Annotated in this window: 41 protein-coding genes (1 of these 41 running past the window's edge); 6 read left to right on the top strand and 35 right to left on the bottom strand. The window is 65.5% G+C overall.

Annotated elements, in window-relative coordinates; translation table 11 throughout:
- The 9 genes from brxC to G3446_RS10645 all read right to left on the bottom strand — a co-directional run.
- Nucleotides 1-1,918, bottom strand: partial view of a BREX system P-loop protein BrxC gene (brxC, locus tag G3446_RS10685; RefSeq protein WP_164452822.1) — the 5' portion only. It extends 1,727 nt beyond the left edge of the window; the window shows 1,918 of its 3,645 coding nt (coding positions 1-1,918); the start codon lies at nucleotides 1,916-1,918; its stop codon lies off the left edge, out of view.
- 43 nt (nucleotides 1,919-1,961) lie between these two features.
- Nucleotides 1,962-2,537: a BREX protein BrxB domain-containing protein gene (locus G3446_RS10680; protein ID WP_164452821.1), complete on the bottom strand. Its 576-nt coding sequence runs from the start codon at nucleotides 2,535-2,537 to the stop codon at nucleotides 1,962-1,964.
- Entirely contained in the window at nucleotides 2,518-3,294 is a 777-nt protein-coding gene (locus G3446_RS10675; RefSeq protein WP_245232440.1) for a DUF1819 family protein, read from the bottom strand. The genes G3446_RS10680 and G3446_RS10675 overlap by 20 nt, the downstream gene beginning before the upstream one ends.
- A gap of 27 nt (nucleotides 3,295-3,321) precedes the next feature.
- Complete coding sequence (locus tag G3446_RS10670; protein WP_245232430.1) at nucleotides 3,322-3,807, bottom strand: BrxE family protein; 486 nt, start codon at nucleotides 3,805-3,807, stop codon at nucleotides 3,322-3,324.
- A gap of 70 nt (nucleotides 3,808-3,877) precedes the next feature.
- Nucleotides 3,878-5,671: a hypothetical protein gene (locus G3446_RS10665; protein ID WP_164452819.1), complete on the bottom strand. Its 1,794-nt coding sequence runs from the start codon at nucleotides 5,669-5,671 to the stop codon at nucleotides 3,878-3,880.
- A gap of 10 nt (nucleotides 5,672-5,681) precedes the next feature.
- Nucleotides 5,682-7,052, bottom strand: a complete 1,371-nt coding sequence (locus G3446_RS10660; RefSeq protein WP_164452818.1) for a hypothetical protein — start codon at nucleotides 7,050-7,052, stop codon at nucleotides 5,682-5,684.
- Between the two features lie 409 nt (nucleotides 7,053-7,461).
- On the bottom strand, nucleotides 7,462-13,353 hold the full coding sequence (locus G3446_RS10655) for a DEAD/DEAH box helicase (RefSeq protein ID WP_164452817.1): 5,892 nt from the start codon (nucleotides 13,351-13,353) through the stop codon (nucleotides 7,462-7,464).
- Between the two features lie 10 nt (nucleotides 13,354-13,363).
- Complete coding sequence (locus G3446_RS10650) at nucleotides 13,364-16,639, bottom strand: hypothetical protein (RefSeq protein WP_164452816.1); 3,276 nt, start codon at nucleotides 16,637-16,639, stop codon at nucleotides 13,364-13,366.
- A gap of 265 nt (nucleotides 16,640-16,904) precedes the next feature.
- Nucleotides 16,905-17,903 carry an ARPP-1 family domain-containing protein gene (locus tag G3446_RS10645; protein WP_164452815.1) on the bottom strand — a complete coding sequence of 333 codons (999 nt, stop codon included), beginning with the start codon at nucleotides 17,901-17,903 and terminating at the stop codon, nucleotides 16,905-16,907.
- A gap of 212 nt (nucleotides 17,904-18,115) precedes the next feature.
- On the opposite strand from G3446_RS10645, the gene G3446_RS10640 reads away from it, so the two are divergent.
- Nucleotides 18,116-19,630, top strand: coding sequence for a sigma-54 interaction domain-containing protein (locus G3446_RS10640; protein ID WP_164452814.1), 1,515 nt, complete (start codon nucleotides 18,116-18,118; stop codon nucleotides 19,628-19,630).
- 11 nt (nucleotides 19,631-19,641) lie between these two features.
- On the opposite strand, the gene G3446_RS10635 is transcribed toward G3446_RS10640, so the two are convergent.
- The 11 genes from G3446_RS10635 to G3446_RS10585 form a co-directional block, all read right to left on the bottom strand.
- The gene (locus tag G3446_RS10635; protein WP_164452813.1) at nucleotides 19,642-20,868 is read right to left on the bottom strand and encodes a macro domain-containing protein; all 1,227 of its coding nucleotides are present in this window, start codon (nucleotides 20,866-20,868) and stop codon (nucleotides 19,642-19,644) included.
- A 240-nt stretch (nucleotides 20,869-21,108) separates the two neighbouring features.
- A complete protein-coding gene (locus tag G3446_RS10630) occupies nucleotides 21,109-21,624 on the bottom strand; it encodes a JAB domain-containing protein (RefSeq protein WP_164452812.1) in 516 nt (171 codons plus the stop codon).
- 248 nt (nucleotides 21,625-21,872) lie between these two features.
- On the bottom strand, nucleotides 21,873-22,625 hold the full coding sequence (locus tag G3446_RS10625; protein WP_164452811.1) for an N-6 DNA methylase: 753 nt from the start codon (nucleotides 22,623-22,625) through the stop codon (nucleotides 21,873-21,875).
- 109 nt (nucleotides 22,626-22,734) lie between these two features.
- On the bottom strand, nucleotides 22,735-24,540 hold the full coding sequence (locus tag G3446_RS10620; protein ID WP_164452810.1) for a VWA domain-containing protein: 1,806 nt from the start codon (nucleotides 24,538-24,540) through the stop codon (nucleotides 22,735-22,737).
- A gap of 118 nt (nucleotides 24,541-24,658) precedes the next feature.
- Nucleotides 24,659-25,702: a DUF3150 domain-containing protein gene (locus G3446_RS10615; protein WP_164452809.1), complete on the bottom strand. Its 1,044-nt coding sequence runs from the start codon at nucleotides 25,700-25,702 to the stop codon at nucleotides 24,659-24,661.
- 76 nt (nucleotides 25,703-25,778) lie between these two features.
- Entirely contained in the window at nucleotides 25,779-26,123 is a 345-nt protein-coding gene (locus G3446_RS10610; RefSeq protein WP_164452808.1) for a hypothetical protein, read from the bottom strand.
- A complete protein-coding gene (locus G3446_RS10605; RefSeq protein WP_164452807.1) occupies nucleotides 26,120-27,076 on the bottom strand; it encodes an AAA family ATPase in 957 nt (318 codons plus the stop codon). Before G3446_RS10605 ends, G3446_RS10610 begins: the two co-directional genes overlap by 4 nt.
- Nucleotides 27,077-27,463: 387 nt before the next feature.
- A complete protein-coding gene (locus G3446_RS10600; protein ID WP_164452806.1) occupies nucleotides 27,464-28,555 on the bottom strand; it encodes a YqaJ viral recombinase family nuclease in 1,092 nt (363 codons plus the stop codon).
- Nucleotides 28,556-28,645: 90 nt separating this feature from the next.
- Entirely contained in the window at nucleotides 28,646-29,581 is a 936-nt protein-coding gene (gene bet, locus G3446_RS10595) for a phage recombination protein Bet (RefSeq protein ID WP_164452805.1), read from the bottom strand.
- 97 nt (nucleotides 29,582-29,678) lie between these two features.
- A complete protein-coding gene (gene ssb, locus G3446_RS10590) occupies nucleotides 29,679-30,194 on the bottom strand; it encodes a single-stranded DNA-binding protein (protein WP_164452804.1) in 516 nt (171 codons plus the stop codon).
- A 23-nt stretch (nucleotides 30,195-30,217) separates the two neighbouring features.
- A complete protein-coding gene (locus tag G3446_RS10585) occupies nucleotides 30,218-30,421 on the bottom strand; it encodes a hypothetical protein (protein ID WP_164452803.1) in 204 nt (67 codons plus the stop codon).
- A 554-nt stretch (nucleotides 30,422-30,975) separates the two neighbouring features.
- Here G3446_RS10585 and G3446_RS10580 point away from each other — a divergent pair.
- From G3446_RS10580 to msrA, 4 genes are all read left to right on the top strand, one after another.
- Nucleotides 30,976-31,527, top strand: coding sequence for a YaeQ family protein (locus G3446_RS10580; protein WP_164452830.1), 552 nt, complete (start codon nucleotides 30,976-30,978; stop codon nucleotides 31,525-31,527).
- Nucleotides 31,528-31,689: 162 nt separating this feature from the next.
- The gene (locus G3446_RS10575; protein ID WP_164452802.1) at nucleotides 31,690-32,301 is read left to right on the top strand and encodes an NAD(P)-dependent oxidoreductase; all 612 of its coding nucleotides are present in this window, start codon (nucleotides 31,690-31,692) and stop codon (nucleotides 32,299-32,301) included.
- Between the two features lie 612 nt (nucleotides 32,302-32,913).
- Nucleotides 32,914-33,234 carry a M90 metallopeptidase family protein gene (locus G3446_RS10570; protein ID WP_209262347.1) on the top strand — a complete coding sequence of 107 codons (321 nt, stop codon included), beginning with the start codon at nucleotides 32,914-32,916 and terminating at the stop codon, nucleotides 33,232-33,234.
- A 427-nt stretch (nucleotides 33,235-33,661) separates the two neighbouring features.
- The gene (gene msrA, locus G3446_RS10565; protein ID WP_164452800.1) at nucleotides 33,662-34,918 is read left to right on the top strand and encodes a peptide-methionine (S)-S-oxide reductase MsrA; all 1,257 of its coding nucleotides are present in this window, start codon (nucleotides 33,662-33,664) and stop codon (nucleotides 34,916-34,918) included.
- Nucleotides 34,919-35,654: 736 nt separating this feature from the next.
- Here the strand turns inward: msrA and G3446_RS10560 are convergent.
- The 9 genes from G3446_RS10560 to G3446_RS10520 all read right to left on the bottom strand — a co-directional run bounded on the left by G3446_RS10560 (nucleotide 35,655) and on the right by G3446_RS10520 (nucleotide 49,449).
- A complete protein-coding gene (locus tag G3446_RS10560) occupies nucleotides 35,655-37,547 on the bottom strand; it encodes a hypothetical protein (protein ID WP_164452799.1) in 1,893 nt (630 codons plus the stop codon).
- On the bottom strand, nucleotides 37,544-39,853 hold the full coding sequence (locus G3446_RS10555) for an AAA family ATPase (RefSeq protein ID WP_164452798.1): 2,310 nt from the start codon (nucleotides 39,851-39,853) through the stop codon (nucleotides 37,544-37,546). Before G3446_RS10555 ends, G3446_RS10560 begins: the two co-directional genes overlap by 4 nt.
- Nucleotides 39,774-41,324 carry a hypothetical protein gene (locus tag G3446_RS10550; protein ID WP_164452797.1) on the bottom strand — a complete coding sequence of 517 codons (1,551 nt, stop codon included), beginning with the start codon at nucleotides 41,322-41,324 and terminating at the stop codon, nucleotides 39,774-39,776. Before G3446_RS10550 ends, G3446_RS10555 begins: the two co-directional genes overlap by 80 nt.
- Nucleotides 41,308-44,625, bottom strand: a complete 3,318-nt coding sequence (locus tag G3446_RS10545; RefSeq protein ID WP_164452796.1) for a DEAD/DEAH box helicase — start codon at nucleotides 44,623-44,625, stop codon at nucleotides 41,308-41,310. Before G3446_RS10545 ends, G3446_RS10550 begins: the two co-directional genes overlap by 17 nt.
- A gap of 11 nt (nucleotides 44,626-44,636) precedes the next feature.
- Entirely contained in the window at nucleotides 44,637-46,040 is a 1,404-nt protein-coding gene (locus G3446_RS10540; protein WP_164452795.1) for a protein kinase domain-containing protein, read from the bottom strand.
- 13 nt (nucleotides 46,041-46,053) lie between these two features.
- A complete protein-coding gene (locus G3446_RS10535) occupies nucleotides 46,054-46,752 on the bottom strand; it encodes a PP2C family serine/threonine-protein phosphatase (RefSeq protein ID WP_164452794.1) in 699 nt (232 codons plus the stop codon).
- Entirely contained in the window at nucleotides 46,752-47,390 is a 639-nt protein-coding gene (locus tag G3446_RS10530) for a vWA domain-containing protein (protein WP_342450091.1), read from the bottom strand. Before G3446_RS10530 ends, G3446_RS10535 begins: the two co-directional genes overlap by 1 nt.
- Nucleotides 47,391-47,492: 102 nt before the next feature.
- Nucleotides 47,493-47,798 carry a DUF4258 domain-containing protein gene (locus G3446_RS10525; RefSeq protein ID WP_164452792.1) on the bottom strand — a complete coding sequence of 102 codons (306 nt, stop codon included), beginning with the start codon at nucleotides 47,796-47,798 and terminating at the stop codon, nucleotides 47,493-47,495.
- Between the two features lie 136 nt (nucleotides 47,799-47,934).
- Entirely contained in the window at nucleotides 47,935-49,449 is a 1,515-nt protein-coding gene (locus G3446_RS10520) for a sigma-54 interaction domain-containing protein (RefSeq protein ID WP_164452791.1), read from the bottom strand.
- A gap of 602 nt (nucleotides 49,450-50,051) precedes the next feature.
- On the opposite strand from G3446_RS10520, the gene G3446_RS10515 reads away from it, so the two are divergent.
- The gene (locus tag G3446_RS10515; RefSeq protein ID WP_164452790.1) at nucleotides 50,052-50,837 is read left to right on the top strand and encodes a class I SAM-dependent methyltransferase; all 786 of its coding nucleotides are present in this window, start codon (nucleotides 50,052-50,054) and stop codon (nucleotides 50,835-50,837) included.
- A 240-nt stretch (nucleotides 50,838-51,077) separates the two neighbouring features.
- Here G3446_RS10515 and traN read toward each other — a convergent pair whose 3' ends face one another.
- The 6 genes from traN to G3446_RS10485 form a co-directional block, all read right to left on the bottom strand.
- A complete protein-coding gene (traN, locus tag G3446_RS10510; protein WP_245232429.1) occupies nucleotides 51,078-53,369 on the bottom strand; it encodes a conjugal transfer protein TraN in 2,292 nt (763 codons plus the stop codon).
- Nucleotides 53,370-53,448: 79 nt separating this feature from the next.
- Nucleotides 53,449-54,507 (bottom strand): TraU family protein, encoded by a 1,059-nt coding sequence (locus tag G3446_RS10505; RefSeq protein WP_164452788.1) that lies wholly within the window; start codon nucleotides 54,505-54,507, stop codon nucleotides 53,449-53,451.
- Nucleotides 54,508-54,509: 2 nt separating this feature from the next.
- Nucleotides 54,510-55,718: a TrbC family F-type conjugative pilus assembly protein gene (locus G3446_RS10500; RefSeq protein ID WP_164452787.1), complete on the bottom strand. Its 1,209-nt coding sequence runs from the start codon at nucleotides 55,716-55,718 to the stop codon at nucleotides 54,510-54,512.
- Nucleotides 55,705-56,274, bottom strand: coding sequence for a signal peptidase I (gene lepB / locus G3446_RS10495; protein ID WP_164452786.1), 570 nt, complete (start codon nucleotides 56,272-56,274; stop codon nucleotides 55,705-55,707). The genes G3446_RS10500 and lepB overlap by 14 nt, the downstream gene beginning before the upstream one ends.
- Nucleotides 56,261-56,584, bottom strand: a complete 324-nt coding sequence (locus G3446_RS10490; protein WP_245232428.1) for a hypothetical protein — start codon at nucleotides 56,582-56,584, stop codon at nucleotides 56,261-56,263. Before G3446_RS10490 ends, lepB begins: the two co-directional genes overlap by 14 nt.
- Nucleotides 56,577-57,671: TraG/VirB4 family ATPase (locus G3446_RS10485; RefSeq protein ID WP_209262346.1), on the bottom strand; the 1,095-nt coding region annotated here is incomplete at its 5' end. The genes G3446_RS10490 and G3446_RS10485, both read right to left, overlap by 8 nt.

Below are 57,671 nucleotides of genomic sequence, written 5' to 3'. Positions count from 1 at the left end.
GATTCTTGGCCGACTCGTAGTCACTGGCCGCGACCAGCTCGACGACGGTCTGAACGGTATGCTGCTCTCCGGCGAGACCGGTGATGCCGCCGCCGCTCTGAACCTTCAGACCGCTTGTCACGGCCATGCTACCCAGCAGGCTGATCCGTGGCAGTGGATCGAAGACCTCCCGCAGAGACTCGTTGAAGATGCGTCGGACATCGACGCTGCGCAGTGCGATCGCGCCACGCTCCTGCTCGATATCTCTCAGCTTCTCACTCAGGAAGACGAGATTGCCGTCCTTCTCGCCCAGCGGCACGTGAACATCGGCCAACATCTCGGCCACGGCCTGGCGCACAGCCTCGAGCTGAGATGGCGCGTCGATCGCGGGATGCATCAGACTGGCGACATTCTGTACGGTCACTGGCAGGTTGCCGAGGATCTGCAAGACCGCAACGGACTTGGCGACGTTCTGGTGCAGTGGTGAGTCGGGGAAGCGGATCGCCACCCTGCCAACGGCCTGATGGACCGAGGCGAAGGCGCGGCCGATATCCTTGCTCAGCTCGTCGTAGAGCGTCACGGTGGTTGCGAGCCAGCCGACCGGCTGATCCGCCATGGCCGCGGTACCGCCCTCCCCTTTGAGCACGTCCTGGACGACCTTGATGGCGGAGCGCAGACCAATCCCCCCGGTGGACTTGGCGAGCGCCCCCAGGAGGTGCAGAAGGATGTCGAAATGCGCTGGCAGAAAGGGATAGAGATTGATGAAGCTGTCGCGACTGAAATCGGCGTCGTAGTACTTGGCATCCTGCAGCTTGGTGTGATGCCGAAGGGCCTGACCGTGCGTGTCGAACAACTTGCCGAGCGCGTCTTGTCCGGCCGGCGACTTGCCCAGGAGACGACGGTAGCAAATCTCCTTGATGTCGCTCGACTCCAGGTCGATTCGAATCGGGAAACGGTCCTTGAGCTTGTAGAGCTTGTCGGAGTTGAGCGCGGCGCGAGGATCGTCCTCGGTCAGGGTCTGCTGCGCGGTGGCCATGATCCAGACCCGGCCGCCGCCGATGCGCTTGAGGTTCTTCGCCAGGCCATCCAGATTGAGGATGAGATTGTCGCGCGAGGCGACGTACTGTCCGACTTCGTCGACGATGAAGATGATGTTCTGCTTGCCGCTCTTCGCGCGGACGATGTCGATCATCTCCTGAACGCGCTGGTCCTCGAATTGGAAGAAACCGTCCGTGCTGGAGGAGAAAGACTGCGCATCGGGGAACAGGGATGGGTACATTTCATGGGCGATCGCGGGGATGAGGCCATCGATTGCCAGCATGTTGTTCTGTATACGGTCCCAGGTCACACCTGGCAGGGCTTGGGCGACGCGCTCATGCAGCTCGTCGGTCCGCCCGTCTTGCTCGATCATCCGCTCGAGCGCGGCCACCTTGAGGTTGTGCGAATACCCGGCCCAGTGCAGAACCTTGTAGTAGAGGACCGTGGAGACGTCTTCCATGGTGGCCCCGGAGAGCATCTCGCTGGCGAGATCGAGCATGACGACCGCGGCCGGAAAGCGCTTGGCGACAGTCCCGAGCAGGGCCTTCGTCTGGGAGCGATGCAGCCGGTCCTGCAAGTGCTTGAGGAACGGTATGCCGTCGATGGTGCACTGGTCATCGAAGGCAAGACCGAGATATTTGCTGAACGAGCTCTTGCCGGACCCATAGAATCCGGACAGCCAGACGGCAATGTCGCTTAGCACGTCCTTGCTGTCCCCCGCATCCATGGCGGCTTGCATGGACTCGAGCAGGGCGTAGAGCTGCTCCTCGATGCTCTCGGTAACGATGTATTCGGAGATCTCGGCCTTGAGTCGGCTCTCTTCGGAGGCATCGTAGGTAATGACCTTCTCGATGGTCCTCGAAATATCTTTGCTGGGGTCGAAGAGCGTGCGGATCGTCATGGCTTGGGTCCTGTTGAGAGGCTCCTTGGAATCGGAATGTGCTTCAGCCCCCGACATGGACGGAGCGGTAGTTTCCGTCCTCGGGGTAGAAGCCGAGAAACTTTAGCCGGGTCCTACCGGTGCGAATGCCTGGATAGAGGAAGATCGTCGGCACTTGGATCTTGCCCAGGAGCTGGCTCTCGATCGCGCCGATGCGCAGAAAAGGGTGCAATGCCTCGAGGTCGCTGACCAGCAACAAGGCGTTTTGCCGCCCCTCCAAAGCCTGCAGGGCGTCTTTCAGGCGCTTGAGCAGTCCGCCTTGAGCCATGAGGATGTCGGCCAACGATTTGTTGGTGCGCGGCCAATCCATTGGGGCCGTCTTGTCTTGCATCACGCATAGCGACCACAGCGGGTCTTCCTTGAGCAGCGCCCAAAGGTGCTCGGCAATCGAGAAGGCGTGGACACTCCAGCCATCCTGGCGCAGCTTCGCGATCCATGCCGGCGTCTGACGCTTCACCGCCAAGATCTGGTCGGGGGCGAAGACGAGGTAGTAGATCGGCTCGAAGCTCGCGTGGCCGATCTCGCGGCCATGCCTGATGCGCTCGCGCAGCTCATTGAAGTCAGCCTTGAGTGAGGACATCGCAGAGCGCCTCCTGAGTCGGGTGAGTCCAACTGATCCGAATGACATCGCCCGCGGCTTGGACGATCAGCAGCCCTTGCAGCGAGAGCCGCTTCAGCTCGGCGAGTACGTCCTCGCGTCCCAATCCGAAGAGGGCCCAGTCAGCGTGCGACAACAGTGTATTGTCGCCAATGCCGGCCAGATGTAGGTCGTAGGCCAAATAGGCCGCGACCGGAGCAGCGATTCGAAACGGCAGGATGCGTCGGCTGCGCTTTGCCCCAGGCTCCAACAGGCCATAGTCGGCACAACAGCCAGTGAGATAACCGGAGACACGGCTGACGGTTTTCTCCGACCAGCGCTTGAGCATCTTGCCATCGTCGATCGCACGCTCGACGAAGGCTCGCGCATCTTCATTTGTCAGGGATGTATCCCCTGCGCCATAGCGCACCCAGTAGACCTGGCGGATGAAGTCACCGAGGATCGGGTTCGCACGGCTGGTGAAAATAAGCATGAGCTGGGACAGATCTGCCGTCGGCAGCACTCGGGACAGCGTCTTGAGATGTCGAGCAGGCGCTCCGTCTGAGACGAGATAACGCGGGGCAAAACTCTCGACGATGATGTTGCGCAGCCGCCGCGCACTGACCGTTGGAAAGTCACCCGATTCCAATGCGGCCTGGTGGAGGCGACTCGGAGACATTCCCGGTGTCCAGAGATCAAGCAGAGTCTTCGTCTCATCCACCAGACCGAGCCCGGCCCCCAGCTGGGTCGTATAGCGCATCGTGGCAGCCATAGCCGTCGACATGCGCTATGGCACCAGGTAGGGATAGGTTTTTGCGCCCTGCGAAAAGGCCGACCAGTAGGCAGCGGCAATCTGCTGCAAGGTGTCCGTTTGGTTGAGTGTTGCGATAGGGCCAACGGCGATCGGCCCAACCGAGCCGGGCGCGTCTGCCGCGGTCAAGCGCTGGAGCGCATCCAGCGCAGCCGCTCGACTCTGCAGCATCTCGGCAATCGAGCCATCGCCTTCCGTGCCCTGCACCAAACAGTGGAGATCCTGCTCAACCTCTTCCGGCAACCGAAACAGATGGAAGCTGCCCAGATTGAGATGCTCATCGTGCAGTCGCCGCGCCGCCTCGACGACGCCATGGTACTGAGCGAGTCGGAGCGTCTTCGGGAGCACGGGCGCCAAGAAGAGCTTGCTCGAGGATTCGAAAAAGGCCGTCGGCCACCATCCGAACTGGGCCTGCTCGCCGAGGAAGCCGATGACAAGGCGCATCTGTAGGAGAAAATTCAAGTTGGAATCCACCAGGGGGTCTCTTTCGTGATCGTTAGGTTCAGAGTTCGATAGCCTAATGGCTGACGACTCAGTTTCCCTTCGAGTAGTAGCCGCCCAAGGTCGGGGCCTGGGTAACGTCCCCGGCCGTGATCCTAGCGGTTGGACCGCGCTGGATGAGACGCCTGCGTGCCCCGCCCAAAGAGACCGCGATACGTGGATAGTCCGCCTCGAGTCCCTCGTCCAGATCGCGCAGCCAGTTGGGGAAGGCCAGCGCCCTTACCAGTGGGATACTGAGTCCGTCGACTTGGATGAAACCCTCGGCCAACTCCTTGACCATCGGCAGCTCCGATCCACCACCGGTCAGGGCGACGACGAGTCGGCGATTTGGGTGAGCGGTAACCCACTTGACCCAACTTTCGTCGATGGATTCCAGGATCTCGACCATCGTGGCTCGCAGATCTCGTCCGAATCGGCGGACAGGATCAAGCTGCATGAACTCGTCGAGCTCGATGATGACCTCGGTTCCATTCAGTAGCGGGACGAATACAGAGCCATCGTTGAAGAGCGACTCCTTCAGGTCCCGAATCTGGAGCTCGAGCGCACTGCGCACGTTGAGCCACATTGGCTCTTCCGAGGTAACGCCGCTCTTCTTGACGAGCAGCTCGATCAGCATGCGGTCGAGATGATTACCCGCGACCTGGATGCCACGCGAGGCATCCTCGACCTCAAGGGCAACATTCTTTCCCGTGTTGGGATTGAAGTGGATGCGAAAGAGGCTGAGATCGCTGGTTCCCGCGCCGACATCAACCACCATGATGAGCATGTCGACCGGCGCCTGCCAGCTCATGAGCGAGCCGGCCACGCCGAGCGGCTCGGTGATATCTTCGGCGACGAACGGGTACTCGCGCGGCTTCTCGCGCAGAAGCCTGACCGCCGCAACGAACTCTTCCAATGGAATGCCGTCCTTCAACGTCCGGTAGAAGGTGTCCGCCAGAACCTGCGCCTCGCCCACCGCGCGGCTCAGCCGATGCACCGTCTCTCGTCCCTTCTCGCCCGACAGGCACGGCATTGCGAATCGGCGGGGCAGGTTCCACGGGTAGCCCAATTCCTCGAGGCAACCGTTGACAGTCCAGGTCAGATACATCAGATAGGCGAGCACCATGTCACCGTGGGTCACCCGGATCCCGGTCGGGTTGTAGCGCTCGCCAACATCCTCATCCCAGCCGTCTTCCGAGAGACGCCGCTTGATGTTGTCCAGCCGCTGACGGGAGCCGTCCTGCCCCTCGATCATGGACCGATCGACGGCGGCCTTGCCAAACCAGAGCACACCGTCATTGTCGATATAGACCGAGGAGATCAGCATGGTCTCGCTGACCTCCTCCTGATCCCCCGGCTTCCCAAGCGATAGGACCTCGATCACTTCCTCGTCCAGGTCGGGATCCTCGCCGTCCTCGACCAGAGTCACCTTGGACATGGCCGTACCGAAGTCCAGGCAGAGCCGGACGTTTGCGGGTGGCTTGGGAGCCGTCAAGGCGCTCAGATCGAGCTCGATGGTGCGCTTGGGCTCAACGGACTTGGCGGGCTTTGCAGACTCCCGCGGTGGCGGTGGCACGTCATCGCTCTTCGGCTCCGGCGGGACAAACTCTGTAATCGGCGCCATTGGCTTCGGCGGCGACGGCTCCGTGACTGCCGGTGTCACGCCGGTCGAAGTGGGCATGACGCTAGAGCTGGGCGCAGGACCATCGAGCAGGGTGAGCGCGAACTGGAGCGCCTCCAGCTCGTCATCCGTCAGTACGCCGGTCAACTGCTTGCTGCCATCCTCCTGAGCTCTGACCCGCTTCAGCAAGTTCTTGATCAGGATCTTGGCCTCAACCAATTCCATCTTGCTCTCCTTATTCCGATTCCGGCTCGACCCAAGGCTTGACCAGCGTCTTGATCTTGCCGCCGAACTCTTTCTGGATACCGTCGCGCACCACTTTGATGCGGCTGATTCCTGGTCTGTGGCCACCGAGCATTTCGTGCTCGAGCGGGTTGTAAGGCATGCATCCGCCTTTCAGATCGGTCTTGGTCAACTTGCGCATACGCGCCAGACGGCGGGCTATCTGCGCGATCCCCTGGTAGCCATCCACGGCCTTCTTGACGGTCGAGGCCAGCACCGGCTCTGAAATCTCCAGGTAGCCCACCACGGTGCGACCGAGCTTCTCCATCGCCTCTCGGTTGCTCTCGACCTCGATCAGGAGTGCGCCAATCTGCTGATCTTCCGTATTGCCAACCTTGTGCTCCACGTGACGCCGATCGCCGGACGCCTCGCCGGCGCTGCGCCACCATTCGGCAACATCCGGGTCTAGATCCTGGGCGTCCTCGAAATGCCGTTTCACGGCGGCGGCGAGTTGAGATCGTGAGCTATAGGCTGCGCCCAATGCGCCCATGATCTGCTTGTCGGTGCGAGTCTGCCGTGCGATCACCAGTGCCGCTTCCAGCAGGGCGATACGCAGCTCCGGGAGAATGGCGGACTGCGAGACGAAGCGACTCCAAAGGACTTGGCCGAATAGGCGCTTACCCTGATCCAGAAGGACGTAGGTCGGCGCCGTAAGCGCGTTGGAAAAGCGCAGCTCGATCACGCGAACCAGGATGGCAAGCAGGTGATCCAGCGTCTCGAAGAGAACGGCCTGATCCAGGTCCGCGAGCTTGCCGGTGAGAAAGGCCTTCAAGCAGTCGGCGAGCCGGAGGCCAGCTTCGGCACCGACATCATTCCGCCAACTGTCAGCGACGTCGCGCATGACGCTGAAGAGGCGTCGAATCCGCTTGAGACGGGCCTCGGCGTTGCTGATGCCGCTCAGCTCTCCGGCGTGCTGGCTGATGGCCGCAAGCCAATCAGCCATGTTCCCTTCATGGATCAGATTGGCGCTCAGCAGCTCGCGACGGGCGTTGTCGGCCGTGTCGATGGCGAGCGCCTCGCGATATCGGTAGCTGGACACCCAAGCTGCACTCACGCGGCTCAACACCTGAGCGGCATAGTGCTTCTGCTTGCCGTCGCCGTCGGCGAGGGTTGCGAGCGATGGCGGCTCTTTCGTCAGAACCTGATCCGCTCGGTCATAGATGCTGTCCGCGCGTGCCGCTTGGCGGGCGACGGCCGCCAGGCGGCCGAGCATGGCGGCCGCAAGCAAGGGCTGCGCCTCATCACCGGAACGCTCGATGATAGTGTCGACGACCGTTTGCAGGTCCTCGTCCTTGATGAGCGCCTGAATCGTCCGCCCGGCCATGGCCCGGGTCAGCAGGTCGTTCAGAGCGGTCAGATTGGGCGCGGCTTGCAGGTCAGCGATCGAGATGTTAGAGGAATTCTTCGGTCCTGCACCGGGCTTAGATGACTGTTTCAGCAGGCATAGCTGCTGCTCGTTGGTAACGAGATCGTCTTCACTGCTGATATCAAAATCGAGGAATTGCAGTTGATCTATTAGATCGCCGACAGGCCGATTAAGGTCGCGAGCGAGTTTTTTGACGGTTATTCCAGGCATTCTTGTCTCTGTCCTGCTACAGATGTCCTGCAGACGCCCTATCAGGCCGTTGAAAAAGTCCCCCGCCCCACCACATGCAGTGCGTTGATCATTTGTTATGGCACAATTTGTAGTAGGAGGCCGTCCTTTTTAAAGACCCTGCTACGCGGTGCCCTGATCAGGTTTCCACGCGATAGCAAAAGAGCTTGGTCTCTTTGCTCGGATCCAGCAGAAAATCGATCCCTCCCGTTAGATCGTACCGGTACTCCACCTCACAGCCGTCCTGACCGACCAGCGCGATGTCGATGGTCCGATCGTGGAAGTGGCGGCTCTTCTGGAACTCCTGAACGTGGACCAGAAGGCTCTTGCCCGGATAGATCTTGCGCAGCGATTCCGTCAGCTCCCGAGTGGCGACGTGCCGCGGCCGATAGTTCGGATCCTTGGTCCTCAGCTCCCGACCATGGACCACCAACCGGCTCACACTAGCAGCGGTGGCGACAAAGAATCCCACGAGGTCGACCAACGCCGCCATCTGATCCGGTCCCGCCGCGCAATAAGGATCCCTGATTGTGATGCTCGAGATGCTCTGTCCCGCGATGTCCGTGAACCATTCCGTTGGGGATCGCGGATCACCGACTTTCAGCTCCCAGCGCTGGATCGGAAGCGACGGAACAAATGCATCCGGCGCCAGTGCATGCGCGGACGCGAATCGCTCGCGCAGCCTCTCAGCCAGCTCCTGGCCAAGTGCACCCCGATAGACGGGCTGGGGCAGGAGCTCCTGTAAGAGAGGCTGTGTTGGCAGGAGCGAGAACCAGGCTCGGGCGCCTTCGTCGATGCCACTCATCACGCGGGGAAGCTGCATCAAGTCGATGGGATCGAGCCCCTCGACATAGTCGATCCGCAGCCGCGAGTCCTGCAAGTAAGGCGCGAGGTAGCGCACCGCTTGGCGCTGGGCGACTGTCGCTGCGGCCGCACTCGTGAGCGGACTTTCGAGCAGGTGGAGATGGAGCTTGATTCCTGCGTTCAGCAGGTCCAGCAGCCAATGCAGCGAGGTCTGCTCTTCCTCCGTCTCCCCGACCAGGCGTGGCGCCAGCAGGTGCACCTCGGGCAATGATTTCAGCGCCCGCGCCAACTGCTCCAGGCTGGGATCCTGCCAACGCTGGAGCCCCATTCCGGGATAGAGGTCCTCGGAGACCTCGTCACGCAGCTCGGCGAGCCAAGCCTGGACCGGCTTGCGATCGAGCTGGTCCCAATGGGCTTGGTTGGAATAATCGCAGAGACAGAGGGTGCAGGCGCTCGCGCAATCGGCCTCGCACTCCAGACGCCCGACCGCGTCTGCGAGCAGGGCCTTCATCGAGCCGTCCTCATGGAGACGAACACAGTAACCTGCACCGCCAGCCACGGCGTCGTAGAGCACGATCTCGATGGTGCGCGCACGCAATCGAAAGGTAGAGCGCAGCTCGCCCGCCTGGATCTCCAGCCGGTTGGCGGCCGTGAAGCGCAAGGTTTCTGCCAGGGTCCGCGCGAAGCCTTCCGCCCACTGGCGCGGATTGGCCTCCAAGGCATCCGGTGCTGGGATCGGCGCCGCGAAGCGCCATAGGAGAACGTCGGTATCGAACTCGTGGGCAAGATCCTGCGTCCAGAGCGGATCCTTATTCACGCAGGGCTTTCCGGTCAAAGGCTCGCGATGGGTGATCGGCACTGCCTTGGGCTGGTAGGCCGGCGTGGCGAAGTTGCAGCGGGGGCACACATGGTATCCGTTGCGGGCCGGCCCGCGATTGACGATGAACATGCGCCCAGCCGGCCCGTCATCCGCTGGCCTTGCACGCAGTAGGGCACCTCGAATCCGCGGGTGATCGGAGTCCCGGAAGCAGCCCTCTCCTGGGATGGTGATGAGGCGCGCCTCATCAGCGGGACGCTCGCGCCGCCGCGTGGTGCCGGGATCCTTGCCAGTGCGCTCCTCGTAGCTGGTGACGAAACCGCGTGGACGCAGGTGGGCACGACGCTGCCTGCCCGCGGTCGCGCCGCAGTTGCTGCACGCCGGCGGCAGATCGGTGCGCTCGAGACCGATGTCGACGTGATGGCATTCGGGGCAGGCCGCATACCATTCCGTTGGGACGAAGGCGCGCGGGTAGAAGGCCAAGCCGGCACTGGTCCAGATGCGGCCGTTGGCGACCACTTCCGCGCCAGGTGCATACTCGCTGATGCCGAGCATGGCATCGCGTGAGAGCGAGATGTCCCCCTCCTTGCCCCAGAATCCCTGTTGCCCGAAGTCGCGCGTCACCTCCAGGGTCAGGCTGTGCACCGGGAAGCTGTAGGTCGGTATCAGACTGCGCTGCGAGAACTGATCGACCAGGAATTGCTGCATATAGCGGTCACGCATGCCGCTCCAGCGCGCACGCTGTTGCAGCGTGCGCGTGTCGTCACCCGCCTGGGCCAACTCGTTCACCTTGTCCGCATAGCGTTGCCAGCGCTCGTGAATCTCTCTGGCAAACTGCTCGATCTGCTCACGCACATGCGAAATCAGGCCTGCTCCGCGCAGCGCGATGGCATCGCGAATCGCCTCGGGCAGACGCTCGGCGAGCCCCTCGGCTTCGGCAATGGCCGCAACTCCAGCGGGCTCCGAGAGCCAGTGGTCGAGCCAGTCGACGAACTCCTGAAGGGCCTCGGCATCGAACTTGGCCCCGAACAGATCGACCAACCCGGGGGCGTTCACGGCAAGGTTGGCAATGCGCTCACGCAGCAGACGGGACAGGACAATGCCGACCTGATGGCGCTGGAACAGCTGGGCATTGTCGAGCAGCAGGAACGGCACCGGCGCCGTACCCGCCAGATAGTCGCGGAAGCCGCGGAACATCGCCTGGTCGTACTGTGCATTGCGGGCGACGGTGACGCAAAAGGGCGCGGCTTGCGCGCGCCGCCCGGCGCGTCCGGTACGCTGCTGATAGTTGGCGATGCCCGGTGGGATGTTGAGGTTGACCACCGCCTCCAGGTCGCCTAGGTCGACGCCCATCTCCATCGTTGTGGTGCAGCTCAGCAGATTGATCCGACCACGGGCGAAGTCCCGCTCGACATTCTCGCGGAGATCGGTCGAGAGCGAGGCGGTATGCTCGTGAGCGCGCGCCGTCATGGGGCGTCCCTGACGGTAGAGGTAGATGTAATGGCTTTCCTCCGCCATCCGCGAGCGCTCGGCCGCGTCGAGCTCCTGGACCTGCCCCGTGCAGCGGAAGGCCGTACAGCAGCCATCCACCACATCCGTCTGAAGCAGACCGCAGGTTGGACAGACGAAGAGCGGATGGTCGGCGGCACGCTCGAAGCGGAGCGCCTTGCCGTCCAAGGCGTATCCGGGCTGATGCCGGATGCGCAATTTCGCCCTCTCCATGGCGTCCCAAACGAACGCGAGAAAATCGCGCGCCCCGTCCCAGGACCAACCAAGCCGTTCGACCAGATAGAAGGTCCGGCGATTGTGGCGCTTGGTGCCTTCCGGAGGCAGCCAGGCATGGCTGGCGTCACCGCCCGAGTGCAGGGCGAAGGCGCGATGTCCGGCGTAGGGAGCTCCCCAGACGTACTCGGAGCGCAGGTCGACGTCCCAGAGGTTGGCGATCGCCTTTTCACGGCGCATGGTTTCCAGCAGGAAACGCAGCAGCGGCTCGGCCTGGCTGCGTTGCGGCTCCGGGATGCGGGGCGTGATCTCCTTGAGCAGTCGGCGATAACCCGTCTTGTCCCAAGAAACGCGAACCAGGCCCAGCGCCTCCAGTGAATTGCGTCGTCCGCCGGGCGTGCAGAACTCGGCGGCGATGCGTCCCATCAGGCGATCGCGCATCCCTTGCATGCTGGTTCGGAGCTCGCCGTTCTCGTCAATCAGGACCGGCTGACCGCGGCGTTTCCAGGTCTTGAAGACCTCCTCGAACAACAGCTGCAGATCCAGTGGCTCATCGTCATTGGCGAGCGCGTGATAGATGGCGCTCCGCAGGGCCAGCTCGCCCGCTGTTCGCTCGAAATAGGGGGCGAAGAAGGCGGCATTCTGGCGGTTGTCGGAGAAGGTCAGGAGCGAACGTCCGTCCATTGGAAGCGGATCGCCATCGGGATCCTTGCGCGCCGGCAGGGCCTCAAGCACCTGCTGCACCACCACCGAGGCCAACGCCTCGTTGCCCGGGTGCATGCGGGTGATGATCTCGGCCTCGGACCCCGAGCTGCGCCCACCGCAGGCGGGACAGCGCGTCACATAGTGGGTGCGCTCCTCGGTATCCTCCACGGTGTCGATCTCGTAGAGCGTAATACCGGTCGCGCCGCCCGTGGGAGAACCACCGGTGCGCGGGTCGATGGAGCGCCGCCGGAACTGTCCCTTCGTGCTCTCGGCCTCGCCCTCCTCCAGGTCCTCCTCGTCGACCGTGAGCACGCTTGGCGGCTTGCCAAGCCAGAAGACCTGGCGGCGGACCTGTCCCTCGTCGACCGAGGGCCGGCGATTGTGCAGCCGTCCAGCGTGCTCGAACCCTTCCAGGTAGGGCTGACCACACTTGCGGCACACCAGCAAGGGGTAGTAGTGCCCCGTGTCATCGCTGTAGACGCGCAGGGGCTTCAGGGCACGCCAGCCCTCGGAGGCCGTGGCGTCGAGTGCGACGGAGACGCCCTCGATCCCACTGACGGCCAGATGATAGCGGGCCGGCAGCAAGGGATAGGCCTCCGCATGCGCACGCGCGAGCATTCCCAAATGCACCAACGCGCTCAGGGCAGCGGTGCGCTCCTCCGGGGTAGAGCCGGTCTCTGGCGCGAACAAGCGCTCGGCCACCTCAGTGAAGGCCACGACGCCGCCTTCTGAGAGGAGCTCAGACGCGCCGCGAACCTCGCGATTGTGGGCAAAGACGTGCTCCAGCGCTGGGCCGAGGCGTGTGTGTCCTTGTGGAAGCGGGGGGACCCGGTCGAGCACTCCTTGAGCCTCAATTGCATCCTCCCACTGGATAACCTCGGGCTCCGCCTCGGCGGCCAAGGATTCGAGGGCCTTGCCGACTCCGATCCAGGTGGCGACATCGAGACTGAAAGAGGCGTTGCTGGGCTGGGTCAGTCCCTGGTGTGGAATCCGCTCACCGCGAATCACCCGCTCGACCGGCTCGCCGAACAGGTCCGACGCGAACTTCAGGATGCGTCGATCGTTCTCGTCGCCGGATGGCAAGCTGGCACTGGTGCCGAAGACTTGAAGCCGGCGCGTCAGGCCCAAGCGGTTCTTGAGCTTGCGCAGGAGATAGGCGACCTCGGTCGCTTGCGCACCCGTGTAGGTGTGGATCTCGTCGAGGACGATGCATTCCAGGGTATCCTGGGCGAACAGCGGCGCGTTGCGCGGCAGGAGCAGGAGGTGCTCCAGCATGGCGTAGTTGGTGATAAGAATCCGTGGCGGCTGCTCCAGCATCTCCTCGCGGGTTAGACGCCAATGATCTGGAACCTGGCCGCCGAGGGCGTCCATCAGTTTGTCGTTCTCGCGCAGACGCGACACCTCCTCGTCACGCCGAGTATTGGCCCGGATCTGAGAGGTGAAACGCCCGAAACTGATCCGCGCCTCGGCCAACTGTTGGCCGAACAGCGGCGCGATCCGATAGTAGAGCTGGTCGTTCGCGAGCGCGTTCATCGGGTAGATCAAGAGACAGCGCACGCCGGGTCGCTCGGGCTCGGGATCGTCCAAGAGTCGATGCGCGATCGGGAGCAAGAAGGTCTCCGTCTTACCAGAGCCAGTGCCCGTGGCGGAAAGAATGCTTTCCTGGCGCTCGCATGCCACGCGCAGGGCGTCTTCCTGATGCCGATGGAGCGGACGATCCAGGAGCGAGTCGGGCAGAGCTCCGAGACCGTCATTCAGAAAGCCACCTTGGTCGCGCAACAGACTGCGCAGCGTCTCGCCCTTCTCGAAGTCGGGCAGTGCTTCCAAATACGGTCCCTTGACCAGCTCCTTGCCCTCGAGCAACTGGCGGAACTCGCGCCGCAGGATTGGATAGCGACGGCTGATCGGTAGCGTGGTCGGGATGTAGCGGCGCAGAGTGTCGCGCAGGGTCCGATAAAGGACCAGTGGATTGTGCTCAGACATGTCAGGCTCCTTAACCCATGGTGTCCGCATCTGCGGCGAACACCAGCTCCCAAAGCAGCAGGTAGAATTCGAAAACGTCTCGGCCGACGTAGAGGAGATAGCCGAGGGCTTGCGAAATGGCTGCATCATCCGGAAGCCCTGCTTCTTGAAGGCTGTCGTTCCAGGCGGCGAGCGCCGGGCCCCGACTCTCCCAGCGGCAGACCGCTGCAAATACGCAGAGCAGCCGATCGATCAGTTGCAGATTCAGCTGCTCCTGACTCCCCCCGTGGTCGGGCCTTGAGCTCAGCACCCCTAGTCCGCTTGCGTCGTCCAGATGCGCCGGTAGTCCCTGCGTGAGATCCCCGAGTCTCAGATGGTGAAGCGCCTGCACCAGATGCATGGCCCACCCGCGGCGGACGGCATTTCCTTGCAAAGTCGCGTGATACCGGTGCTCCAAGCTTCCCAAGGCAAAGCGCCAATGCACGGGGCCTAGATAATCACCGGCCGCAGGACGCCAGTCCTCCCGACTGAGCTGAGACCACGCATCGTCGATGTTGCGTGCCGCAAGCGCTTGGCGGTACCGCGTCAGTGAGAACCCATGCGGCGGTATGCCGCACTGCATCTCCATGACGTTGCGGAAACCAAACGCCAGTGTCTGCTCGAGATGGTGCTGCAGGAAGAGCTCACAGAGCGGTTGACGGATCTGGCTGACCTCCCCGATCAAACCGGCGCGCAAACCGACACCGCGGTAGGCCATGGCCTCGGCACTATAGATCCAGGACAGGGCGACGCCAGGCATCAGCAGCGGAAACCAGCTCGCCTGGCTCGTCTCCGGCGGAGTCAGGGCATCGAGCGCCAAGAGCTCGGTGAGGAGCTGACCGCCTGCGGGTGCAAAGGTCCGCGCCAGATGCTGCCAACCATCGGCGAGCCAACGAATCCCGTTCCAAACATCAGGGGCATAGCAGGGCAGCAGTGCCTGATGGATGCGCTTGAAGACGCGGATGGCCGTGTCCTGCTCGAGGTTTTCGAGCTGCCCCACGAGCCAAGCGCGAGATGTCGGAACCCCCACGTCGTCCAGCAGAATGCCCCAGGCGTAAACGTCTTCGCGCTCATTGACCAGCGATCCCCAATGACCGTTGAGGCGCGCCTCCACTTGGAGCAGCCAAGCGCCCGTGTCCCAACGCTCCAGAGGGAATTCCAGGGTGTGTCGGAATTGACCGCTGACCTGACGCTCACCGCAGGTCAGCCACCCACGCGCAGACCGATCCAGTCGAGCCGACGTATCGTTGCAAACGAGGTCCAGAGCCAATTCCTGGCCCGTCAGGATATCGTGCGCCGCGCACCGGAGCGCGTCGGCCGTGGTCGGCAGGTCCAGCTGAATGCGGAAAGTGCCGCCCTCCTCCCGGCTGCTCATGGCGAGGACACGATGCGGCGTGACCAGTTGCAGCAAGGGCTCGAGGAAACCCGACGGGTGCTCGATCGAGAGCCTGTTGATGCCAGGCTCGAGGTACTCGGCAAGCGTCGACAGATGCAGGCGGCGCAGGCCGGCACGCGGTGATATCTCCTGGTGCATGCGCCCAAGCCGCAGACAACCGCCTTGCGTTGAGTAGACCTCCAGCACCTCCCGCGAATCGCTCCGCAAAGCCAGCACTCCGCCCTTGCGCAACGCCTGCTCCTCGACCTTTCCTTCGCGGAATCGCTTCAGGACCATGAAGGCGCCCGGTACGGCGGCGGTGAACTGCACCACACGCTCCGACCCAACAGCGAAGACCAAGCGGAAGAAGCGCTTGGCGTCGCTGCGATAGGTCAGGATGCACCGTCCTTCATCCCGCGCGAGGTTATCGGACGCCTCGGCGTCAAGATTCCTTGGTAGCGCAGTGCAATAGAAGTGGCTTCTATCCTCGATGCGGGTCAGGCCAACCCATAGCCAGGTCGCCAGTCTCGCCATCGCGCGACGCAAGCCAGAGCGACGAAGCTCGACACGCAAACGGACCAGCCCTGGCGTCCAGCTCTCAAAGACGGGCTCGAGGTCAAGCTTCAGCTCACCTCCGGGACTGGGCTCAATCGGCAATTCCAGCGTTTCCTCGCGACCAGGAGCAGAAAGTGCCACCACCAGCGCAGCTGGGTCGTCAGCAAAAAGCTCGAGCGGAACCTGGCCGCGCAGCGTGATTCCAGTCGTTGCATACAGTTCATTTCCACCGATTCCGCGAAAGGCTTGCCCCTTCAGCGCGAGTGTTGGGCGCGAGCGGGCCAAGATCGTCACCTGAGCCGGGCCGCGCTGGAACTTCAGCTGCTCACCTGGGGCAAGCTCACACGACATGGCATACAGCCTAGGGTCAAGAGAAAGCTCAGTGAGTGCGGCCTCATCTCCATCCGGTCGAAAGCGCAGCACCAAGGTCACTGGCCCCGGCTCGACCTGCAAAGGCTCACCGGCGTTGAGGCAAGTGCCCCCCGCTAGTGCTCCAGTGCCATCGAAGGCGAGCAAGCGGTTATTGCGACCATCAGCCCAGACCTCGATCGCCTTGGGTGTGTGGCCATTTCCACGCGAGATCCGCACTTCGCCGGGCAATGATTGCTCGAAGGGTACGAAGCGCGCTTCACTCGCCCCGAGGTAGTTGTGCCCCTGACCATCCACCTCGATCTGCCACTCCGTCGAGCCACCAGCTGGCAGCTCCACCCCGAGCAAGTCGTCACGCCAGACAACGCGAGGAATCGACAGCCCCTTCTGAAGCAGTTGCCGCTGGTCGGTTTGCGCGCTGGCAACCACCTCGGCCATACGCGCACGTGTGGAGCGATCCGAGCCGGTCGGGTCGGCGTCGTCACCTGACAGCACACTCAGGAAGAGACGCGCATAGAAGCCGCCCCGGTCGGCCTCGATGGCCCGCGCCACGGTGATCGGAACCGGAGGCACAAGCCGCTCGATCAATGCGTCACACCAAAGCGCTAGATCCCTGGGATCGTCAGCCTCCGGCGTCCCGCTGAGCTTCGCGTGGTGCAACATGCGCTCGGCTAGGAGATCGATATACCGAGCCGGGACGCCTGCCTGATGCAAGAGCTCCGCAACCCTGTAGTTAGACACCGATCCCGCTGGAAGCACCTCCAAGCCAAGGCGGATACAAGCGCGACGATAAGCCTGCCAAAGCACGTCCTGCTCCTGCAAAGACAGTTGGCGCTTTCCGTCGAACAAGGCGTCGGCGACGTAGGGCCAGACGGCCGAATTTCCCGAGGCGCCATAACCATCGACGACATAGGCTGTCAGGTAGGCCGCGAAGACCGCGGGCCAACGCTCAAGGCCATGCTGATACACGCGAAAAGGATCTCGAACCGCATCCAGTGCGTTCCTTATGGGCTTCCGAAGCGACGCCGTGAGCTGATCCGAGTAGAGACCCAGCAAAGGGGTCTCACTGGAACGCAGCCACTCTGTTAAGCGCTGCTCCATTCGCAGCAGCCAAATCTCAACGGCGGTCGGAAAGAGAGGTGCTCGGCTCGTCATCCGTGGGACTCCTGTCTCTTGGCCAATTCAAAGGGCGACGTGTAATCGCCCTCGACACACATTCAGTAGGATTCTTCCCTCAGTGCATGCGTCCCCGTCGGCGTATCACAGCGCTCGACATCCGTGACGCGTTTTGACGTCTGGCGCTCTGCTGTGTCACCCCAGGAAGCCAGAACGCGCAGAGATGAACCACGCGGTCCTGCAACAGAAGTGCTCCGCCAGAGATTGCCGACGCGCTGAGCCTCACATCCGTGCCCTCGCCGACCGACGGATGCGTCGAGGATTCGGCCACGCGGATCTGCCGCAGAAAGTCGTCCACGCCGGGACGAGCGCAGTTTGCCGCCTCTCGACCGGACTCGATTGCATCCAGGGCGTAGCTAACAACGAGCTTGGGCAAGAGCTTGCGCAACGTCGCAGCACAGTCGAATAAGTCCAGTCCCCGGATAGCCCCATTGATCGCGAAGACGGCGCCGACCTGATTCGGTTGAGGCGGCATGGCCTGGACGTACTGCGCGATCAACGCGTCGAAGTCCTCATAGAGACAGGCCATAGCATCCGTATCCGAGCGGCTACCCATCCGTGCCGATTTGGCAGCGATGTCTTGCCAAATTTCGCCTTGATGGGATTCCCGCTGCCCTCGAGCACGGAGCGACTCAGTGACGTGACGCGCTTTGCGGGCGCGCCCATTGGCGTAGAAAGCACGTCCCTTGCTGCTGAAGGCCGGACTCATCGAGGACCAGCGTCCGGCCTCTACGCATGAGACCGGAATCGTGAGCGTAGCAGCTGCGGGCGCCAGCAAACTGAGATTCAGAACCCGATTTTGCTTGGCGCCAACCAGCTCCTCACCATCCAGGAGGAAGACCGCCTGCCTGGCCCGATTGATCAGCCGCAGCTCGGGCACCGAGCCGCTCTCGGAGAGCTCGGTGATCTGCAGCTCGCCACGCGCGAGCGCTTCGTCCAAGGTGAGGTAGTCGGGCTCACGCCGATCAGCCGCCAGCAAGGGCGTCATGCTCAATGTCTGATGGTGAAGTGCCTCGCCGAATGTCAGCTGGCTCAGACGGTCGCGGATGATGTGCATGGCAGGTCTCCTTGATGGCACACCTGCATAAAGCACTCGCTATGCCAGCAGAAACCACACACATATCTCAACCATTAAAAACTTATAACTCAGCCACTTAATGATTTATGCGTCAATCTTAGAGTGAGCGGCACATATTTTTTTACAGCATTCCTTGTGTGACGACAACTTTTCTTGTACCCATAAGCGAGTGGTTCTCGCTGAGACGAAACATGCGCATCCTCGTGAGCTGGGTCGGACAGACGGATCTGAAGGCGGCGGCAGGAGTGGAGGCCGTGGGGCTTGGCCCGATTGGTCAGGCGGTGACAGAGCGTGCTTTCGAGCGCGTCGTGCTGCTCTGCAACTATCCGAAGGCCGACAGCGCGGGCTTCTTGCCGTGGATCGAGCGCCAGACCACAGCCACGGTCGAGCTCACACTGGTCAGCCTCTCCCGCCCGACTCATTTCGGGGAGATTTACCAGGCGGTGACCGAGACCCTGGCGCGCCTGCTCCAGCGCTTCGGTGACGCGACGCGCCTCACCTTCCATCTGAGCCCCGGCACCCCGGCGATGGCGGCGGTCTGGATCTTGGTGTCCAAGACCCGCTATGGCGCCGAGCTGATCGAGTCCTCCCCCCAGGAAGGCGTGCGCACGGCGGAGGTCCCCTTCGACATCTCGGCCGAGTTCATCCCCGAGGTGTACCGACAGGCCGACCGCGAGCTGGTGCGAGTCGGCTCCGGCCTCGCGGAGATGGCGCCCGAATTCTCGGACATCGTCCATCAAGGCCCCACGATGCGGCGGGTGATCGAGCGTGCCCGGCGGGTGGCCGCGCGCACGGTCCCCGTGCTGATCGAAGGCGAGAGCGGCACCGGCAAGGAGCTGCTGGCCCGCGCCATCCATCGGTCAAGCCCCCGGCGCGACCGACCGTTCGTTGCCGTCAACTGCGGTGCGGTTTCGCGCGAGCTGGCCGAATCGGAGTTTTTCGGCCATCGCAAGGGGGCCTTCACCGGCGCAACCTCTGAGCGTATCGGCTATTTCGAGGCCGCCGACGGCGGCACGCTCTTCCTCGATGAGATCGGCGAGCTGCCGCTGGACCTGCAGGTAAAGCTGTTACGAGTGCTGCAGGAGGGACAGGTGACGCGTGTTGGGACCACGCAGCCACGGACCATCGACGTCCGCCTGATCGCCGCCACCAATCGCGCCCTGGCCACGGAGGTCGTGGCCGGCCGCTTCCGCAGTGATCTTTTCTTTCGAATCGCCGTGGCCCTGATCCAGGTACCTTCCATCAGCGAGCGTCCGGGCGATCTCACTCCGCTGGTCGAGCACCTCCTAACGCAGATCAACCGTGACGGCGCCACTGACCCCGGCTGGCAGACCAAGCGCCTGGCGCCGACCGCGCTCAACCGACTGGCGCGTCATGCCTGGCCAGGGAACGTTCGTGAGCTGTCCAATACCTTGGCACGCGCGGCGCTCTGGTCGAAGGGCGATACCGTCAGTGAGCGGGACATCGAAGAGGCCTTGCTGGAGCTGCCACCGCCCAAGGCAGAGGACGATGGCCTGTTGGGCCACCCGGTCGAGCAAGGCGTCGATCTGCCTGACCTGATGCGCCAGTTGGCCAGCCACTACTTGGCCGCGGCGATGCAAGTGACGGGGGGCAACAAGACCCGCGCGGCAGAGCTGCTCGGACTGTCGAGCTACATGACGCTGACGAACTGGCTGAAGAAATACGGCGCGACCCCGGAAACCTGAGGCCCAACCCGTCACGTCAGGGGCTCGGCGATCCGCACTGTTTGGCCAGTCACCGGCAGGAGGTATTCCAATTGTTTCGGAGTCCAGCGATTGATGAGCCCCTGCGTCTCGGCACCGGCCCCGGTAGCCTCATCTTGCGTGGTCTCGAATTGCCTCAGCCAGGGCTCAAGTCCCTCAACGGCAGGACTCCCAACGTCCTGGCGCAGCTGGCTCCAGGTCTCCTGATCAACGAAACCGCGTAGATCGGCTTCGATCGCACCCGGCGTGCGGAACTGCTGGCCGTGAGCCAGGTGATTGCGGTCCTGATTGAGACGAAACAAGCGGTGCGGGAGATGCGCGTCGGCAAGCACCAGGGCTCGCAGATGCTGCGTCCAGGGATCGAGGCTCGCGGTGTGCCTGAGTTGCAAGGCAAGGGTCTGGGTCTCGCGCCGAATCATCCCGAACGACAGGCTTTGGCCGATCGGGATGAGCTGGTGCACCGCTCCATCCGGCCCGGCCGCGATCGCCAGCCGCGCGAGCAGATAGGTCGCCAAGAGCTCGGCATAACGCAGCAGCATCCACGCCAGAAAACGGGGGTCGGCGCTACGCACATGCAGGCTGTTGAAGCGGTCCAGATAGCCGATCCCCAGCCGCAAATCCTCGATCGGCGATGCACCCAGGTGATGATCGATGAGCCCTTGGATCAACGGATCGACAATTTGGTTGTAGGTCTCCAGCCGCACGGCCAGCCAGACTGCACGCCTCGGCCCTCCCCGGAGACCGGCAGCGAGAATTTCGCGGGCGAACTCATAGGCCACCAACCCCGGACTCAGGCCGAACAGGCCAGTACCGAGCAGAGGAAACGCGATTGACTCAGGCAGACCCGGATCGCTCAGGATGGTGCGCACACAGCGCATGACAGTGCTCAGCGCATCCGCCTCGTAGTCAACATCCTCCGACTCGAGCCACTCTTCCGGCTGATGAAAGCCGGCGTGGTAGATACGCTCATAGCGCGCCCCACCTCCCGTCGACAAGACAGTGCCAGTTGGGAGAATCGTCTTCTGGGTGAGCGCATCCAGCTCGTCCTGAATGACTGAGCCCAAACGGCGGCGAATCTGGCCACTGATGGTTTTGGGATTGCCTGCCAAAAAGAAATCCGTCTGCTCACTGTTGACGATGGCCGCGACGTCCAAGTCGAAGAGATTCGCGACCGCCAGATGCAGGTCGATCGAGCCGATTCGCCAAAGGTGAGATCGCATGTTGTCCCCCGTCCCAAGTGCGCCGTTGATCCCCAACCAGCGCATCGACGCATTACGTTGGATGGTAGCGTACCGGGTTCTGGGATGCCGACGACGGAACGAAGGCAATCTGGGTCCGGCCTACGACTTCCCGTGCGTCCCAAATGAATACGCCACTAGCCCCCGTGGGGCCAGCGGCGCGCAACTGCAGAGAGGTCGACTGGAGAGGTACTCCAAACGCGCCCCCTCGGGCTTCTGCGGCTAGAGCATCCCTCGCTCCGCCAAGGAGGTACAGGTCTCTCCGACGATGAGGTGATCCAGCACCCGAACGTCGATCAGACTCAGGGCGTCCTGAAGACGCTGGGTGAGGGTCCGATCGCTCGGACTGGGCTCGCTGATACCACTCGGATGGTTGTGAAATATGAGGCACGCGCCGGCATTGACCGTTAGGGCCTGCTTGACGACTTCACGGGGATGGACCGTCGCCCCGTCGATGGTGCCGCGGAACAGCTCCTCGATAGCGAGCACCCGGTGTCTGTGGTCGAGCCAGATCACGCCGAAAACCTCATGCTCGAGCGTGCCGAGGCGCAACTGCAGATAGCGCTGCGCCAACGCCGGCGAGGTCAGCGCCTGAGGGTCCTGGACGCGGCGCATCCGGCGCTCCAGGATGGCCATCGCCTGACGGATGAGCACGTCTTCATCCGCGCGGGCGCGGTCGATCGGGATGGTGCCTCGGGCGACGAGGTGCAGGGCGGGTGTCGTTGTTGCGGTAGGCATGCTTTTCTCCAGAGCACAGGGGAAGACGCATGCCCCCACGTGAGGAGTCGATACGCTCCCCAGGGGATGATGGATGGCTGGATGGCCAGCCGGTGGTGCGCGGACGCTTGATGGATCGCCTCCGCAGGCGATAGATGCCAGCCCAGGACAACCATTGAAGCCTGTCCGCTCGACCGCTCGGGCTTGGACGACCGAGTGGACAGGCTCCGGGGCGAGGCCCCGGAGTCGTGTGATCACCTCCGATCGCGTTAGAACAAGCTGAGCTGCTCACCCCAGCACGCGGCTGGGGCCGGGCTGGAGGACGCCGTGGGCGACTCGGGCGGGCGGATCGGGGCGACCGGCACTAACTCGGAGTCATCCCTTTGGGGCGCGCTCCGGACGGCCACCAGCGTCTCGAACAACTCACCGGTCAAGGCATTGCCATGGTCGACCCGCAGCTCGCCCAGTGGACCATGCACGACGGCGTTGGCGAGCAGTTGGGTCGCCGTCATGGCCGCGCAGAGCGGGTCCAGATCGACGGCGGTGAGCGAGAGCCGACTGAGCGCAGTGCGGCCGTGCCGCTTAAGCACGACCTGGCAGAGTGCGAGCAGCATCACACCCGAGCCGGCTGCGGGCTCCAATACCCGGATCAGGGTGTCGCCGGCGCTCAGCCGGTCATTCAGATCAGCCAGCTGAAGCTCAGCCATACAGGTCGCCACCGCAGGCGGGGTGAAGAACTGCCCGAGCCAGCGTTGCTGACCCCGGGAGCTCAGCTCCATGTAGACGGACCCCAAAAGGTCCGTCCAGGGATGCTCGGCCACCAGGGAGGCGTAGGTGCGGCTGAGCTGAAAGAGCCGCTCGCGGCGCTCCTCGTCCCAGGGCTGATCGAGCCGCCGGCCGAAGCCGGCGAGCACGTCCTGGCAGAGAAATGTCAGCCACTCATCGGGCCGATAGCGGCGCCCGCGGTTGGCGAAGGTTTCGAGCTCGCGCGCAAGGGCACGGGCAGGAGAGTCGTGGAGCATGGAGCGTTCCTCGTCGAAGAGGGACGCCCCCATGGGGAAGCGTCCCCATGGGGTGAATCCGGCGGGTGCCAGAATGGTTGGTGGGATTTGGAAGAGCGCGCCGAGGCGCCTAGACCAGCAGCCGCTCGGCCAGGCCGAACAGGGCCGGCTTGAGGTCGTCGACCGCCTCGATCACCCGGCTGTGCCGGAACAGCGCCGAGACGTCGTGCTGGATGCCAAGCGCCGGCATCTCCAGGCCCGCCTGCTCGCACTGGGCGATGACCGACAGGGCCAGCGCCGGGTCATCGGGCTCGCCGTCGGTCAGGGTCAGGATGAGCCGTCGAGGCTCCGGGCGCAGCAGCAGATCCGCCGCCGCGAACCACAGCCCCTGAGCCAGGGGCGTATTGCCACTGGGCGATTGGCCGAAGGCCCCCGCCCGTCCCGCCGGAGACTGCCCATGCCGGAGCAGACGGGTGACCGTCGTCTCATCCCCCGACTCGCCCGGAAAGGCGGTCACCGCCACTGAGACACCGGGGAGACGCTCCAACGCAACGGCCAGAGCCAGTGCAGCATCCAAGGCCACCCGATAGGCCCGCAGACCGGACGTCACCGAACGCGACATGGAGCCGGACAGGTCGACCAGCAGATGCACGGCGGTGTTGGGCGTCCTGCGCAAGGTCTTCCGTGCGAACAGCCGCCCCTCCCCGACCCCGGCGTGATGCAGCCGGTTGGCGATGAGCTTGCGGCCTCGATCGGCCGGTAAGGGCCGGTCGAGCCGGCTCGCCTGCACGAGACCCTGGAGCCGGGCGATGAGCGTGCGCGAGGTCGCCTGAGCCTCGGCGAGTAGGCGCTGACCCTGCAGCGAATCGGCTTGCGCCTCCTCGGCCGCTGGCAGCAGCAAGGGACCGGAGTCTTCAGCCACCGCCTCTCTCAAGAGGCGCCGGGCGGCCTCGAACAGGTCGCCGTCCAGGTCGTCCGCCGTCGCCGCGAGGGCTTGGCGGACTGGCTCGATCGGGTGCTCAGTCTCGGACTGGCCCGAAGCGCTGCTGGCGTCCGTGCCGCCATCGGCGGTGTCACGCCTCGACACATCATCCGGACCGGGCTCGGCATCTTCCGGCGCTGGACAACCTTCTTCGGTCGTCGGATCTTCCCTGGCACCATCGATTGGGCTGGCCTGGGCTTCGTTCGCGGCGTCCGTCTCTGCGGTCTCTGGATCGGCTCCAGCAACACCCTGCCCGGCCGCCGCATCCTCAGTCTCGTCCGAGTGCGGCGAAGCGCCCTCACTGGCTTGCGTCGGCGGTGGTGGCGTCTCGGCCTCTTCTTCGAGCAGCGCCTCGATCTGCGCGGCCAGCGCCGCGGCCTCAGCGGTGCTCACGAGCCCGCCGACCCGGCTCATCAGGCCCAACAGACGATGGACCAACGACGCCGGGAAGGTCTGACGCAAGACGCGCTCGGCCTCCGCGGCCTGCGGGATCAGCGCTTGCTGGCCCAGCTCCCGGGCCCGCAGAGCGAGCAGCAGAAAGCCGGTCAGAATCCGCGCCGGATGCGCCTCGGCCTCGGGGACCTGAAGCTGCCCCTCGGCCAGCATCCAGTCGATGACCTGCTCCAGGGTGGCGCGGGTGCCGGGATAGGATTGCCGAATGGCCCGCTCGATGCGGCTGTCCTCCAGGATGTTGAGTAGATGTTGACGCAGCGGTGAGGCCGCGCCCGCGCTCTGGAAGACCGCCATATCGGTATGGCGGACATGACTCGCCTCGTGGGCCAGCAGACCCCAGGCAACCGGGCGCAGGGCCGAGGTCGCCGGCAGGTCCGGCAGCCAGATGGTCTGCCCGTCAGTCTGGGCCTGGCTGCCGCCCACGATCACCGCAACGCCGAACTTGCGCGCGAGCGCCGTGGCGACGATGGGCATGGCTTGATGCAGGGTCTTGGTGTGCATGCTGTCTCTCCGGTGGGGAGCACAGCCGCCCCCACCGGGGCGCGCTGCACCCCGATGGGTTGAAGACCACCGGCCGTGGCCGGCGGCGGTTGGATCGCCCCTCGTGGGACGGATTGGGTTAGAAGAAGCAGTCGATTGGCACGTCTTCGGTCAGGTTCGGGATCGCGACGTCCTGAGGCCCCGATGGTCCCCGGCTGGCAACGGCGTCCGCGTCTTCGTGGCGCTCCGCAGACAGGTCAGGGTCATCGTTCACGTCCAGCCTTGCGGTCGGCTCAGGACCGGCATCAGCCTCAGTATCAGAGGGGTCAGCATCGGGATCGACATCGCCCGCGAGACGCCCCGCGCCATGCCGGCTCAGCCGTTCCTCATCACAGAGCAACAGCCAAAGGCCGAAGCCCTCCTGGAACAGCGCGCCGCTGATAGGTCCGCGTCTGGGCACCCGGCTCAGAAAGCCCTCGACCAGCGCCAGGATCGGCCCGATCCGTGCGTCGACGAAGGACAGCACGGCGAGCTTCTCCTGAATGCGCCGGAAGGTGCCGAGCGCGCGCTGGGTCATGCTGTCCTTGCCGACCAGGCTCTTTTCCAATGACACGGCGATCTGGGCGACCTCGTGGAAGAGGGTGTGCCCGATCTCGGCAACATCCTCCGCCAGGGTTTCCCGGTGTCCCTTGGCGGGCTGGATGACCAGCGGGCGGTAGCGAAAGGCGAAGCGCTTGCCGATCGCCTCTGCAGGATCCACAGCCGCACGCAGCTGCCGCTCCCAGGCGGGGTGCCGGCCGATCCAGTCGGCGATCTCGCGGTCGTACTCGGCCAGAAAGGACGCAACTTCGCACTCGAACTCTCGCTTGAGCCCGTCGAGCACGCCGCTCAGGCCGTCCACCTGGTCATTGGGGACCAGATAGCCGCCGAGGAAGCGGGTGCCGACCTTGAGGCAGGCCCGCTCGGCCTGGCCCTTGAGGGTGTGGAAGACGCGCAGGGCGTCCGGGTTACAGAGGCGCTTACTGCCGAGCGAGACCAGCTCCGCGGACGGGATGTCTCCGGCGTTGAGCCCGAGGTCATCGGCGCGCAGCTTCTTGCGCCCGGACCAGATGCTCGCGGTCAGGACGATGAGCGACAGGCGCTCGGTCAAGGTGATGAGGGTGTCATCCAGGGTAGTCGTCATGGTGGTCTCCCGCCGAGCAGGCGCACCACTGGCCCCGATGGGTCTGTGGTCGCCCATCGGCTTGGTTGGTTGGCGATCAGAACCAGTCGTCGTCGATGTCGCTGTCGAGCGCGGACAGATCGATGTCCGGGCTCGGCGGCGTCGGGACGCTGGGGGTGGGTGGTGGCTCGGCTGGCTCGATCAGGCGTCCCTGCGCATCCAGCTCCCGGATGCCGAGCTCGACATAGCCCTTGGCGAGCTTGGCCTGGACCGTCCGCAGCAGCCGCTCGTAGCGGCTGGCGGGATAGATCCGGCTCTGCGAGAGCTGCCCGGCACGCCCCCAGCGCACTTCGCTGGAGCCGTCCTGACGCCTTCGCCAGGCCCAATCCTTGGCCGAGCCGTCGGCGTGGGTGTAGCGATAGCGCTGAAAGGGCTCGCTCATGGCGCGCTCCCTCCGCTCCAGAGGTCGCCCATCACATCGGCGGCGAGCCGGTGGATGGCCTCGCGCTGCTCGAGCTCGGCCCGCGCGGTCAGCGCCTGCTCCAGGGCATAGGCGATCGGCTGCGGCGCCCCGCGGAAGGTCAGCGCCAGGCGGGCCCAGCGCACCAGGGTGCGGGTGGAGAGCGTCACGGTCAGCTCGGCCCCCTGCTCGCCTTCGCCCAAGAAGAGGCGGCGGATCTCGTTGGCGACGGTGATCATCAGGCTCGCCACCTCGCGCGGCAGGCCTGGGGCACTGGTCTCCAGCACCCCCAGCTCGACGTCCGGGGGCAGATAGCCGACCTGCAGGACGCGGAAGCGGTCAAGCAGGGCCAGGTTCTGGCGCAGCACGCCCTGATAGAGCCCGGTGGGATCACCGGCCCCGGCCGAGTTGCCGGTGGCAAAGACCCGGAACCTCGGGTTGGGTCGGATGACCTCGCCACCGTTCTGGGCGATCACCAGGGGCTGGCCCTCGATCACATCGTTGAGCCCGGCCAGCTCGGCCGGGTCCATGAGGTCGATCTCGTTCACGATCAGCAGATGCCCCTCGCGCATCGCAATGGCCAGCGGGCCATGAACGAAACGGGTCGAGCCCTCGCAGAGCACGAACTGCCCGACCAGGTCGGACAGCTCCATGCGCCCATGACAGGCGACGGATTGGACCGGCCAGTTGAGCCGGGCCGCCACCTGGCAGATCAAGGACGTCTTGCCGCTGCCGGTCGGACCGGTGAGCAGGAAGGCATCGCCCCCGGTCTGGCGCAGAAAGGCCAGCACCGAGGAGAGTCCCTGGCGGAAGACATACGGAGTCAGGACGGGGATCTGCGGATGCCCGTCGTCGGCGAAGCCCTCGATGGTCAGACCCGCGGGGGCGCCAACCTTGAAGGTCTGGGCGATGTTGAAGCTCTGGGTGGTGCGCATGCGTCTCTCCTGCGAAGGGGAGACGCCGCCCCGGTGGGGAGACGAATCTCCCCGTGGGGTGGAGCCAGCACAAGCTGGCAGATGGTGGTCGGCTCGAGGCCGGGCGGGTGGTGCGCGGGGTCTTGGTGGATCGCCCCCGCAGGCGATGGACGGGCTCTCTAAAGAGTGAGCGCGTCGGAAAGGGCTGGCCGCTCAGGCTCGGGGGAGGCTGAGGGGCGAGACCTCTCAAGTCAGTGGTCAGTGGTCAGTGGTCAGTGGTCAGTGGTCAGTGGTCAGTGGTCAGTGGTCAGACCCGAGCGTGGTCCGAGGAGTTCGTCACTGGAGATGCTCGCAATCTCTGAACTCCAGGATGAGCCCTGCCCCCGATGGGGACAGGGTGTATGGTGGTCAGAAGTAGCCGATGGGATCGTGCTCGGGGTGGGGCTCAGTGGTCGGTCCGTCGACGGGGTCCGCCGCCGGCTCAGAGGTCGGGACTGACGAAGTCCACCGACGGCGTCGCGGCTTCTCAGTCGGCGCAACCGCCGGCTCCGTGCCTTCGTCCGCGTGCTTCAGCGTCACCCGCACCCGCGCGCTGGCGGGGCGGCGGTGGGTCTCCAGGACAGCCGGATCCAGGTCCGGCACCAGTGCCTCGAGGGCGGCGGCGTAGTCGACCGATCCCTGCTGGCGATAGCGCAGCACCCGCAGGTCGGCCTGGTCGGCGAGCAGGAAGTCGCCCATCAGTCCGACGAGTCCGCGCTGGGCCTCGGTCATCTCGGCCTTGAGGCCCTTGAGCTCGGCCTTGAGGACCTTGGCGCGGCGCTCGGCCGCGCGGTATTGCGCCGCTAGGCGCTCCCACTGGAGCTGTTCGTCACCGGTTGGGATGAAGCAGTCGCGCTGCGGATCCGGGGTCGGCTCCTGGCGTTTCCGCACCGCTTCGTGGAACGCGAGACAGGCCGGAATCAGGGTCTGCTCGATGAAGGCTGTGTCGCGCTCGATGACGAATTCCAGCGCCCGGGCGTTGGACCGGACCGGATCGAAGACCAGCCAGCCGCGCGCGGCCTCGGCGACGGCGAGCTGAAACTGCACCTGGACCCAGTAGAGCCCATAGGCCAGGCTCGCCTCGCCCCCGCGGGCCACGGCGTCCCAGGTCTTCTGCGCCGGCACCTTGAGTTCGACCGGCTCGTCGCGCTCGGTGAGCCCGTCGAAGGAGCAGCGCAACGCCGGATGGTCGGTATGCTCGGCACAGACCGGCAGCAGCAGGGTGTCGTGCCGCTCTTCGAAGCCCTGGCGGGCCGTATCTTCCAGGGCGATGCCGCGCTGGACGAAGGGGTTGTTGGACAGGTCGTCCGGGAGACAGAGTCCGGTCTTCTCGGCCCACAGGCGCCAGGGCGTCCGGTAGGGCGAGCGACCGAGGATGACTGCCGCCTCGGAGGCGGTGACGCCCTGGGCACGCCAGGCGAGCCAGTCGGGCGTGCGCTGGGAGAGGTTGACGATCTTCATGAGAGGCTCCAGTCGGTGGGCGCACCACTCCCCACGGGAGCGGTGTGCCGTGGGGGAAGTGCGACCGGACGGACCGGTCGGTTGAAGGGCTCAGGCGGCCTCGGCCGGCGGGTAGCTCTCGCGCTCGGCGCGGGCCAGCTCGGCCAGGGCATAGGCGAGGACGTCGCCTTGATAGCGGCCTTTGAAGTAGTCCTGGGCCGAGGCCCAGGCCCGGCTCTTGGCCGCGCGGAGCACCAGGCCCTCGATCTGGCTGAGGATGGCCTCGTCGACGTCCGGGACCACCGGCTCGGTGGCCTCAGGGGCGGCATCGGCGACGGCTGTGCCGGTCACCTCGGTGGGCGCCGTCGCCACCGTCATGCCGACCAGATCGCCGTCGATGGACTTTCCAGCCATCTCCTCGGCGGTGTAGCCCGCCTCCTCGGGAAAGGCGGCGCGCAGGCTGGCAGCCTTGGCGCACTTCAGCAGCTGACCGCGCGGGCGCTTGACCCACATGGCCGTCGGCAGCTCACCTCCGCCCATGCGGGCATAGGTCTCCTCCCAGAACACCGTCTCGGTGAAGGGGCAGCGTGCCCCGCCGATCAGACGGTAGACGGTCACCTCGCACCAGGCGGGAAAGGTCACCGTGACCTGCTGCTCCTGCCAGCTGCCATTGACCTTGGCGCTGCCGCTGAAGGTCCGGGTGGTCTCGGGGCCGAAGCGCGCGGGATCCATCCCGGCCCATTGGCCGGTGCGCGCGGCGGTGGTCTGGACCTCGGCGATGCCGGGCCAGACGGTCTCGACCTCGCGCCCGAGGCTGCGATTCCACATGGGCACGATATGCACCGGGCGCTTCATGACGTCGAGTCCGCGGGCCTGGCAGTAGCGCACCGCAAGTTGCACGCCCTCGACCGTGTTGGCCGAGGGGAAGATGGAGTCGACCAGGACCTGCCAGGTGGCGGGATCCAGTCCGAGCTCGGTGAGTGCCTGGGGCGGGATCGCCAGCCGACAGGCGGGGAGTGTGGTCAGCGTTGAGTTGGACTTGCTCATGGTGCCTCCGGATCAAAGGGGCACCGCTCCCCAGGGGGCACGGATGCCCCGGTGGGGTGAAGGGCCGACGCCGTGGCGTGGCCGGATGGGAAATCCCTTAGAAGGGGATGGGATCGTCGAAGTCGGGCGCACGCGAGCGCGGCGGTTGTCCGGCTGTTCTTCCGCGTCCGCGTGAGGGTGCCGGCGTACGCCGCCCGGATCCGGCCGTGGCCGGAGCGGAGGGCGAAGGGGCGCCAGCTGTGCTGGAGCGCTCCGCCGCGCCGGAGGGTTGGCTATCGAGCATCTGCAGGGTGCCGGTGACGTCGACCACCACTTCGGTCACGGACCGCTCACCGCCGTCCTGCGCCTGATACTGGCGCGTGCGCAGCTTGCCTTCGACATAGACCTTGGAGCCCGAGTGCAGGTACTGCGCGGCGATCTCGGCGACACCGCCGAAGAGCACCACGCGGTGCCAGTCGGTGCGCTCGCGGCGCTCGCCGCTTGCCTTGTCGGTCCAGGTCTCGCTGGTGGCTAATGAGAGATTGGCGACGGAGTCGCCGCTCGGGAGCGTTCGGACCTCGGGGTCCGTGCCCAGGTTGCCGATGAGGATCACTTTGTTGATGCCGCGTGACATGGTGTTGTCTCCGGTTGGGATGATCAGGACCGCAGGGGCGCGGGGCGCCGCTGCAGCGGCGTTTCCGCAGCGGGCGTGCGCGACCGCGCGAGCCGCTGCGCGGCACGCAGGAGGCGTGGCCAGCCGGGGAGCTGGGCGAAGGCCGAAGCGTGGCCATAGGTCGCCGCGCCGGTCGCGAACAAGGCGACCGTGCGCAAGGCACGGATGGGAGCCGCAGTGGTGTGCATGGGTCGTCTCCAAAAGGCCGGGAGACGCCCGCCCGGTGGGGAGGTGTCTCCCCTGGGGGTGGAAGGCCAGCCTGAGCTGGCGGATGGTGCGCGCGGTGGTGCGAATCGCCCGCGCAGGCGATGTCACGATCCCCGGTTCAGGCGATCGCGAAAACCACTGTCGTCTCGGCGGCGCGGATCAGGCGCGGCGAGACGGAGGCGACAGGGGTTTGGCGCGATCGATCAGGGAGTGAGTGCTGCGTGCGGGCGCACGTCGCTTGGAGAATCCCGACAGCCTGGCCGGGATCAGACGCCATCGATCGGCGCGTGCAAGACGCCATGAGATGGCGCAGGTGGTGCGCGGACTTGGACCTCCGCGGGTCGGTCACTGGCGCCAGAGACGCTGAGCAACTTCCTGGTTTCTAGCACGCGTATCGCGGTCGCGCAAGCTCAGCGATCGGCGGTCATCGTCATCACGCCGAGCCCGGGCAATGACCGTCGCCTTCGAGCGGCTGGGCATCCCGGTTACCATGGGCGGCCTGATTGACTCAGCCCTCCCCGCCCCAGGACAGCCCATGGCCCTCAAGGCAACCGTCTTCAAAGCCCAGGTGCAGATCAGCGATCTGGACCGGCACTACTACGAGAGCCACGCGCTCACCCTCGCCCGCCATCCCTCGGAGACGGACGCACGGATGATGGTCCGGCTCCTCGCCTTCTGTCTCTTCGCCGATCCGCAGCTCGCCTTCACCAAGGGACTCTCCACCGACGCGGAGCCGGATCTGTGGCAGCACAGCCTGAGCGGGGAGATCGAGCGCTGGATCGAGCTGGGCCAGCCGGAGGAGCGACGGCTGCGTCAGGCCTGCGGACGGGCGCGGGAGGTGGTGGTGATCAACTATGCGGGCCGGTCGGCCGAGCTTTGGTGGCAGCAGAACGCGGCCAATCTCGCGCGGCTGCGCAACCTGCGGGTGCTGAATCTCGACGCGGATGCGGTCGCGGCGCTGACCGGGCTGGTTGCGCGCAGCATGGACCTGCAATGCACGCTCGATGGTGGCCAGGTCTGGATCGGCAATGGCCAGTCTACGGTCGAGCTGACGCCGAGCGTTCGGCAGGCCCCTGACCATGCGTGAGCGCGTCCGACTCTTCCTGCGGCTGAGCAGGCTGTGCGATGCGCAGGTGCTAACGCCGGTCGGTATCGGCAACTCAATGCCCCAAGAGCCCCTCGCCTTTCGACTGCCCTGCCCTCACTGTCGGGCCGTTGATGTCCTCGACGGCAAACAGGAGACCCTCGCATGCACATCGCCCTCTTCGGCGCGACCGGCGGCACCGGCCGGCAGGTCCTGGCCCAGGCACTGGAGCAGGGTCACCGCGTCACCGCCCTTGCGCGCGATCCCTCAAAGCTCGCACCCCGCAGCGGACTGATGACGCTCGGCGGGGATGTGCTCGACCCGGCGGCGGTGGCCAGGTGCGTCGAGGGTGCGGACGCGGTCATCTGCGTGCTCGGCTCACATGGCCGGCAGACGCCCATCGAGGCGCGCGGGACCGAGCGCATTCTGGCCGCGATGCAGGATGCCGACGTGCGCCGACTGGTGGTCGTGAGCTCCCTCGGTGTCGGCGACAGCCGCGCGCAGATCGCCTGGCCCTTGCGTCTAGTGATGGACCTCATGCTGAAGCGGATCCTCGCAGCCAAGGCGGAGCAGGAGCAGCTGGTCATGGCGAGCGGGCTCGATTGGGTCATCGTGCGCCCCGGCGGACTGACCGATGGTCCCCGCACTGGGGCCTATCGCTTCGGTGTCGATCCGGCCCTCAAATCGGGGCGCATTGCGCGTGCGGATGTGGCGGAGCTCGTACTCCGCCAGCTGACGGACGACACCTTTCTGCATCAAGCCCCGGCGGTCACCTGACCGCGACGCGTACCTCCACACTGGCAATCGTGCTCCGACGGCGGCGCGGTGACTCATGGGGCGCCTTGCCGAGCCACTGGTCAGCCATTGACCGGCACACGATTTTCTCAATGCGGGTGGCGCGTTACCGTCGAATGACACAGGTTATCCACAGAGACACGCACGGGGGCTGGGGACAATCCCTTCCCAGGCGGCGGCCGGGTCCGCTCAAGTCTCGATTGACGAAGCCGGTTTCGGCGCTTGGGGACCGGAGTTTCCGGACAGGCTCAACCTCGGCTGTAGCAGCGTGATCCGGCGCCGATCCTACACCTACGCCGAGCTGAAGCCCCAGAACGCCCGGTTCTATTTTCCCGGCACCTGGGCGTCGGGCATCTAGTTGGTCGCAAGCTCACGCGGGCCGTCGGGCGGTCTTGGAAGGCGAGCGTGTTTGCAGCGGTGTCTGCTGCCAGGCTGCTTGGCTTAGGCGAGGTACCATCCTGATCAGCGGCGAACCGAGGGCGCGTGTCGCGCACAACGGCGCCGCGAGTCCGGGCGCTCGGAGAATGATCCTGTCTTCCATCCGCTCAACAACCGACGTCTTCGGCAACACTGCACGGGCAAGACACCGAATCGATGCATCAAGACGAGAAACGTCCCATGTCGATGCGCGACAAGATGCGCCTCACCTGGTTCGACCGCGGATCAGCCATGTTCGACGGAATCCTTGACGATCCCGATGGCTTCCCGCCACTCAACGACCGCGAATCGCAACGTGCCTGGCTCGCGGGATTCGGGGGCGCCTGGGCGGAGCTGCCTGAGGATCCTGAACGCGCTGATGATCCCCGCAACACCCCTCTACTTGATGTTCTCTCCCACAGATTGGCTGACCGCCCCGAGCTCTTGGCGCAATTGCTGGCAATCGGCCGGACGGCGACGGTCGAGTTTGTGGCTTGAGCGCGTCCTCCTAGTCGGCGGGGGAACGGAGGAAGCGGCCACTCGACCTGTCGACGCGAGCGGCCGGAACAAATGCAGACTGGTCGCTCGTCAAGAAATCCGGACTTCGCTACCCGCGTGCAGCCGACGCACCCATCAGCGTGATGAGTGTCAGCGATGGATGTCTTCAACCAGACCGCCGACGAAAACTGTATTCGGTCGAGAGTACCGCGGTAGCGAGATTTGGCCGATCCAGCGCGGATCATTCTGAGAATTCTTGACGGAATAACGCGAGCGCCAACAGCGGTGCTGCTGCCAATGGCTTGCGGGTGTAACCATCGGCGACCGCGCAGCGAATCTACAAGCCGATAGCCCGGCTGTGCCTGAAGCATCATCGCATTGGCGCGGGTCCTAGGTTTGAGCCCAACAAACCAGTGAAAGGTGCCACATGCAAAGACTCACGCGTTTCGTTTTCTTGAGCCTACTGCTCGCCGCGCCGCTTCCGGCGCTGGCAAAGACCGACTCCATCGTCCTCGGCATGGGCTGCTTCTGGGGCGCCGAGAAGCGCATGGCGGCCGTCCCGGGCGTCGTCGATGTCGAGTCCGGCTACGCGGGTGGAGACAACCCGCGCGTCGGTTATCAGGACGTGCTCGACCTGGAGAAACGCATCCGCCAGGGGCGCAGCGATGAGCGCAACCACGCCGAGGTGGTCAAGGTGCGCTTCGACCCCGATCAGGTGTCGCTCGACACCGTCCTGATCGCCTTCTGGGAGAATCACAATCCCACCCAAGGCGACCGCCAAGGCAACGACGTGGGCAGCAACTACCGGAGCGCCGTTTACTACAACAGCCCGGCGCAGCGCGCCTTGGCCGTCGGGACCCGTGACAGTTACCAGCGGGCGCTGACGGCCGCTGGATACGGACCCGTCACCACGGAGATCGCACCGCTGCGCAATTACAACCGCGCCGAGCGCTATCACCAGGACTACCTCAAGAAGAACCCGGACGGCTACTGCGGCCTGGGCGGCACCAAGGTCGCCTATCCGGGCCAGCCGCAACAGGTCGAGCCCACGGCGCTGGAGGCCGCGGACCTCAGCCGGGAGCGCCAGCTCATTGTCTTCGAGGCCGAGGACTGTCCGTTCTGCCAGCTATTCCACGAGGAGGTCCTGGACGGCTGGTCGTCGGAGGTGCCCATCGTAGCCACCTTTGCCACCAAGCCGCCCCAGCGCTGGACGCTGGAAAAGGCCCTGTTTGCCACCCCGACCATCGTCCTGTTCGAGGACGGTCGGGAGGTCTCGCGCTTCACCGGCTACAACGGCGAACGGGAGCGCTTCTGGCAATGGCTCGGCTACCGCATCCTCACCCCCGAGCAGCGGCGCATCGCCTTCGAGCAGGGCACCGAGCGCCCCTTCACCGGCTCGCATCTGGACGAGAAGCGCCCGGGTGCCTTCGTCGACCCGATCACCGGCGCTCCGATTTTCCGCACCGACGCCAAGTTTGACAGCGGCACCGGTTGGCCGAGCTTCTTCCAGCCGATCGAAGGCTCGGTCACGCTCCATGAGGACAGCTCCCACGGCATGCGCCGCACCGAGGTCCGCAGCGCAAGCTCAGGCATTCACCTGGGGCACATCTTCGATGATGGGCCTCCGCCCACCGGCGAGCGCTACTGCATCAACGGCAACGTACTGGTGTTCGTACCCGACTGAGCGGCGGTCCGACGGCCTTGGCGTTGGGAAAGGGGGGTGTTTCCAAGCCTCATGTGTCCCGGATTTTGAGGATCCACCCACCTGGCGGCGGGCAATCTTGCTCGTACTGCGACACCTGAGCGGAAGGTGGCGAAGGGCTATTGGACCCAGACCCGTCACTAAGCCAGTATTCGTCGCTGACAGTTCCGTCCCATCAGCGGAAACTCACCCACGTCGGCTGAGCGGAAGGACTCGGCCAGGAGCGGTCACTGAGCCACACCGCCCCAGCAGGCGGTAAGCACTGAAGAGCTGTCAATAGCTGCAGTGACCTCGGTGGTCCACCCAGGAGCGGATATCGGTGCTTTGACTGCGATCGGCGGCAATGTCGGGCAGATCGGAGATTGGGTAGCCCAGGCACTGCCGCGTCCAACGAGAATCCGCGATGGGGGTCCCAGCCGAGCATTTCACCGGCCTACTTAGCCTGAGCAAGCCGTTTCGGGAGGAACGGTTGCAGCACCCAGTGGCACTCTCGGACCGAATTGATCATGGCTCTGCACGACGGCGATCCCGGACCGCTCCCGCCTCGGGAGTCTGCGCTTTCACAACCCATAGTCAGGGCGAGCGCGTTGCTCCCGTACGGGTGCCAGCGGTTCCCGCGACTGGACGGCGCGCTCATTGCCGAAGCCAGAGCCGGAAGGCATCGCGCCTTGTGATGTCGATGGCCTTCAATAATGGCGAAGGTGACTCGCACCAACTATCAGTCCGATATCACAGGTACGTACAGCCAACGATGACCGAGGGTTACGAAGCCCTGCAGCTCCCGATCGATCCGCGCCAGACGAAAATGGCTATCGCGCAGCTCCCAGCGACAACCGCAATCGCACTGGGCAAAGAAACCGGAAGGTTGGGGTTCGAAGGTCGAGGCACGCCGCGAGCAGTCCGACTCGGGACATTGCGCTAGGCGGTCCAGCTGCGTCTTTCGGTTGGCAATTCGATCGCGCAGTTGCGGGCGAGCATGCTGCTCAAGCACCTCGCTCAGACGCTGCCAGTCGGCATCGCTGACTGGCCGGCACAAGGCGTGCCCATCGCGTGGGGCCGGAGCGATTTCCGGCCAAGCATCGGCCACGGGTGTCGGCAGCTGCGGAAACACCTCGCCATAGCCGGCCAGCCGCCGCTGCCAGAGCCAAGCGGCGACGAGCGCGTGGGCCTTCTCCTGCGCGTACAGGTCAAGCGGGTACAGCTGCAAGGCTGGATGGCCGGCGACTAGGTGCTCCGGTGGCGACGGTGAATCCGTGCGCTCTGGGGCATGCAAGAGGGAAGGCACGCGGATCTCGCGGCCTTCGTCCAGCGTGCGCGTGGTCCACTCGGCCGCCGCGTTTGCATCGACGGGGGCTGCGGAAGGCACGAGCACCAGACGATGGCCATCCATACCGATGATCCAGGTGTGGTCGCAGTTCTCCAAGCTCGCCGCATCGCCCCAACGATCGCAGGCGGCCCGCGCCGATGCCTCGCCTGACCAGCTGACCTGAAAGTCCAGTGCGCGGAGCACGCGCAGCAACAGCAGCCCGATATAGCGCTCGTAGCGGTCCTCGTCCGCGCGTCGGCGCGCGAGCACCTGCACGGGCCGCTCGCGCTCGGCGGCGGTCGCCGCCAGCCAGGCGTCCCAGAGTCGGCGCAGCTGGCGATAGTGCGCGTCGTGCTGCAATAGGTTGGTCGGCACCAGGCTCAGGCCGATTTGGGCACCGCGAGGGATGGCCTGATACAGGGAGCTGCCGTTGAAGCCTTTGATCCTTCGTCCCTTGAGCGCTCGGATGCGCTTCAGCAAACATGCCAGATGATCCAGCTGCTCGCGGTTTTGTTTCAGCAGCTCGCCCGCTTCGCCGGCGCTGACCGCCTCTCCCCAGACCGCGCAGATGTCCCGCCGCAACTGCCAGTCCACATCTTCGCTGTTGTTGAACTCGAGCCCTTCCTGGTAACGTGCGGCAATACTACTGAGCTTGCCGATGCGCCCCTGCAGATAGCGCTCCAGATGATCAAGCAGGCGTGCGTAGACGCGGTGCTCGTAAATGTCGGCATCATCGTCGCTGATACGCGCGAGAACGGTCTTTGGCACGACGCCGCTCAGCGTGCGGGCGGCCCAACATTCCGAGTGGGCAGCCAGATGGCGCTGAAAGCCGGTGTCCAGACGCCGGGCGCGGTCCACCGGCAGCAGTTCGGTCTCGTAGCGCATGCTGAGTCGTGGGCGGATCGCGATGGCATCCAGATGCCCTCGCTCGAAGACCTCGTCCAGCAGCGCGTCCAGCCGGTTCGGCTCGCATTGCCGTCCGAGCTCGGCCGGCAGCAGCGGGCTCGGCCAACGCCCTGTGGTCAGGTCCGTCCTGTTCTTGATCGCGGCGATGGCGTCCAGTGCCAACTGGTAGTCGCTGCGGTCGTCGTCCGGCATCCTGGGGCGCCGAAATCCGCTATCAACAGTGCCAAGACGCAGGCGGGGCGCGCCGTCATCGACCAGCAGGTCCCCGCCCGCAAGCTCTGTATGGCCGTTCTGGCGGGCCGGCTGCTCCAACACCCAGCGGCCTTCGAGTAGCGGCGCGTCGTCGTTGACCTGCCTCCGCCGGTCATCAAGTCGGTCCCTGAGCCTCAGGGCCGTCATCCCTGCTGCTCCTTGCGCTTGATTTCGCGCGCCAATCGGTCGAGGCAGGTCTCCGGATCATTCTTCGAATCAACCTGCGGCCAGGCCTCGACCAAAGCCGTCTCCAGGTCCCGCAGCGTATCCAGACCCACATCGAAGCGCTCGGTGATCTTGCCCGCGCGGAACAGGCGGGTGGCCAGCAGATGGTCCATGCCTTCGCCAAGGCTGCCACCGGCGGCGATGACCACGGGTATGAAGCGCATGGCCTGGCGCTCCAGCCGGTTGCCCCAACCGAGATCGAAATCGTCCTTGAGCCGGTTCGTGAACGCGCTCTTCTGCAGCGCGGCGAGGCCCGACTCGACCGCCTGGCGGTGCTTTTTCCGCGCCTTGTCGAACTGGCGCTGCAACGAGGAGAAGCTGTACGGCAGCGAGCCTGGGTGCTGCTCGACCTCGAACGGGGCGTCCTTTTCGCGCAGCTCCATCACGTGTGCCCGGTCGAAGGTCTTGTCGGCAAAGCCCTTGGTGGTCTCATCCTCATTCGCGGTGCCGATGAACCAAAGATTGTCGGGTAGCCCCAGCTTGCGGCCATCGCAACCGTCCGCGCGCATCAGCAGCGGCGGGTCCGGCAGCGCACTCTCGGTCAGAACCAGCCTGCGTTGCGCTGCTGGCATCTCCAGCGCGGAAAGCAGCTCGGCAAAGTATTGCTCGGGATGAGAGAGGTTCATCTCGTCGAGCAGCACGATGTTGACGTGGTCCTTGAACGGCTCGGTACCCGCACGGTAGATGGCCTGGAGACATTCGCGCTCGTAGAACCGCCGCTCGAAGGCGTTGAAATGCCCGAGCAGATCGTCGCGGTCGCGCCAGCCGGCCTGGACCGGCACCTCGGTGCAGTGGCCGCCGACAGCCTTTGCAAAGGCCAGCGCCAGGCTGGTTTTGCCGGTGCCGGAGATGCCCTGAAGGATGTGCAGCTGGCTCATGGCCAGGCCACCTAAGAAGAGCCGAATGACCTGCTCCGGATAATAGAGTGGTGCATCCAGCGCACCGGCGATGCGCTGACGGAGCTCCTGGGCGAGCACATCGAGTGCCGGCACTTCATCGACGGGAGCGCTGCCGACCAAGTCCTTATCCATCTTCGTCAGCGCCTCGAAGGCAGAACGGCCCTGCTGGCGTGTCGTCAGGTCGTCGAGCCGTTGCTCTAGGTCGGTGACAGCGCTGTCCAGAGCACGCTTATGCTGCTCCAGCACACGCTTTTCCTGTTCTAGGGTCTGCTTTTCCAAGACGCCGAGGCGGCGCGTCCCGACCTCGTTCTTCAGAGCGTTAATCTGCTGAGCTTGGTTTTCCAGCCGTTGCTCGTAGTCATCGCAGCGCTCGCGTAAGGCCTCGTTCTCGGCTTCTAGGTCGTCCTGGGAGCGATGCCGCTGGCCTTCGCGCAGCTGGCGATTCTCGGTGCGCAAGGCCTCGAACTGTTGCAAGAGCGCCTCCGCATCGGCAAAGCCATGGTGTTCCAGCAGCCGATTGAGATCGGCGACTGCCTCCAGCGCCTGGCGCTGCTCTTGGATTGTCTTTGCGTCCGCGCCCGCGTTCCGTCGGGCCTGGTCGATGCGGCGTTTCAGCTCGACGATCTCGCGCTGATGCTCGTCTTCGAGGACCTGACGGATCTGGCGTTCGATGCCTTCTTGATTGCGTCGCGCCTGCTCCAGACGTTTGCGCTCCAGCGCTAGCTCCTGCCGCTCCTCTTCCAACGCCTGGCGGTCCTGTGCGAGCGCGTCATTATCTGCCTGCTGCGCGTCCCGCTGGGCCGCGTGCATGGCATCGATGCGCTCGCGCGCCTCCCGCTCCTCCTGCTCGGTCCTAGCGATGACCTGGTCGCGCTCGGTCTCCAGCCGGCGAATCTCGTCGCGGAGCGTCTTGAGCGCGTCGCGCTGTTGCTCAAGGAAACCGTTGCGGGCATTCAGCTCGCGCAGCTCGATGGCCTGCTCGCGCTCGTTCAGCTGGCGTTCCTGCTCGGCCAACTGCGTCTGTTTCTGCTCATGATTGGCACGTTCTGCAGCGAGATCGGTCTCTTTCTGCTCGGCTTCGGCGAGCCTGCGGTTGAGGTCCTCACGCTTCGAGCCGAGCTCGCTGAGCGCCTCATCAAGCGCCGTAAGCCGCTCGGCGAATTGCCTCTTCGTGTCATCCGGCATGGCGTCCAGTTCTTCTTTGCTGGGCACGGCCGCGGCTGCCGTCTCCGGCATCTCCGGATTGCCGTCAAGACGCCCGATTTGCTCCGGCAGCTTGTTGTGATTCGGTTGGTTGCCTCCGTTCCGAACGCGTCTCTTCTTGGCCATCTTCCAGTATTCCTTCGATCAGTCGTTCAACAATGTCCAGGGCGGTGTCGGCATGCCGCAGGGCGAGCTGGCGGTCCGGTGGATCGGTGTGCTGGTTACCGCCATGGCCAGCGGCATCGCGGTCTTGCGATAGGACCAACAGTCGCAGCATGAGGTCCTCATCCGGTGCGACCTGGCCAAACGGATGCCGTGGATGGTCGAGCAGCGACAGCAGCACCCCAGCCAAGTACTGGCGCAGCGAGCCTGTGCCATGTCTTAGCGCTCCGTAGACCTTGCTCGGCTGCACGCGCATGCCCTCGATGAAGCGCTTTGATAACGCAGGCACCGCACAGCCCAGCGCCTGTTGCAGATCCGCGGCCCGCATCTGCCGACTGAGACGGTCACCCGGCCGCCCCAGGGGCCAGCGCTTCAACAGCCAGAGAAAACACTGCTCCAACGTGCGCTGGGACTGGATGATCAGGTTGCCGACCTCCTCGGCGCGCTTGTAGCTGCCGGCCGCCGCGACGGTGGCGCGCACCCGCAACAGTTCGACGAGCCGGTCCTCTAGGCCCGGTATCCGATCGGCCGCGGGAAAGCGCTCGAAGACCTCGAAACGGACCTGCTCGTCCTCACGCCGGCGGTAGGTCTCCCAGTCTTCCTTCTCCTCCGTCTCACCCAGCAGTCCGCCGAGGCGCCTGGCCAAGGCCGGCACACGCCGGCTCGCCTCGAAGACCTCTTTGCGCATCCAATTGGCAGCCCGCGCCTGACCGAGGGGGTCGCTGACCAGCCAGGGATGCTCGTCGGTCGGGCCTTTGTAGACCCGGCACAGCACCCAGGCGGGGCGTGGGCGCAGGTCGATCAGCTCGATGCCGTCGCTCGGCAGGTCATCGGGATCGCGGCCACCGCTAGCGCGCAGCCGCTGATGACGGCGCGCGATGCGGTCCTTGCGCAGTGCGTCGCGGAACTCGGCGATGCTCGGTCGCGGCGGTAAGTCGCGGTTTGCAGGAGACAATACGAAAGGTGACAGTGTCTGGCCTGAGTCACGATCGGCGAGGAAGCTCGGATAGCGGGCGCCGAGGTCGATGGGCTCGATCTCCCGCAGCGCGCCTTGCTGGCGTGGCCACAGAGTGCTGCTCTCGGCGCTCTGGAACAGTAGCGCGGCGCGCTGTTGCAAGCTGCCTTCACCGGAGCGCTTCAATTGCTTGGTGCCCAGCTCGGTGAGGCGCCTTTTCTGATCCAGCAGGCCGTTGGCGATCAGCTCGGCACCGACGATGTAACGGATCAGCTCTCCGTCGACGCCTAGGTGATCGGCGATCCAGCCTGGGTCATCGCAGCCTGCGGCGTGCAACCGCAGCACGGTAAAGGCGAGCACATTGAGACCGTCGCGACGGCGCTCGGGCACATGGAGTGTCCAGACCCAGACGGGCCAGAGCAACTGGGTGTCCCAGTGCTCTTGCTGATAGTCCAAATACAGATCAGAGAACACGGCCATGCGCCCCCTCGCAAAGATCTAGGAATGCAGCCAGGCCCGGGGCGGCCTCGGCGGTCTCAGGTGCGCGGGCCAGCGCGATGTCGCCGATGGCGATTAGCAGCCGCCGCTGGCGACTCATGGCCACGTTCATCCGGTTCGGCACGCGCAGGAAGCCGTACTTGCGGGTTAGGGCCAGCTCCCGATCCTCACCCCGCAGCGGGGCGTCGGTGCGCACGATGGACAACAGCACGATGTCGAACTCCTTGCCCTGGAAGGCGTCGACGGTGCCGACCAGCAGCCGTTCGGCACCGCGATCGTCGCGCGCCCACTCGGGCCGGACCCGCCAGCGACCCTCATGCCGTTCGGCGAGCGCGTGGTCACCCATGTGCTCCAGGATCAGGTCGCGCTGGGCGGCGTAGAAGGTGATGACGCCGAGGCTCAAGTCCGGACAGGCGTCGAGGATGCGACTGGCCTCGCGGGCGGCGCGCTGCGCCTCGGCGGCGCGGATGCGGCTGCCGGCAGGCAGGCGACGGTCGCGGTCATCGCGGCCGTGGGCGGGCACATCGATCCAGGCACAGACACGGCCCTCGAGGTCCGGCATCGGATGGCCGAAGTCCGTTGCCGGGCGACCCGATCGGATCGCCGGCTCGCCCACCGCCTCATAGAAGGTGCGGCTGACGAAGTCTCCGAGGACCGGGTGCATGCGGAACTGGGTGTCGAGCATGACCACCCGCTTGGGCTGTCCGGGATGCTCCTCCGCCAGGCGGCGCAGCCGCAGGACCAGCCGTTCGAACAGGCTATCTTCCAAGGCCTTCGTTTCAGCTTGTGTCAGTTCACCGGCCTCTTCCAGGGACTTTTCGGTGTCCGGGTCGAGCAGGTGCGGCAGCTGGCGGTGGTCGCCGACCAGCACGATGCGGCGGCGGCCCATGGCCATCGGGATCAGTAGGTCGAGCGGCGTCGCCCGGGCGGCCTCGTCGATGACCACAGTGTCGAAGCTGATGCCATCCTTGGGATCCAGGCTGAGCAGACCGCGCATGGGCTCGGCCGCCGCTTGCTGGCAGGTGGCGCCGAGCACCGTCGTATAGGCGCGCACGGCTTGCTCAATGCGCGTCGGGTCGAGCCTGAGGTCGTCGAGATAATCGCTGATGATCGCGAGTCGAGCCCACTCCGGGCGCCGCTTCAGGTGCGCGTCCAGCTCGCCGAGCAGGATGTCAAGCAAACGGCAGCCCTCCGTGTCCAGGACATTGCGAAGCACGGGGGGCCGTAGATCCGGGCGGCTCGCAGTCAGCAGGCGCTCGCGCAGCGCCGCGAGATCCGCCAGCTGTCGGTCGGACGGAACGGGCGTCATCGCCAGCGCCTCAAGCAAAGTGCGGTCCCCATCGGGTAGGTCCTGGTCGCGGCGGTCGGCCAGGTCCAGCAGTCTCAAACACTGTGCGGCACCGTCGTCGGCGAAGGCGCTGGTGCTCGTGCGCAGCGACCAGATGGCTTGCCGCCACAGTCGGCGCGTCGGTCCGCGCGTGCTGGCGATCGCAGGCTCCGGCTGGCGAGCGGTCAGCCAATCGCGCCAATGCTGCTCGGTGGCGGTGGTCGGCCGGAGGCGATGCGTTTCGGCGAGGTCTTGCAGCCTGGCGTCGATCTCGCGCGCCAGTTCGGCGCGCTCCTCGGGCGTCAGCGGCTGGATACGTAGCCGGGTCGTCGCATCGCGCAAGCCCTGCAATGCGGCGAAAACCGGTTCCGCAGCGATGGCGGCGTCTAGCCTTGGGGCAAGCTCCGCGAGCCGCGTCTCGCGCCAACCCGAGAGCCGATCGTTGTCGGGGCTCTCGGCGTCGCGGCGGCGACCGCCCACGCGTAACCCCGGCAGGCCGAAAACCTCAATGCGGCCCAGTGCGTTGTCCACGGCGTCGTGCTGAAAGCTCGTGATCAGCAGTTGGTATTGGATGGAGCGCGGATCGGGGTAGACCTCGGCGAGGCGCCGCTGCAGGGCGGAGATGACTTGGGTCTTGCCGGTCCCGGGCGGACCGATGATGACCGCAATGTCCGGCGTGTTCAGCGCTAAGTCCAAGGCGCGCGTCTGCATGTCGGTGGGCTCGCCATGAAAGGCGGCGCGGGCCTGTCGGCTCAGGGCCTTCTCTCGGCGCCAGTCGGTACGGGTGGGCACCGGCTGGCCTTCCAGCAGAAGGCGTAGCTGCGGCATGGGGTTAGCGCTGCTGCGGATCCGCTCTAGGGCCTGTTGGCGACGTTCGTGGGCCTTGCGCTGGCCATGAATCGACAGGCACAGAAGACCGCTCGGTGGCGGAGCCTCGTGCTCGCGGTTGGGGTCATAGCTGAGGATGAGCCAACCGTCTTGCAGCACCGGGCGCTCGCCCACGACTGGACGGCCGCTATCGATGCCCTTGGTTTGCTCGGCGTCCAGCATCCAGGCGGGCGGTTCGGCGCAGGCTTCGATGGCCAGGTCCGGCAACTTGCTATCGCGGGCCAGCGCCTCCCAGCGCTCCATAAAGGCGCGGGCCTGTTCCGGGTCAACCGCGTAGCGCCACCGCAGCTGTTCTTCCCCGCAAGGCTCGCGGTCTTGGTAGCGCAGCACGCTGAGCATTCGTCCCGCTTCCGTGGCCTGACCCCATTCGATGACGGCGTAGCGGCGCCACAGCTCCACGTAGTCGCCATGGGCATCGAGATACTCCTGGAACTGCTGACGCTGGGCCGGCGAGCGCAGGACCGCGGCGGTACTGGCATCGACGATCGCAAGGGCACCGTGCAGCAGCGTCAGCTCACTATCATGCTGTCGCGCCGGAGCGAGGCGCACGATGATCCAGCGCCCGTCGCGCTCGCGCAGATCGGCCTCGTGGCGACGGCCTACCAACGTCAGGCGGGTACCGGTGTTGTCGGCGCGGGCCAAGGCCCGCGTGCCGGCGAGTCCGACCGTGGACACCAGCAGCAGTTCGTCCTCCACCCAGGCGCGGGCAGCGTCGGCCGTCGGCTCCTTTATCCGCCGCTGCTTGTGCAGCTGATCCACCAGGCGATCGTCGACACCGACCTGCAGGTCCAGCGCCAAGGCGCCCCGGCAGCGCAGCACGCGTAGGCGCAGCCGGTCGTCCGTGCTGTCGATCAGGCACCAAAGGCAGTGGCCGGCGTCATAGCGCAGCACATCGCCGCGGTCGACATACTCGACCGGCACAACGCGATCGTCTTGACACAGTAGACGCTGGGCGTTGTCGGTGATGAGCTGGGCCTCGCGGTTGGTGCGCCAGGGACTCGGCGGCGCCTCCAGCGCCCGCAGCGTGACGATCTCCGGCTCCAGGGCCTTGCAGTCGATCAATTCCATTGCGTGCCCCTCTACCAAGTGAAACGCCAGAACGGACGTAGTCGCGGCTCGTCGGGATGCGCTAGTAGCAGACCCGCCGCGGCACCGCGGCGCCTGTCGGCCTTGGCGGACAGGGTCTGGGGTTGGGTAATAGGAAAGGTCTTGCCGTCCTCGATGCGCACCAAAGTCAGTTCTCCCTCACCCTTCGGCGTCAGGTGGAGACCCGCCTTGTCCAGCCGGACTTCGCAGACCAGCGGCGCCTCGCTGTAGCCACGCATGCCCACCGGGGCGAGGTGCAGTGCGACGGGCCGCTCGAGCGCCAACGCCAGGCGGTCGCCGGTATCCAGATGCGGCTCCTCGGGGGACGCGTCGCTGTACCAGGCGTGGGCTAGCAGCAGTCCGTCGGCAGCCGCCTGGTCGCAGAACGGACACTGGCGCGCCTCGTTCCAATAGAAGCTGCTGCGGCAGTCCGCCGCGGTGCAGTCGAGCATCAGCGCCCAGGCCGCCTCCAGGGCGTCGGCCCACGCCGCCAGGCTGGGCCGGGCCAGCGGGTTGTCGCGGCCGGCATTGAAGCAGTCCTCGAACAGCGCCTGGAGCCTCGGCGTCGCGACCAGCTCCAGCGGCAGGCCTTCGCAAGCCTGGTTCGAGGTGTCATCCGGGTGATGCACCCAGGGCAGCTCGCCACGCAGTGCATGCGCTTCCTCTTCGGGCTCGGCGTCGAGGACGGCCTCTCCCTTGAGAGGATGGCCATGAGTCAGCATTTCGAACGCCAACACGGCGAAGGACCAGGCATCGGTGAGGCTGTTGACACCGCGCTCGCCACGGACGACTTCGGGCGCGCCATAGTCTGGCGTGTACAGATGGCCGTGCCCGAGCCGCTCGGTCGCGCACAGGTTGTCGCAGTCGATGAGCCAGACCTGACAGTGCTCGATGCTCTTGGACACGAACACATTCGCGGGCGACAGATCCCCGTAGGCAAGACCGCGCGCGTGCAGCCCGGCGAGCGTCGTTGCCAGCTCGCGCAACAGTGCCAGACGCCGACGCAGGCCTCCAGTGGCGAGGTAGCCGGAAAGGCCCGTGCCGTCCTGCAGTGCCGCGCGGCTGCTGTCCAGGCTCGCTTGCAGGCTTTCCAGGCCATCCATCAGCTCCATGACATAGCCTGGATAGGGGCGCTCGATCAGCGCCCGGGGCCGGGCGATGCGCAGTCCATCGAGCTCTTGATTGAGCACCCAGTTCAGGCGATTGACCCAGTGTCGACGCTGCTCCGCATCTCGGCCCGTGAACAGCTTGATCAGCACGTTGTCGCGGTCCGTCGTGCAGACGACGCCTTGTCCGCCCTCTCCGAGCTTGTCCCTCAGCTGATACTCGATCCCCTGCTGATCCTGAACGACGCGCCGTTTGGGCGGTGTTTTCGATCTCCCTGCGTTGTCCGTCATCGCTCCCTTTCCCTCAGACTCGATAGATGATGGCGACGGTCTTGTCATCGCTGTGGTGCGCCGTGGGCCAGTCGGTCAGGTCCCGGGTCAGTGCAGCACGCGCGGATCGAGCGCCGCGATTGCGCAGCTCCCGAGCCAGCATGCTCACTAGTCCGTCCGTGCTGCCGAGGTCATCGGCGATGCCATCGGTCATCAGGACCAATGCGTCGCCGGGGGCGAGGAGCTGACCGCTGTCGAAGCGCCAGTCCTCGAGACGCCAGGACAGCCCGAGCCCTCGTGTCAGGTTTCCAAAAGAGCCGCCGTCCCGACTGAGTAGTCCGCGGGCCGGCGCCGGATGGCCCAGGATCAGCCCGTCGCCCAGCTGCGCCAGCCGGAAGCGGCTATCCGGCAGGCCCCAGGCCAGAAGACAGGTAGCGACGGCATCCTTGGCCGCGATCCGCAGCACGCCCAGTCGCTCGAGCCAATTGCACTCGAGCGTTTCGACCCAGGCCCGGTCGGTGCAGTCGAAATGCAGTTCTCGCACGCTGTCGAGCGCTGCTTTGCACAGGGTGCGCGCGCCGATGTCTGCACGGGGGCGCGAGCCCATACCATCGCTGACCGCCGCCAGCCAGCCCCAGCGGCCCTGCCGGATCAGAACAGCGTCCTGGTTCGGCACACCGGTCTCGGTGTGCGCAGGACCGCGCACCGAGGCGGCACGCAGGCGAACTCCCATCAGTTGAAGAAATCGGCGAGCGGATCGTCCTCATCGTCAGCGACACGACGGTAGTCAAGCTTCAGCGGCTGCGTGTCGCCGCCACTCTGCGAGCGCGCGGCCACGCTCATCGTGACGGCGCGGAAGAAGCGCACGATCTCGGCCGCGTTGTCGGCGTGAAACAGCGGCGCCTCCAAGTCGTTGGCGAACTCGGTGAGCATGGCCTCGTCGGCGTCGTTGCCGATGGCAAGCGCGATCCGGGTCGCCTTTGCCGCTCGCTCACTGGCGAGCAGTGCCTGGAACGGGCCCTCCCAGTCGTCGGTCGGATGGCCGTCAGAGACCAGGACCAGGACCGGGCGATAAGCGCGCGAGGGTATCAGCTCGCGGTCTTCCACCAGCTCGCGGGCAATCTCCATGGCCGCTCCCATTGGTGTGCCGCCGCCGGCGACGAATTCCTGGATCTCCTGGATCTGGTGCGCCGGCGTCAGCGGCAGGTGGGCGGCCGCTTTGCCGCCGAAGGTGATCACGCCGAGGTGGATCTCGCCGCGTAGACGGCTCTCGGCACCAAAGCTCTTGACCATGTCGCGCAGGGACTGGTTCAGGGCCTCGATCTTGCCGTCGACGCCCATGCTGCCGCTGGTATCGGCGAGGATGATCACGGGCAGCGGGCGGGCGGCCTTTACGGCGAAGTCTTTGATGGGCATGCCAATAGCTCCTTGAATGTTGGCGTCTTGCAGATAACCGGGCGGACCGGTCGCGACTCAGTTACGCGGCGGGCGCGCGTTCCGATAGACGGTGATAACGGCATCGCTGCGCGGGGCCATCAGCACCTGCAGATTTTCCAGCGGACGCAGGTCGAGACCCTGACCTGCATAGCGACGGATCTCCTTGCGCCCGACGAAGAAATACCGGGCGCCGCGCGTATGCCGGCAGCGGCCGAAACGGAGTACCGCGGCAAGTTGATCCCGGCGGATACCGCGCTGGCTCATGCGCAGGCTGGCGTGATCGGTCAGCACGAAAGGGGTGGCTTGATCGGGGGACGCGTCGTTCTGTGCGGGGTTGTGCATCGCGGCTGCTCCATGTTGGCTGTCGCCGCTGATAATCCATCTTTCATGCCAACCATTATGTCATTTTAAATCAGGCACTTAATCATCTTAGCGCCTGCGCCGAAGGTAATGCACCTTACCTCAAAGGTAAGCATTATTACCGATCGCGCGAGGATTTTCTGGGACTCTCGTCAAGTCCTTGGCGACGCAGCCGCGTGGTAAGAACCTGGTGGCTGCCTAGCCCCAGTAGCCTGCTCGCCTTCGTCTTAGAGCCCTCCGCGGCCCGCATAGCGCGCTCGAGATAATGACGTTCGACATCGTGCAGAAGCGCATCAAGGTCGAAACCATTGCCAAGGGAGCGGTTGAGGATATCGTTCGAAGCTGCGGTACGAACCAGAAGTGCCCCGTCGATATCAGGGGCGTCGATTCGGCCATCCGTTGTCCACAGCGCCGCGCGGAGCAGCGCCGCGCGCAGCTCCCGAACATTGCCGGGCCAGGCGTGCAGAAGCAGCCGGTTGCGCGCAGTCGGCGTCAGCAACAGGGCATGTTGGAAACCTAGCTGCTCGCCGATCTCGATGAGAAAGTGCTCGGTCAGGCGATGGACGTCGCCTTGGCGCTCCCGCAGTGGAGGCAGTTCCAGCACGCCAACCGCTACGCGGTAGTAGAGGTCTTCGCGAAACCGCCGCTCGGCGATGTCCGCCTGCAGATCGCGGTGCGTGGCGCAGATGAGCCGAACGTCCACTTCCCGTTCCTTGTCGGCCCCGACCGGAACGACGCGCCCCTCCTGCAAGACGCGCAGAAGACGCACCTGCGCCGGGGCTGCCAGCTCGCCGAGCTCATCCAGAAACAAGGTGCCGCCGTCGGCTTGCTCGAAAACGCCGGCAGCATCGCGGAGGGCCCCAGTGAAGGCGCCCTTGGCGTGGCCGAACAGGATCGAGTCGATCAGCTCAGGCGGAATGGCGCCGCAGTTCACGGCGACGAAAGGCCTCTCTGAACGAGCGCTGGAATTGTGAATGGCTCGCGCGAACAGCTCCTTGCCGGTTCCGCTTTCGCCGAGGACGAGCACGGGAACCTCGAAGCGGGCGAGGGCGGCAGCGCGCCGTTTGAGGTCCTGCAGACGCGGATGTCCGGTGACGACACGCTCAAAGCCTGCCGTCTCGGGCACATCCGCCGCGACCAGCTCCCGCAGTTGCCGACTTGCTTGGGCGGCATCAGCAGGCTGAAACTCAGCGGAGATGGCAAAGGGAAGCTGGACTGGCTGCACACCCTGTTGCGGGGAGGCTTGGAGGAACTCTGCTGGAAAGCGCGTCTTTCCCAGCAGGATCCAGATCGCCTGCATCGCCGGTGTCCCTGGACTGATTAGGATGCTTCGATGTGCTCTGGGATGCAGGCCCCAGATCTCCTGGAGCAGCGCTTCCGCAGCCTGATAAATGTCGGTGTAGTCAACGGGCGAGCGGAGTAGCGCGTGACGCGCGTCGATATTCGCCAACGCTGGCGCCTTGCGCCGCAGCCATTCGAGATACGGCTGAACCTTTTCCGGTGCATAGTTGAAAAGCAGGTACGTCTGATCCGGCTGCTGGTGCCTCATGGTGGCCAGGACGGGGCCGTCGCCATCATCCCCCACCGCATCCAAGTCGCGCTGACCGATCCAGCTAATCAGTACTCTTCTCAAGAAGAATCACGCTCTTGTCGCCTGCGGGATACCAACGATACTACCAGGCGGCACGCCGATCGAGTTGGAGAGCAGGCTTGGGGTGATTAACGAGTTCTCAGTCGGGTACCGGCTCAGGCGCTTCGTCACAGGCGCACGGGATAGATGCGGGAGGTATGGCAACGCACCGATGTGGTTGGAGGTCCGCTCCACAGGGGGCAGCATCGGTGGCCAACCCACCGCACGTCTTAGCGTCCGCTATCGTTCGCGATCCAAACAGTACTGCTCGGAGGGCCAATGTCGCTTCTGGGTCGTGACTTGTCACTCCCGAAACAGGTCAAACTTCCCGCTTTCCGCGTATCGCTGCCCTACGACAGCGAAATCCGAGTGACCGCTTGGCCGTCGGGCAGACCCGAGCGACATGGACGGGCCCCAGTGTCCGATCGCGGGCCGCTGTCATCGGAGCCGATGGCTAGCTCGACAGCTTGGGCACGGCCGGGTCGCGCCGGCCGGCTCCTGCTGAGGTCCGAGGCGGGAACCTGGCTGCCCGTGGCGGGCGTGCCTTGCCCACTGCGCCGATGTCCTGTGTGGCAATCCCAGCAATCGCGTTCCAGAGAGGTGACATGACTAACCAAACCGACGCGGGCGCTGGCCACCAGCGGGGCGATGCCTCCGACTGGGACGCCACGACTTACGACCGCATCGCGGATCCCATGACCCGCTGGGGTGTCGCCGTGCTCGACCGTCTTCATCTGGACGGGCACGAGCGCGTGCTCGATGCCGGGTGCGGCTCGGGCCGAGTCACCGAGCATCTGTGCCAACGCGTTCCGCGCGGGGCGGTCATCGCCCTCGACCGCTCCGCAGCGATGCTGGTCGAGGCCCGGCGCAGACTCGCCTCCTCTGCAGATCGCGTGAGCTTCGCGCGTGCCAACCTGGCCCAACCGCTCCCGTTCTCGCCCGTGGATGCCGTCTTCTCCACGGCCACCTTCCATTGGATTCATGACCACGGGGCCTTGTTCAGCAACCTCGCCGCGGTGCTGCGCCCTGGGGGGCAGCTGGTCGCCCAGTGCGGCGGTGCGGGCAATATCGCGCGGGTCCATGCCGCCGCCAAGGCCGCGGGCGTCGACCTGGATCCGACCCACTTCGCCACGCCGGCCGAGACGCAGCAACGCCTCAAGGCAGCCGGTTTCATCGACGTGCAGTGCTGGCTGCAGCCGGAGCCCACAACGCTCGCGCCGGGCGAGCCACTTGAGACCTACCTGCGCACCGTCTGTCTGCGCCAACATCTGGACCAGCTGCCCGAGCAGGACCGCACGCCCTTCCTGCACGCGGTGATGCAGCAGCTCGGCGAGCCCGTGATCGATTATGTGCGACTCAACATCCTCGCGCGCCGGGGAGCGGTCTCCTGATGGTGACCAGATCGACGGCGCTGCACCTCTGCCCGTCGCGCGGTAACGAATGCAGGACACACGAACGAACATACCCGAAGCCACCGGCTGGCCTGAATCGACTCCCCCCGTGTCGCATTGGCTGCCGCACTCAGTCAGTTGTTCCGCCTGACGCTCCCGGCAAGCGATGAGCGGGCTCCAGCCCACGGCGGGATCGCTGGTGACTGCTCCGCGCTTGGCGAGCGTCTGCTGTTGCGTGCCTCAAGGTGTCGTCGACTCCGTCGCCCGCGGCAAGGTCTCCAGCGTCTCCTCCCACCCCTGCGCCTCGGCCGCCCGATTCGCCCCACCGACGGTCTGGACATCGCTCAGATCCTCAAGCCGGTCGGCCGTGCGGTTGCCCTGCCCTTCGGTCAGGGTCTCCAGATCGAGACCGGTCGTGGTCAGGATCAGATCGGACGCGGTGAGCATCGCGAGCCATTCCGAGAGGTCGATCCGACTCCAGTCGACCTGAGCCAGCGTCTCGACGGCAATCCCAGAGCAATTGGGGTGCTTGGCGCTGCCGTAGCCACCGATCCCGGCCTGTCCGCGGATCTGCTCATTGAGAATGCGCGAGAGCGGTGAGTTGAAGCAACAGAAGCTGTCGCGGCTCTCGATGCAGGCCCCGAAGACGTTCTTCTTGCAGTAGGAGCCGACCCGGTGACAGGCCTTCAGCTCGCGCTGCACGCCGAGGGTGAACTCGTCCTCGGTGCACTCCCAGATCAGCCGGATCAGGATCATCACGATGGTGTAGATGAGATAGGCCCACATCACCCAGTAGAGCACGACCGAAATGGCGGGATTGAGCGCCAAAGTCGAGGCCACCGAGCCGTCGGCCGCCACGGCGGCCCCGCCGGTCGCGGCATTGACGAAGAGCGCATTGGCCGCCTGCGCGCCGAAGACCTCGGCGGTCCACTGCACGGTCTGCCGCAGGAGCTGTTGCTTGAAGGTCGCGATCAGCCCCTGCTTGGCCGCCTCCGTGGTCACCGCCGTGGTGTTGCCGGTGATGTTGTTGACGGCCGAGGTGAAGGCGTCCTTGACCGCCGACCAGGTGTCGACCAGGGGTGAGCGCAGGGTCTCCCAGGCACCGAAGGCGGGGTTGGAGACGCCCGCCTTCACCAAAGACATGGTGACACTGTCGAGCTTGGCGACGGAGAACATCAGCTGCAGATAGAGCCCGAGCGAAATCCCGCTCGGGCGCTCGCAGCAGTTGACGATCCCGCCGACGGCCCGCTTGCACTCGAGCGCCTCGCCCTTGAAGACTTGGCAGCTCCCCGTGGTGCAGTCGGCATCGAGCGCGACCATCTCCGCGGCGTTGAGTGCCGCCACGGCCTCATCGAAGTCGTCCGAGGCCTCGGGCTCGATGGAGAGGCAGTCGTCGCCTAGACAGCGGATCTCCCCACCGCAGTCGAGCTCGGAGGTGCGCTCAATGCCGGCGATCTCCTGATCGGTGCCGCAGTCGTAGACCACCTGATCGACGTAGCAGACACCGGAGCGGCCGGTGGCTTCCTCCGCACACTGGCGGCTGACCTGGCGACACTGGGGATTGGCGTCGAGGGCCGCGCAGTTGTCCAGATCGCCGGGGTTCTCGGGGCAGTGCGTCACCCCATCGGGATCGGTCCAACAATCCATCTGACCTTCGTTGAAGCTGGTGCAGTCGAGGGCGACGCTGACCTGCATGCAGGCGGCGCCGATGCCGGAGAACGCCTCCCAGGGCTCGTTGCCCGTCTCGCCGAGGTATGGTGGCGTCACCAGCTCGCTCCCGCACAGCTCCCCGCCGGTGACCCCGACGCAGTCGGCATCCGGGTTGCCGGTGCAGGTCGTGGTGCTGCGACAGAAGCCGTCCATGAGGCGCTCCTCGAGCGTCGCCAGACAGCTCGCCGATGCCCAGCTCCAGACGTCCACCCGCTTTTCGACCCGGCGCACGTAGTCGATGATCGGCTCCCCTGTCTCCGGATCGGTGCCGACCTCAATCGGGTCCCAGTAGACCGTCGCATCCAGGGTGCGCGTCGCCGTGCAGCCGAGCTTGGGTTGATCCTTGTCCGGGACCAGGCAGGCGGCGTACTCCGGAACATGCACCGTGCGCGGACGGCTCAGAAAGGTGTTGTCCCAGGTGCAGTCGGCATAGGTCGCGGTGAAGTCGTCGAGCGCGCCGACGGTCGCGTCGGTGAAGTCCCAGAGGGGATCGCCGCTCAGATCGCTGCGCGTGCGGTCGACCGGCTCGAGGAGGGTCTGGTAGGCCTGGCCGGTCGCGGAAGCCTCGGCATAGGGCGTGTCGACTAGGTCCTGCTGCGTCTGGAGCCCGGCCGCCTCAAGCGCGGTGGGATTGCCGTAGAGCGTGCTCCAGTCGGTGACGTCACCTTCCTCAGCCCCTGGGAAATAGATCCGATAGCCATCGGGCTGATCGAAAGGGTCAAGAATTCTCGGATCGCTCCCGAGCGTCCCTCCCAAAGTCTGCCCATCCGTAGCCGCCTCATCGAAGTCGAGCGCCCGGCGCAGGTCGTCACCCCAGACCAATGCCCACGGGGTCCAGGCGATCGCGGTGGTCAGAAGCCAGACGAGCGCGCTCGCACCAAGACGCCTCGGCGCCAAAGGGTCAGAGCCAGGTTGCGCAGCAATCATGCCAGCGCCAGATCAGATAGAGGTGGTCCTCGCCGACCCCGGGGATGTTGCGCCACATCCCCCAGCGCAGCTCGCTCTCGCCGATGACGTGGTTGGAATTGGCCTCCGGGAGCGGATAGAACTGGGAGAGGCGGTACTGGGTCTTGGGCAGCATCAAGGCGAAGGGCGCCTCGCAGAGGGCGGCATCCCCGACGGTCTGACGGGCGAGGCCCCGCCGATGTAGGGCGGCGAGCACCCGGGCACTGGCTAGGCTCATCTCCGCGGGACGGCCGTTGAGGGTCGGGATGCGTCCGGTGAAGGGGTAGAGCCCGCCCCAGGCACCGGCGCACCAGAAGAGGGTGTCCAGGGGCTTCTGCACCGTGGTCGCTGAAGCGGCATCGATGAGACAGGCCGCTTGGGCAATGGGATTGGCGACGAACGCCGCCTCCGGATTGGTGAAGAAGGCCAGCTCGTCGTTGTTCCAGGTCGGGTCCAGCTCGGAGAGATAGAGGACATCGAAGTCGGTCAGGTGATCGACGTTGCAGCGATCCGGGAAGAACAGGTCGAGCATCACCAAGACCGGAAAGGCGTAGTAATGGTAGTTGTAGAACGCCTTGTCGGAGCCGTCGTAGTCAGCCTGCCCCGGTGTGCCGAGGGTGCGCCAGGACCCCAGATCGAGCCGGGCGCCGCCCAAGGAGGGCATGCAGCCCGGAAGACGCACCAACTCGACGATCCGCGCCGGCTCCCACATCCCGATCACCACACCCGGGCTCGGCAGTCCGGCGGGGTCGGTGCAGGCGCACAGCGCCTGGTCACTCGCATCGCTGGGGACCGCCCCGCCCCCAATCGGCGCCCCGGCGATGCGCAGCGGAAAGAGACAGCTCCAACAGATGTCGGTGATGAGCTTGGGGCCGAGCAGCTCGGCATCGGGGCAGACGGCGTTGCCCAGACCGGTTGCGGTGTCCTCTTGGGCGCGCACCGAGAGGATCACCAACAGCGCCAACCCGACCAGCGCCGCGGACGGAAGGAAGCCCAGAGGGAATCGCTTGAGCATCCTCAGCCCTCCGGTGGCCATTCGGCCACCACCAGGGTGCCGTCGCGCGACTCGACCACAGCAGGCACCCGCTCGATCTGGAAGCGATGCTGGACATCCGGGGTGAGGAGATAGAGCGGATCGCGCAGGGTCGCCTGAACGGCGCGGTAGCCGTCCCAGCCCGCAGCACGATTCAGCCGCGTCGCCAGATAGAGCGGCAGCCGTCCTTCGGCACGACTCGCCGCGCCACGCCGCGCAACCTCGGCGACCTGACGCGGATCGGTGGCATCGAAGACGAAGAGCCTTTGCCGGAAGGGCATGCCGGCGAGCGGGTCGACGCGCTCGCCGGCATGAACCAGGGTGGTCCCGTCCGGAAGCGTGACATCGGCCTGAGCCACCAGCGTCAGGTCCAGGCGCCGCTCGCGGACCTTCTCGGCGGCCGGGAGCTCGGTCAGCTCGGCCCGCTCCCAGTACCGAGCAAGGGCCGCTTCGCGTCGGGCACCCCAGTCGACCCCGGCCAGACGCCGTTGCAGTTCCACGATCAGATCGGGCTCCACAATCGCAACCGTCGGGCCACGCACGCCCAGATCGCCCCGTCTCCCCTGCCCGACCTGCTCGAGCAGCCAGTCTGGACGGCTGATGCCGCTGACGCGGGCGATCTCGGTCCCTGCCCCATCGATGACGATCAGGGTCGGGGCCGCCTCGACCAAGGGGGTCTGGAAGGGACGCGGATCGATCTCGATGCGGGGAATGGCATCGCTGGCGATCTCTCCCTGTGTGTCAGGCAGAAGGGCGTGGGTCGCGCGGATAAATGCCCCAAGCGATTCCTCGGGCGCGACGCCGCGAAAGATGACGCGGACCTCGGGACGTCCGGCCGCCTGGACGAAGAGCTCGCGCAGTTGCGGCTCACCCAAGGCCCGCGAGGCGAGAACGGTGACGGTGAGCCCACGCCCCTGGATCACCGCCGAAGTCTCGGGGGATGTTGCGGAGGGGAGCAACGGCCGAAGACCCTCGCCGTCGACCCGGAGCCAAGCCGTCCAGTCAGCCACCCCCTCCTGCGGCCGTGTCAGCCAACCCGGAAGCGGTGCCGTGAGCGCCTGCTCTTGGAGGCGCACGGCCTCATCCCGAAGCGTGATCTCGGGAAGCGGGGACTGCGCGAGCGCCAACGGCGCCCCGCCGTGGCCGAGGAGCCCCAGCATCGCGGCCAGCCACCAGCGCTCAGAACAGCGCATACGCCTTCCCGACCATGCGCGTCGCGGGCAGGAAGCCCCAGTAGCGCGAGTCGAAGCTGTCGTCGGTCTCGCCGAGCATCCAGAAGTGCCCGACCGGGACCCGCTCGTGGCGCTCCAGGCTCGCCGGATTGCGCTGCAACGCCGGGGCGAGTGCGAGTCCCTCAGCCATCGGCATGCCATTGATGGCGGTCGCGGTGGGCGTGACCGTCACCCAGTCCCCCGGCACCCCGGCAGCGTGCTTGACGAACAATTGCCCCTCGAAGGCCGGCACCCCAAGGCCCCGCGCGCGGAAGGCGATCAGGTCACCCTGGATCACGTCCTCGGGACCGGCGAAGGTGTCGATTAGGAAGACGCGCGCAGACTCCAGGCAGCTGTGGGCTTGAAGATCGATCCCGAGGCGGTAGCGGATCGCCCCGTAGGTGCCGAGGCCCAGCGTCAGGCAGAGCGCCATGAGGGCCAGAACTGCCCAACGCCAGCGGAGCAGTCGGATGCGCTCCCGCCAGCGTTTCGCCGGACGTGGGCTTCGAGCGCTTGCCTCCGCCTCACTCGGGCGCATGCGGCACCTCCGTCTCCCCAAGCGTCAGCGCCGCCGGAGCGGCCATCACCGCATGACGATCGAGGACGAGCACGCCCCGCGCCGCCAGACGCTCGGCGGCCTGGGTGTAGTCGCGCAGGATCGCCGTCATCTGGTCCGGGCTCGCCCCACGGGCGGCTTCCGAGAGGTCCAGCAGCAGCACCGGCGGACGCACCTCCAGCGCCAGGGCGAGCTCACGCCGCCACCAGAGGCTGAGCAGGACACCCGTTGCAAGGCAAAGAAGCCCGGCGACCACGATGACACCCACCAGCGCTGGACGCCCCTCAGCCATGCCCGCGCTCCACGAGCAGCCGCCGGATCGCCGCATCGATCGACAGCCCCTGCCGGCGCAGCGCACTCAGGGCCGCCACATCGCGCGGGTGGGTCGAATAGAGCAGCTGGCGGAAGGGATCGACGATGAGGCGCCCGATCCCGGCCCCATAGTCGCCGATGGCCAGGATTTCGGAATAGACGCCCGGGACCGTGTGCACGGTCTTCAGCAGCTCCGCCCCGCCCTCGGTCAGCGGCAGGCGCTTGGCCGCGCGCAACTGGTCGATCGCCTGCGCCGGTTGGGCGAGCAGGAAGGTGTGCGCCGAGTTCTCGGCGATCGCCCGCCCGGTCGGATGGGCATAGAGGTCGTTGAGCGATTGCGTAACGGTGACCGCCGCACCGCGGTACTTGCGAAAGCGCCGGTAGCCGGTCTCGATGAAGCGGGCGACATCGCCCTGGGTCAGCAGGTCCCAGGCCTCGTCGAGGATGACCAGCTTGGCCTGCTCGCGCTCGCCCAGGTACATCGCCTGTTGGATCTGATAGATGAGCTGCAGCAGCACGACTTGCTGGAGGTGCTTGCGGCCCTTCAGCTCTTCCAACTCCAGGACCACGAAGGGCGCGGAAAACTCAATACTGTTGGGCCCGTTGAAGAAGCGTCCGTACTCGCCCTGGGTGGTGAAGGGATAGAGCTGGGTCCCCAAATCCTGGAGCCGCGGATCGCTCTCGGCGCTCAGAGCGGCAGCGATCCCGTCGATGGTCATCGCCCGCCCCTCGGCGTCCCACAGCGTTTTGAGCACCCGCTTGAGCCCCGAGCGCGCATAGTCGTCGAGCCCGCCGGAGGGTGCGATCATGGCCCCGACCAGGGCCGCGATCATGTCGGCCTCCTCGTCCCAGTGCACCACCAGCTCGAAGGGATTGAGACAGATCCGCGCCTCCCGGGTGAAGGCCAGGAACTGGCCGTCGAGCGCTTCGCAAAGCTTCTCATAGGAGCGCCCGACGTCGATCACCCAGCAGCGCCCGCCGACGGACAGGGTCGTGGAGATCAGCTCATTGGTCAGAAAGGACTTGCCGGCACCCGACTGCGCGGCGATGCAGGCGTTGTAGTTGGA

Origin of the sequence: Thiorhodococcus minor (assembly GCF_010820565.1) — a bacterium.
Lineage (GTDB): Bacteria > Pseudomonadota > Gammaproteobacteria > Chromatiales > Chromatiaceae > Thiorhodococcus > Thiorhodococcus minor.
The sequence above is the reverse complement of the archived record's forward strand: the minus strand, read 5'-3'. Positions and strand labels throughout refer to the sequence as shown.

Excerpts from the sequence above, each read along its gene's own strand:
- G3446_RS10680 (WP_164452821.1), bottom strand. The coding sequence starts at position 2,537 with ATGTCCTCACTCAAGGCTGACTTCAATGAGCTGCGCGAGCGCATCAGG.
- G3446_RS10675 (WP_245232440.1), bottom strand. The coding sequence starts at position 3,294 with ATGCGCTATACGACCCAGCTGGGGGCCGGGCTCGGTCTGGTGGATGAG.
- G3446_RS10665 (WP_164452819.1), bottom strand. The coding sequence starts at position 5,671 with ATGGAATTGGTTGAGGCCAAGATCCTGATCAAGAACTTGCTGAAGCGG.
- G3446_RS10660 (WP_164452818.1), bottom strand. The coding sequence starts at position 7,052 with ATGGCCGGGCGGACGATTCAGGCGCTCATCAAGGACGAGGACCTGCAA.
- G3446_RS10655 (WP_164452817.1), bottom strand. The coding sequence starts at position 13,353 with ATGTCTGAGCACAATCCACTGGTCCTTTATCGGACCCTGCGCGACACT.
- G3446_RS10645 (WP_164452815.1), bottom strand. The coding sequence starts at position 17,903 with ATGCACATCATCCGCGACCGTCTGAGCCAGCTGACATTCGGCGAGGCA.
- G3446_RS10640 (WP_164452814.1), top strand. The coding sequence starts at position 18,116 with ATGCGCATCCTCGTGAGCTGGGTCGGACAGACGGATCTGAAGGCGGCG.
- G3446_RS10635 (WP_164452813.1), bottom strand. The coding sequence starts at position 20,868 with ATGCGATCTCACCTTTGGCGAATCGGCTCGATCGACCTGCATCTGGCG.
- G3446_RS10630 (WP_164452812.1), bottom strand. The coding sequence starts at position 21,624 with ATGCCTACCGCAACAACGACACCCGCCCTGCACCTCGTCGCCCGAGGC.
- G3446_RS10625 (WP_164452811.1), bottom strand. The coding sequence starts at position 22,625 with ATGCTCCACGACTCTCCTGCCCGTGCCCTTGCGCGCGAGCTCGAAACC.
- G3446_RS10620 (WP_164452810.1), bottom strand. The coding sequence starts at position 24,540 with ATGCACACCAAGACCCTGCATCAAGCCATGCCCATCGTCGCCACGGCG.
- G3446_RS10615 (WP_164452809.1), bottom strand. The coding sequence starts at position 25,702 with ATGACGACTACCCTGGATGACACCCTCATCACCTTGACCGAGCGCCTG.
- G3446_RS10610 (WP_164452808.1), bottom strand. The coding sequence starts at position 26,123 with ATGAGCGAGCCCTTTCAGCGCTATCGCTACACCCACGCCGACGGCTCG.
- G3446_RS10605 (WP_164452807.1), bottom strand. The coding sequence starts at position 27,076 with ATGCGCACCACCCAGAGCTTCAACATCGCCCAGACCTTCAAGGTTGGC.
- G3446_RS10600 (WP_164452806.1), bottom strand. The coding sequence starts at position 28,555 with ATGAAGATCGTCAACCTCTCCCAGCGCACGCCCGACTGGCTCGCCTGG.
- bet (WP_164452805.1), bottom strand. The coding sequence starts at position 29,581 with ATGAGCAAGTCCAACTCAACGCTGACCACACTCCCCGCCTGTCGGCTG.
- ssb (WP_164452804.1), bottom strand. The coding sequence starts at position 30,194 with ATGTCACGCGGCATCAACAAAGTGATCCTCATCGGCAACCTGGGCACG.
- G3446_RS10585 (WP_164452803.1), bottom strand. The coding sequence starts at position 30,421 with ATGCACACCACTGCGGCTCCCATCCGTGCCTTGCGCACGGTCGCCTTG.
- G3446_RS10580 (WP_164452830.1), top strand. The coding sequence starts at position 30,976 with ATGGCCCTCAAGGCAACCGTCTTCAAAGCCCAGGTGCAGATCAGCGAT.
- G3446_RS10575 (WP_164452802.1), top strand. The coding sequence starts at position 31,690 with ATGCACATCGCCCTCTTCGGCGCGACCGGCGGCACCGGCCGGCAGGTC.
- G3446_RS10570 (WP_209262347.1), top strand. The coding sequence starts at position 32,914 with ATGCATCAAGACGAGAAACGTCCCATGTCGATGCGCGACAAGATGCGC.
- msrA (WP_164452800.1), top strand. The coding sequence starts at position 33,662 with ATGCAAAGACTCACGCGTTTCGTTTTCTTGAGCCTACTGCTCGCCGCG.
- G3446_RS10560 (WP_164452799.1), bottom strand. The coding sequence starts at position 37,547 with ATGACGGCCCTGAGGCTCAGGGACCGACTTGATGACCGGCGGAGGCAG.
- G3446_RS10555 (WP_164452798.1), bottom strand. The coding sequence starts at position 39,853 with ATGGCCAAGAAGAGACGCGTTCGGAACGGAGGCAACCAACCGAATCAC.
- G3446_RS10550 (WP_164452797.1), bottom strand. The coding sequence starts at position 41,324 with ATGGCCGTGTTCTCTGATCTGTATTTGGACTATCAGCAAGAGCACTGG.
- G3446_RS10545 (WP_164452796.1), bottom strand. The coding sequence starts at position 44,625 with ATGGAATTGATCGACTGCAAGGCCCTGGAGCCGGAGATCGTCACGCTG.
- G3446_RS10540 (WP_164452795.1), bottom strand. The coding sequence starts at position 46,040 with ATGACGGACAACGCAGGGAGATCGAAAACACCGCCCAAACGGCGCGTC.
- G3446_RS10535 (WP_164452794.1), bottom strand. The coding sequence starts at position 46,752 with ATGGGAGTTCGCCTGCGTGCCGCCTCGGTGCGCGGTCCTGCGCACACC.
- G3446_RS10525 (WP_164452792.1), bottom strand. The coding sequence starts at position 47,798 with ATGCACAACCCCGCACAGAACGACGCGTCCCCCGATCAAGCCACCCCT.
- G3446_RS10515 (WP_164452790.1), top strand. The coding sequence starts at position 50,052 with ATGACTAACCAAACCGACGCGGGCGCTGGCCACCAGCGGGGCGATGCC.
- G3446_RS10505 (WP_164452788.1), bottom strand. The coding sequence starts at position 54,507 with ATGCTCAAGCGATTCCCTCTGGGCTTCCTTCCGTCCGCGGCGCTGGTC.
- G3446_RS10500 (WP_164452787.1), bottom strand. The coding sequence starts at position 55,718 with ATGCGCTGTTCTGAGCGCTGGTGGCTGGCCGCGATGCTGGGGCTCCTC.
- lepB (WP_164452786.1), bottom strand. The coding sequence starts at position 56,274 with ATGCGCCCGAGTGAGGCGGAGGCAAGCGCTCGAAGCCCACGTCCGGCG.
- G3446_RS10490 (WP_245232428.1), bottom strand. The coding sequence starts at position 56,584 with ATGGCTGAGGGGCGTCCAGCGCTGGTGGGTGTCATCGTGGTCGCCGGG.